46 protein-coding genes and 2 pseudogenes (1 of these 48 running past the window's edge) are annotated in these 57,671 nt (G+C 41.6%); 19 read left to right on the top strand and 29 right to left on the bottom strand.

The features are described 5' to 3' along the window. On the top strand, positions 1 to 764 hold the 3' portion of the coding sequence (gene lipA, locus LC608_RS11225; protein ID WP_229553618.1) for a lipoyl synthase. It extends 202 nt beyond the left edge of the window; only the last 764 of its 966 coding nucleotides appear in the window; the start codon falls outside the window, past its left edge; the stop codon is at positions 762 to 764. Positions 765 to 927: 163 nt separating this feature from the next. Continuing rightward, positions 928 to 1,068 (top strand): photosystem I protein PsaX, encoded by a 141-nt coding sequence (locus LC608_RS11220; RefSeq protein WP_229553617.1) that lies wholly within the window; start codon positions 928 to 930, stop codon positions 1,066 to 1,068. Between the two features lie 21 nt (positions 1,069 to 1,089). Here LC608_RS11220 and LC608_RS11215 read toward each other — a convergent pair whose 3' ends face one another. After that, on the bottom strand, positions 1,090 to 1,956 hold the full coding sequence (locus LC608_RS11215) for a branched-chain amino acid ABC transporter permease (protein WP_229553616.1): 867 nt from the start codon (positions 1,954 to 1,956) through the stop codon (positions 1,090 to 1,092). Positions 1,957 to 2,162: 206 nt separating this feature from the next. Here LC608_RS11215 and hrmK point away from each other — a divergent pair, with 206 nt between their 5' ends. Then, positions 2,163 to 4,034 (top strand): hybrid histidine kinase/response regulator HrmK, encoded by a 1,872-nt coding sequence (hrmK, locus tag LC608_RS11210; RefSeq protein WP_229553615.1) that lies wholly within the window; start codon positions 2,163 to 2,165, stop codon positions 4,032 to 4,034. A 69-nt stretch (positions 4,035 to 4,103) separates the two neighbouring features. After that, the gene (gene larE / locus LC608_RS11205) at positions 4,104 to 4,931 is read left to right on the top strand and encodes an ATP-dependent sacrificial sulfur transferase LarE (protein WP_229553830.1); all 828 of its coding nucleotides are present in this window, start codon (positions 4,104 to 4,106) and stop codon (positions 4,929 to 4,931) included. 25 nt (positions 4,932 to 4,956) lie between these two features. On the opposite strand, the gene LC608_RS11200 is transcribed toward larE, so the two are convergent. Together LC608_RS11200 and LC608_RS11195 are read right to left on the bottom strand one after the other, a co-directional pair. Further along, on the bottom strand, positions 4,957 to 5,319 hold the full coding sequence (locus LC608_RS11200; protein ID WP_229553614.1) for a DUF4864 domain-containing protein: 363 nt from the start codon (positions 5,317 to 5,319) through the stop codon (positions 4,957 to 4,959). A gap of 66 nt (positions 5,320 to 5,385) precedes the next feature. Further along, on the bottom strand, positions 5,386 to 6,441 hold the full coding sequence (locus tag LC608_RS11195) for an SGNH/GDSL hydrolase family protein (RefSeq protein WP_229553613.1): 1,056 nt from the start codon (positions 6,439 to 6,441) through the stop codon (positions 5,386 to 5,388). 916 nt (positions 6,442 to 7,357) lie between these two features. Between LC608_RS11195 and LC608_RS11190 the strand changes: the two genes are divergently transcribed. Beyond that, positions 7,358 to 7,570 carry a hypothetical protein gene (locus tag LC608_RS11190; protein ID WP_100899890.1) on the top strand — a complete coding sequence of 71 codons (213 nt, stop codon included), beginning with the start codon at positions 7,358 to 7,360 and terminating at the stop codon, positions 7,568 to 7,570. A gap of 55 nt (positions 7,571 to 7,625) precedes the next feature. On the opposite strand, the gene LC608_RS11185 is transcribed toward LC608_RS11190, so the two are convergent. The 5 genes from LC608_RS11185 to psaA all read right to left on the bottom strand — a co-directional run bounded on the left by LC608_RS11185 (position 7,626) and on the right by psaA (position 14,699). After that, positions 7,626 to 8,531, bottom strand: coding sequence for a site-specific DNA-methyltransferase (locus LC608_RS11185; RefSeq protein WP_229553612.1), 906 nt, complete (start codon positions 8,529 to 8,531; stop codon positions 7,626 to 7,628). Between the two features lie 324 nt (positions 8,532 to 8,855). Then, positions 8,856 to 9,086, bottom strand: a complete 231-nt coding sequence (locus LC608_RS11180) for a DUF5615 family PIN-like protein (protein ID WP_229553611.1) — start codon at positions 9,084 to 9,086, stop codon at positions 8,856 to 8,858. A gap of 5 nt (positions 9,087 to 9,091) precedes the next feature. After that, positions 9,092 to 9,322: a DUF433 domain-containing protein gene (locus tag LC608_RS11175; RefSeq protein WP_229553610.1), complete on the bottom strand. Its 231-nt coding sequence runs from the start codon at positions 9,320 to 9,322 to the stop codon at positions 9,092 to 9,094. Between the two features lie 702 nt (positions 9,323 to 10,024). Continuing rightward, positions 10,025 to 12,256 carry a photosystem I core protein PsaB gene (gene psaB / locus LC608_RS11170; RefSeq protein ID WP_229553609.1) on the bottom strand — a complete coding sequence of 744 codons (2,232 nt, stop codon included), beginning with the start codon at positions 12,254 to 12,256 and terminating at the stop codon, positions 10,025 to 10,027. Positions 12,257 to 12,440: 184 nt separating this feature from the next. After that, a complete protein-coding gene (psaA, locus tag LC608_RS11165; protein ID WP_229553608.1) occupies positions 12,441 to 14,699 on the bottom strand; it encodes a photosystem I core protein PsaA in 2,259 nt (752 codons plus the stop codon). Between the two features lie 548 nt (positions 14,700 to 15,247). On the opposite strand from psaA, the gene LC608_RS11160 reads away from it, so the two are divergent. Further along, positions 15,248 to 16,903, top strand: coding sequence for a hypothetical protein (locus LC608_RS11160; RefSeq protein ID WP_229553607.1), 1,656 nt, complete (start codon positions 15,248 to 15,250; stop codon positions 16,901 to 16,903). Here LC608_RS11160 and glsA read toward each other — a convergent pair. Beyond that, positions 16,880 to 17,794, bottom strand: a complete 915-nt coding sequence (gene glsA, locus LC608_RS11155; RefSeq protein ID WP_229553606.1) for a glutaminase A — start codon at positions 17,792 to 17,794, stop codon at positions 16,880 to 16,882. The genes LC608_RS11160 and glsA overlap by 24 nt on opposite strands. Before the next feature lie 110 nt (positions 17,795 to 17,904). Here glsA and LC608_RS11150 point away from each other — a divergent pair, with 110 nt between their 5' ends. Then, positions 17,905 to 18,492, top strand: a complete 588-nt coding sequence (locus LC608_RS11150) for an RICIN domain-containing protein (protein ID WP_229553605.1) — start codon at positions 17,905 to 17,907, stop codon at positions 18,490 to 18,492. 109 nt (positions 18,493 to 18,601) lie between these two features. Here LC608_RS11150 and LC608_RS11145 read toward each other — a convergent pair whose 3' ends face one another. Continuing rightward, positions 18,602 to 18,790: a hypothetical protein gene (locus LC608_RS11145; RefSeq protein ID WP_229484542.1), complete on the bottom strand. Its 189-nt coding sequence runs from the start codon at positions 18,788 to 18,790 to the stop codon at positions 18,602 to 18,604. Next, on the bottom strand, positions 18,787 to 18,987 hold the full coding sequence (locus LC608_RS11140) for a hypothetical protein (RefSeq protein WP_229553604.1): 201 nt from the start codon (positions 18,985 to 18,987) through the stop codon (positions 18,787 to 18,789). The genes LC608_RS11145 and LC608_RS11140 overlap by 4 nt, the downstream gene beginning before the upstream one ends. A gap of 153 nt (positions 18,988 to 19,140) precedes the next feature. Between LC608_RS11140 and LC608_RS11135 the strand changes: the two genes are divergently transcribed. The 3 genes from LC608_RS11135 (at position 19,141) to LC608_RS11125 (ending at position 23,123) form a co-directional block, all read left to right on the top strand. After that, a complete protein-coding gene (locus LC608_RS11135; protein ID WP_229553603.1) occupies positions 19,141 to 20,655 on the top strand; it encodes a thioredoxin-like domain-containing protein in 1,515 nt (504 codons plus the stop codon). 256 nt (positions 20,656 to 20,911) lie between these two features. After that, positions 20,912 to 21,562, top strand: a complete 651-nt coding sequence (locus tag LC608_RS11130) for a Uma2 family endonuclease (RefSeq protein ID WP_229553602.1) — start codon at positions 20,912 to 20,914, stop codon at positions 21,560 to 21,562. 640 nt (positions 21,563 to 22,202) lie between these two features. Then, complete coding sequence (locus LC608_RS11125; protein ID WP_229553828.1) at positions 22,203 to 23,123, top strand: RluA family pseudouridine synthase; 921 nt, start codon at positions 22,203 to 22,205, stop codon at positions 23,121 to 23,123. A gap of 166 nt (positions 23,124 to 23,289) precedes the next feature. On the opposite strand, the gene LC608_RS11120 is transcribed toward LC608_RS11125, so the two are convergent. The 7 genes from LC608_RS11120 to hemC all read right to left on the bottom strand — a co-directional run bounded on the left by LC608_RS11120 (position 23,290) and on the right by hemC (position 32,233). Beyond that, positions 23,290 to 24,057: a phycobilisome rod-core linker polypeptide gene (locus LC608_RS11120; RefSeq protein WP_229553601.1), complete on the bottom strand. Its 768-nt coding sequence runs from the start codon at positions 24,055 to 24,057 to the stop codon at positions 23,290 to 23,292. 372 nt (positions 24,058 to 24,429) lie between these two features. Further along, on the bottom strand, positions 24,430 to 24,984 hold the full coding sequence (locus tag LC608_RS11115) for a hypothetical protein (protein WP_229553600.1): 555 nt from the start codon (positions 24,982 to 24,984) through the stop codon (positions 24,430 to 24,432). Next, positions 24,985 to 25,602: a phycobiliprotein lyase gene (locus LC608_RS11110; RefSeq protein ID WP_229553827.1), complete on the bottom strand. Its 618-nt coding sequence runs from the start codon at positions 25,600 to 25,602 to the stop codon at positions 24,985 to 24,987. It abuts the gene before it with no gap. Between the two features lie 317 nt (positions 25,603 to 25,919). After that, the gene (locus LC608_RS11105; RefSeq protein WP_229553599.1) at positions 25,920 to 27,017 is read right to left on the bottom strand and encodes an acyltransferase; all 1,098 of its coding nucleotides are present in this window, start codon (positions 27,015 to 27,017) and stop codon (positions 25,920 to 25,922) included. Positions 27,018 to 27,434: 417 nt separating this feature from the next. Then, positions 27,435 to 28,634 carry an acyltransferase gene (locus tag LC608_RS11100; protein WP_229553598.1) on the bottom strand — a complete coding sequence of 400 codons (1,200 nt, stop codon included), beginning with the start codon at positions 28,632 to 28,634 and terminating at the stop codon, positions 27,435 to 27,437. A gap of 1,048 nt (positions 28,635 to 29,682) precedes the next feature. Beyond that, positions 29,683 to 31,122, bottom strand: a complete 1,440-nt coding sequence (gene glgA / locus LC608_RS11095) for a glycogen synthase GlgA (protein ID WP_229553597.1) — start codon at positions 31,120 to 31,122, stop codon at positions 29,683 to 29,685. Positions 31,123 to 31,261: 139 nt separating this feature from the next. Then, positions 31,262 to 32,233 carry a hydroxymethylbilane synthase gene (gene hemC, locus LC608_RS11090; protein WP_229553596.1) on the bottom strand — a complete coding sequence of 324 codons (972 nt, stop codon included), beginning with the start codon at positions 32,231 to 32,233 and terminating at the stop codon, positions 31,262 to 31,264. Between the two features lie 269 nt (positions 32,234 to 32,502). On the opposite strand from hemC, the gene LC608_RS11085 reads away from it, so the two are divergent. Beyond that, positions 32,503 to 33,069, top strand: coding sequence for a Uma2 family endonuclease (locus tag LC608_RS11085; protein ID WP_229553595.1), 567 nt, complete (start codon positions 32,503 to 32,505; stop codon positions 33,067 to 33,069). Between the two features lie 169 nt (positions 33,070 to 33,238). Here LC608_RS11085 and LC608_RS11080 read toward each other — a convergent pair whose 3' ends face one another. Then, positions 33,239 to 33,661 (bottom strand): lysozyme inhibitor LprI family protein, encoded by a 423-nt coding sequence (locus LC608_RS11080; protein ID WP_229553594.1) that lies wholly within the window; start codon positions 33,659 to 33,661, stop codon positions 33,239 to 33,241. A gap of 189 nt (positions 33,662 to 33,850) precedes the next feature. On the opposite strand from LC608_RS11080, the gene LC608_RS11075 reads away from it, so the two are divergent. Together LC608_RS11075 and LC608_RS11070 are read left to right on the top strand one after the other, a co-directional pair. Further along, positions 33,851 to 34,822 (top strand): YegS/Rv2252/BmrU family lipid kinase, encoded by a 972-nt coding sequence (locus LC608_RS11075; RefSeq protein ID WP_229553593.1) that lies wholly within the window; start codon positions 33,851 to 33,853, stop codon positions 34,820 to 34,822. A 329-nt stretch (positions 34,823 to 35,151) separates the two neighbouring features. After that, positions 35,152 to 36,714 carry a metallophosphoesterase gene (locus tag LC608_RS11070; protein WP_229553592.1) on the top strand — a complete coding sequence of 521 codons (1,563 nt, stop codon included), beginning with the start codon at positions 35,152 to 35,154 and terminating at the stop codon, positions 36,712 to 36,714. Between the two features lie 232 nt (positions 36,715 to 36,946). On the opposite strand, the gene LC608_RS11065 is transcribed toward LC608_RS11070, so the two are convergent. The 4 genes from LC608_RS11065 to LC608_RS11050 all read right to left on the bottom strand — a co-directional run bounded on the left by LC608_RS11065 (position 36,947) and on the right by LC608_RS11050 (position 40,299). Beyond that, a complete protein-coding gene (locus LC608_RS11065) occupies positions 36,947 to 37,354 on the bottom strand; it encodes a hypothetical protein (RefSeq protein ID WP_229553591.1) in 408 nt (135 codons plus the stop codon). 431 nt (positions 37,355 to 37,785) lie between these two features. Further along, the gene (locus LC608_RS11060; RefSeq protein ID WP_229553590.1) at positions 37,786 to 38,223 is read right to left on the bottom strand and encodes a CAAD domain-containing protein; all 438 of its coding nucleotides are present in this window, start codon (positions 38,221 to 38,223) and stop codon (positions 37,786 to 37,788) included. Positions 38,224 to 38,408: 185 nt separating this feature from the next. Next, on the bottom strand, positions 38,409 to 38,867 hold the full coding sequence (locus tag LC608_RS11055) for a BON domain-containing protein (protein ID WP_229553589.1): 459 nt from the start codon (positions 38,865 to 38,867) through the stop codon (positions 38,409 to 38,411). A 151-nt stretch (positions 38,868 to 39,018) separates the two neighbouring features. Then, on the bottom strand, positions 39,019 to 40,299 hold the full coding sequence (locus LC608_RS11050; protein ID WP_229553588.1) for a histidine kinase: 1,281 nt from the start codon (positions 40,297 to 40,299) through the stop codon (positions 39,019 to 39,021). Between the two features lie 570 nt (positions 40,300 to 40,869). Here LC608_RS11050 and LC608_RS11045 point away from each other — a divergent pair. The 3 genes from LC608_RS11045 (at position 40,870) to LC608_RS11035 (ending at position 47,344) form a co-directional block, all read left to right on the top strand. Next, positions 40,870 to 43,989 carry an MFS transporter gene (locus LC608_RS11045; protein ID WP_229553587.1) on the top strand — a complete coding sequence of 1,040 codons (3,120 nt, stop codon included), beginning with the start codon at positions 40,870 to 40,872 and terminating at the stop codon, positions 43,987 to 43,989. A gap of 650 nt (positions 43,990 to 44,639) precedes the next feature. Beyond that, complete coding sequence (locus LC608_RS11040) at positions 44,640 to 45,497, top strand: calcium-binding protein (protein WP_229553586.1); 858 nt, start codon at positions 44,640 to 44,642, stop codon at positions 45,495 to 45,497. Positions 45,498 to 46,591: 1,094 nt separating this feature from the next. Continuing rightward, on the top strand, positions 46,592 to 47,344 hold the full coding sequence (locus tag LC608_RS11035) for a calcium-binding protein (protein WP_229553585.1): 753 nt from the start codon (positions 46,592 to 46,594) through the stop codon (positions 47,342 to 47,344). A gap of 283 nt (positions 47,345 to 47,627) precedes the next feature. On the opposite strand, the pseudogene LC608_RS11030 reads toward LC608_RS11035, so the two are convergent. Then, positions 47,628 to 47,708: pseudogene (locus LC608_RS11030) on the bottom strand (LysR family transcriptional regulator); the annotation flags it as partial. 105 nt (positions 47,709 to 47,813) lie between these two features. Here LC608_RS11030 and ilvD point away from each other — a divergent pair. The 3 genes from ilvD (at position 47,814) to LC608_RS11015 (ending at position 52,643) form a co-directional block, all read left to right on the top strand. Continuing rightward, positions 47,814 to 49,499: a dihydroxy-acid dehydratase gene (gene ilvD / locus LC608_RS11025; protein ID WP_229553584.1), complete on the top strand. Its 1,686-nt coding sequence runs from the start codon at positions 47,814 to 47,816 to the stop codon at positions 49,497 to 49,499. A 213-nt stretch (positions 49,500 to 49,712) separates the two neighbouring features. Beyond that, positions 49,713 to 50,090: a hypothetical protein gene (locus LC608_RS11020; RefSeq protein ID WP_229553583.1), complete on the top strand. Its 378-nt coding sequence runs from the start codon at positions 49,713 to 49,715 to the stop codon at positions 50,088 to 50,090. 30 nt (positions 50,091 to 50,120) lie between these two features. Then, positions 50,121 to 52,643, top strand: a complete 2,523-nt coding sequence (locus LC608_RS11015) for an ABC transporter substrate-binding protein (RefSeq protein ID WP_229553582.1) — start codon at positions 50,121 to 50,123, stop codon at positions 52,641 to 52,643. Between the two features lie 376 nt (positions 52,644 to 53,019). Here LC608_RS11015 and LC608_RS11010 read toward each other — a convergent pair whose 3' ends face one another. From LC608_RS11010 to LC608_RS10990, 5 genes and pseudogenes are all read right to left on the bottom strand, one after another. Continuing rightward, a complete protein-coding gene (locus LC608_RS11010; RefSeq protein ID WP_229553581.1) occupies positions 53,020 to 53,502 on the bottom strand; it encodes a plasmid segregation centromere-binding protein ParR in 483 nt (160 codons plus the stop codon). 5 nt (positions 53,503 to 53,507) lie between these two features. After that, a complete protein-coding gene (locus tag LC608_RS11005; RefSeq protein ID WP_229553580.1) occupies positions 53,508 to 54,665 on the bottom strand; it encodes a ParM/StbA family protein in 1,158 nt (385 codons plus the stop codon). A gap of 239 nt (positions 54,666 to 54,904) precedes the next feature. Further along, positions 54,905 to 55,528, bottom strand: coding sequence for a DedA family protein (locus tag LC608_RS11000; RefSeq protein ID WP_229553579.1), 624 nt, complete (start codon positions 55,526 to 55,528; stop codon positions 54,905 to 54,907). Positions 55,529 to 56,196: 668 nt separating this feature from the next. After that, the gene (locus LC608_RS10995) at positions 56,197 to 57,288 is read right to left on the bottom strand and encodes a Gfo/Idh/MocA family protein (RefSeq protein ID WP_229553578.1); all 1,092 of its coding nucleotides are present in this window, start codon (positions 57,286 to 57,288) and stop codon (positions 56,197 to 56,199) included. Between the two features lie 280 nt (positions 57,289 to 57,568). Continuing rightward, a pseudogene (locus LC608_RS10990) lies at positions 57,569 to 57,671 on the bottom strand (IS5/IS1182 family transposase); the annotation flags it as partial.

Here is a 57,671-nt window from a genome sequence, read left to right as displayed (position 1 = left end):
TGGGGCCTACCTGCACACGCTCTTGTGCTTTCTGTCAAGTAGATAAAGGTCATGCACCAATGCCTCTTGATTTAGAGGAACCCCAAAAGGTAGCACAGGCGGTGCAGCTTTTGGGATTGCGTTATGTGGTGCTGACTTCTGTAGCCCGTGATGACTTGCCCGATCAAGGTGCAGGGCACTTTGTAGAAACGATCGCGACTATCCGCCAATTGAACCCAGAGACTCAAATTGAAGTGCTGACCCCTGATTTTTGGGGTGGTGCTGGTGTTGGGGAATCAGGTCAACGCCAGCGAATAGCGATGATTGTAAAAGCCAAACCAGCTTGTTTCAATCACAATATCGAGACAGTAAAACGGTTAACTGGGCCAGTGCGCCGGGGAGCCAAGTACGATCGCTCCCTCTCGGTACTAGCTATGGTCAAAGAAATCGATCCGACAATTCCCACCAAATCAGGTTTGATGCTGGGACACGGAGAAACACTTGATGAAGTCGTTGAAGCAATGGCTGATTTAAGGGCTGTGGGGTGCGATCGCTTGACTATCGGGCAGTATATGCGTCCAACTCTTGAACATCTGCCAGTCCAAAAATATTGGACTCCAGAGGAATTCGATCAACTCGGCAGATTAGCATGGGAAATGGGATTCAACCATGTTCGTTCTGGGCCTCTGGTTCGCAGTTCCTATCATGCTGGAGAGGAGGGAGTGGGGAGTGGGGATGAAGCAAGGGAGCAGGGGGCAGGGGGCAGGGGGCAAGAGGGAGAATAAAATAATTACCTCTTCTCTTTCCCCTCTGCTCCCAGCTAAGAGCCCCTCTGCCTCTTCCCAATCCCCAATCCCCAACTTCACACAAATATTCTTAAAGAATTTGAATATTTGGTGCACCAGTTTGGTATTTCTTAAAAAGTCCTGACATTAGGAGAATCGCATTATGACTGCAAAAACGACGAAGAATTTACCAGTTGCCGACAGTGGAGCTAAACCTCCCTACGCCTTTCGCACAGGCTGGGCACTGTTCTTGTTAGCTATTAATTTTGTGGTAGCAGCCTTCTATTTCCACATTATTGAGTAGTTAGAAGTGGAGTGGTGCTGCTCAAATCGTTCCTTTGAATAAACCTTTGGGACGAATGAGCAGCACCAAAATCATGATTAACAGCGCTACACCTTGTTTGTACTGTGAACCCAGCCAAGGAGTGCTGATTTCTTGGACGATGCCAATGATAAAAGCTGCTGCGATCGCACCGTAAGGGTTGCCAATCCCACCAAGAATTACTGAAGCAAATAATGGTAAAATTAAAAACCATCCCATGTTGGGGCGCACAGCTGTAATCAGCCCATACATACTGCCGCCCAAGGATGTAATACTACCAGCAATTACCCAAGTCCATAAAATTACTCGGTCAACATTGATACCTGAAACCCTGGCTAAGTCCAGATCGTCAGCAACTGCTCGCATCGCTTTACCAATTTTGGTATTTTGCAGCAGATAATGCAGTGCCAAAATTGCTAACACCGCCAAACCCAATACCAATAATTGATTTTGCGGCACCTTTAAACCCGCGATGTCTAAAGCTGGCGTAACAGGTAAATTATAATTTTGGTTCTTGCCACCCCAGATAAAAATAATGCCGTTGCGAAGAAATAAGGCAAGTCCGATAGAAATAATAATCAGCGTAGTGGAAGTAGCACGGATAGAGCGCATCTTTGACCACAGTAACTTTTCTGATAACAGCATTGCTGCTACTGTTCCCACCGCCGCCAGGATCATCGACAGCCAAATATTGACTCCAATAGTGTTTATCAGCCAGGTCAAATAGGCTCCAAGAGTGAGAAAATCACCATGAGCAAAGTTAGATAGCCGTAAAATTCCGTAGGTAAGAGTGAGTCCGACTGCCGCTAGAGCAATAATGCTCCCCACCGCAATCCCATTAACGATTAATTGGGCAAATTGTGTATCCATAAGCCTTCAGTTGCTTTAAGAAATTTTACGTCAGTGGTTCGTATAATAATTTTTCTTAGAAGAGATGCTAAATTTAACATCATAAGTTATGGTTTATAACAACATAAGTGATGGTTTATAAATAAAAAAGAATTGTCAGTTAATATACATAGAATCCTTTTCGGATTGTTATGCGAAGCTAAACTAGTTCAACGGTCTAGTTGACCATGCAGCAGTACTCAAGCTTATCAGACCATAACTCACAGGTAGATGTAAGGCCAAAACCTTTGACAACAATTCAGCAACTTTGCGCCAAGTTGTGGCTGGAGAGCAGCTTGAACCAGTTGCAAAGTCGCCTTGGTGATTGCCTGCTTTCTGCTTGTAACACTGTCCCACAGGCAGGAGCCGCAGAAGCAAAAATTCTCCAAACTGTTGTCAACGAGATTAACAGTGCTGTGAACAACAGCAATTTGGCGGTTACAGATTGTGCCGTAGGCATAGCTTTGTTTGAACCACAAGCAACTGTTGCCACAGTTTGCTATGTTTCGTCTTCTCTATCTCCGAACTCACAACCTTTATTTCTAGAATTACTGAAAGCAGAAAAAAAGCTGCTGTTGAGATTGCAAGAGATTATAGAAATCGAAGATTTGCAGCAGCTTGAAAATCAACAACCACCGAGCGCTTGGCGGTTAGCTGATGATTCTGGCAACGTCATGGGTTGGCTAATTCTCGCCGCCGCACCCCTAAACTCTGCTCGTGATTCGCTGATAAAATCACTTGCTCAACTCAGATCACAATTGATGGCAAGGTCTGCCAAGCATTGTACTACAGCCTTGGTACAACTTAGACACACTCTATCTTGGCAGCAACGCTATCAAGAGTTAAGTAACTCTAATCAAGAATTGGAGCGCACCAATCAACTTAAAAATCAGTTTTTGGCAAACACCAGCCACGAAATTCGCACACCGCTTAGTTCTATTATTGGGTTTACCCACCTACTTTTAGCCCAAGGGTACGAACCAACTAAAGAACGCCAGCAAGAGTATTTAAATATTATTCAGTCTAGTGGCAAGCACTTGCTAGCTCTGATTAATGATATTTTGGATCTCTCTAAAATTGAAGCAAATCAGCTGGAGGTGCAGTGCGAAACAATTGATGTGCCAATGGTATGTAGCAATGTTTTCGCGCTGGTGAAAGAGAAAGCTGCTAATAAGGGTTTGAAACTCCGTTTAAAACTTGACCCCGATATCACAACTCTAGTAGCTGACCCCTTGCGACTCAAGCAAATGCTGTTGAATTTACTCTTCAATGCCCTAAAATTTACCAGCCAAGGAAGTGTTGGCTTAGAGGTTGTTCCCAAAGGTCTATTTGTGTATTTTACAGTTTGGGATACTGGCACTGGCATTTCCCAAGAAGACCAAGCTCAACTGTTTGAACCCTATTTCCAAATTGCCAAGGCTGTCGCTAGTGGTGAAGGTACTGGTTTGGGTTTAGCTGTAACTCAAAAACTCGCCCAAATCCACGGTGGTTCTGTGAAAGTGGAATCTGAAGTAAATTGCGGTTCCCGTTTTACCCTTGTACTTCCCTTTAGGCAAGAGGCGGGAGTGGGGGGAGATGAGGGAGATGAGGGAGCAGGGGGAGCAGGGGAGGCAGGGGAGGCAGGGGAGGCAAAATACCCCTCATCTCATTTGCCTTTCACCCCTAGTTCTTCTGTAGATATTTTGCTGGTAGAAAATGACTTGTCCAACGCTCATTTGATACAAATTTATCTACGTAAATTGGGATATCAGGTGACTTGGGTTAAGAATGCTGCCCAGATGTGGGAAGTTTTACTACAGTTAGACCCAGTGTTAATTTTGATGGATGTTCATCTGGCAGATGGAAATGGTCTAAAGTTGGTACAGCAGCTGCGAGAAAATCGGCAATATCGGACGATTCCGGTAATTGTTCAAACAGCAATGGCAATGAAAGGCGATCGCGAAACTTGTCTAGCAGCTGGAGTAAATGACTATATTTCTAAACCAATTGATTTACCACTTTTAGCCAGTCTGGTGGCTAAATACACCAAACCGCCAACAACAGGGGAATTAGGGAAGTAGGGGAGCAGAGGGAAATGACTACAATAGAAACTGTTGGGTGCTATAGGGTTTGGGCAGGATTGGGAAATGATGCTGACAGAAAAATTTGAGCAATTAAAAGCCTTATTTCAAGAAATGGAGCAGGCGTTGATTGCCTACTCTGGGGGCGTTGATAGTACTTTGGTTGCCAAAATTGCTTATGATGCGTTGGGCGATCGCGCTTTGGCTGTGACGGCTGTTTCTCCTTCGCTGTTACCAGAAGAGTTGGAAGACGCCAAAATTCAAGCCGCAACTATTGGGATTGGGCATAAAATCGTCCAGACTCACGAGATGGAAAATCCCAACTACACTTCTAACCCGGTTAATCGCTGTTATTTTTGCAAAAGTGAATTACACGATACTCTCAAACCTTTAGCTTTAGAGTTAGGTTATCCCTACGTAGTGGATGGGGTAAATGCCGATGATTTGCATGATTATCGCCCAGGAATTCAGGCGGCGAAAGAAAGAGGTGCACGATCGCCTTTAGCAGAAGTTGGTCTTAGCAAGGTTGAAGTTAGACAACTTTCGCAACAACTCGGTTTACCTTGGTGGGATAAACCTGCTCAACCTTGCCTTAGTTCCCGCTTTCCTTATGGTGAAGAAATTACTGTAGCTAAGTTACAACGAGTTGGTAGAGGAGAAATTTTCTTAAGAAAGCTAGGTTGGCAGAATTTGCGCGTGCGATCGGAAGGAGATACAGCCCGCATTGAATTACCACCAGAACAAATTAAAGAGTTTGTGTTAACTACGGATTTACAGAAAGTAGTTTCTGCATTTCAAGATTTCGGATTTCTTTACGTAACCCTGGATTTAGAAGGTTATCGTAGCGGTAAGTTAAATCAGGTTTTGAATCGGGAAGCCTTGAGCGTTAAATTATAATATTTTGATTGTACGAAGATATAATTTATACTTCTTTACTTTTTACGGAAACTAAAAAGCAACCGTTAATCCTCCAGGTATTATCTGGCTGTTTTTCCATAAAATATAAAGCCCTCAAGGGAACTCCATCAGGAGCTAGTAGTAGCACTGGCTGAGTTATGTTTCCCTGGATGGTTGTTATCTTCTCAAAAAAGACAGAACGAGGACGGTATACTGCTGGGTAGCTTATCTTTACCATCTGGATAAAATTTTCTGGGCTTCTAAATTGCTTTTGAATTGCCGGACTAGCGTAGGCAAAAGCGCCTTGGGCATCATCCTTTTGAAAGGCTGCCAATTGGTGTTCAATTAGAGAACGTATGGTGATGGCATCGTTATCAGTAACTTCCATAAATCTAAAAATTACGTAGGCGCAGCCCATCGTAGACATCGCTTTAAGTTTTCGCCAAGCGATCGCTTATTTGTCACCCTGAGTTAGCTTGTATTCTATCTGCTGTAGTGCCAATCGCCACACATCATAACCCTCTTGAGACAAGTGCAACCCATCTGTGGTTAACTCAGGGCGCAAATTGCCTTCCATATCCGTAAACCAGCTATAAATATTTAGATAATTAGCGCCTTCTTGTTTGACAATCTGGGTTAGTTGTGTATTGATGTGACGAATGCGGCTATTGGAAAGTTTTGCTAGGCGAGTAGGCAAAATTGATTGGACAATGATTTGGGCTTTTGGGTGAGTCTGCCGTAAGCGACGGACAATTCGGCGATAATTACGCAAAATTATGCCATCACTAGAACCTTTTCGTAAGTCGTTAATCCCAGCCATGACGTAAATCACATCGGGCCGCGTTGCCGAAAATGCCCCCAATCTTTTTAAAACGCCACTGGAAGTATCTCCAGATATGCCTTGATTCAGCCATAATTTTCCAGCAGGCAGTTTTTCTCTCGGAAACCACATGCTCAAAGAATCACCAACTAAGATACTTAGATGATTTGCACCTTGACCTTGAGCGATCGCTCTAGCTTCTAAAGCTAATAAACTTTTCCAATCATCATAAGTTAATTGACGTTTCTTGATTGACTCCCACAATGATTGCAAATTATCACTTTCTACGCGCGTATAAATCTGACCTGTTTTCAGAGCCGCCAATCTTTGGTAGTAAAGTTGATTCCCAGATGTCAATGAGAGACCAGTTGCTTGGGGACTGGGGTTGAGTGATGACTCTGTTGGAGCTGGTAATTCCTGACTACTGACTTCTGGTAAGCTCTTAATGTTTTTCTCACCTGCTGTTGGCTGCAAACTTTTTAAGGGTTGGAACGCTTGGCTGCTGAGTTCTGGTAAGGAGATATCAACGCTATTGATAATTTTTGTACTGACTATTGCTTGCGAACTCTGTTTTAAATCCCACAGGGATCTAGAATTGTCTGGCAAGATAATCGACAAATGTGGAAGAGCCAATGCTGGTATTGCTAATACTGTTAACAAGCCTGCTGCCAACAGATAAGGTTCCCTCATCGCTTTGTCTCTCCTCTACTCACTGCTTTTCCCTATGACAGCATTAGTTGCCTGTATTCAGGAAAATTTTACTTCGGTTAAGTTATTATTCTTATTTAAACTGTATAGTTCTGTAAAGCCTATTAACGAGATTATATTTGAGAATTCACGATCTCTTTAAATTACGGTTTTCCCGATGGTATACAAATTTTATTTGTGAGGATAGTTGTACTGAAAACCCTATTTTCACAAACCGACTATTTTTTCTAACTCAGTTGCCACAAATATTGCAAGTGTGGATAAACTCAGCAATTAGCAGGTTATTTTTGAGTATCTCAGGACAGAGGTTTTGGTTTTTGCAGTTGCTAACATAATAAATAACCATTTGATTTCAGGTTTAAAATGTCAGTCAATTGTGGCGATTGCATTAGACTTTACTAGAACTAGGGGGATAGCTTTTTAATTTCTCAAATAAAATTGAGCGTTGCAAATGCGTCAGTTCTCAAATATGGAATTAGTTAGATTAAAGATTCATAACTAGCATCAGACAAGGATCGATACTCAAAGAAGTTTCTGACCATTTTGGGTAATTTACAGCACAGTTGAAGTTATCTCGGTAAACCCTTAATCAGAAAGGTTTAGGATAACTCCAGAGCTATCTATAGCACTGTTAGACACTATACCCGTTATTCTGGGATAATAAAAGTTAAGTTTATTTTCATGCAAAAGTAGGCTCTTATTTTTAATGTCATAATTGGGGTTTTGATATAAATTGTCCAGTTGTAGGACAGTGCCCTGCACTTAGAAGGTTATTCTGTATATACCTAATTTAAAATTAATGTTTACTTATTGAAGTATGAGTTGAAACACATTTAAATTAAGTTTTAACTAGAGAAAATAACTTCATGGAGGTGCTAAGATTTAGGCTTAATCATTAGTGTTTTCCTTTTATTCCGTGGCTAGAGCTAGTACAGCGATTGGTGTGAGTCCCATTATTAAAGAGATTGTGCAAAAACAGGCACATTCGACACGTTTGACCCTGAAAGAAGTTATTCTCATGGGGATGTTAGCAATTGACAAACTAGATGATCAAGGTCGTCAAGAGTTAGCAGATCAAGTTCATCAAATGCAAGTGAATGGAGAAATTTAAGTAGTTATGAGTTATAGATTTTAACTGCTCAGTTATGAATATTTACTTAATATCTTTATTGAGTAAAACGATAACGGCTTCCCATTACATAATCCTCGTTAATTTCAAAAGATATCCATCGGCGTTGCAGAGTTTCAGCCACAAACCCGCTTGTGTTAGAACCTGCAAATGGATCTAAAACCATATCACCTTCATCAGTTAAGAATTTGATGAAGAACTCCGCGAACCCTTGAGGAAAACGTGCTGGATGGGGTCTAGTTTCTGCTGCTTTACAGCGTCGTAAATAAGCACTATTCGATTCCGTATTAGCAATTTCTAGTAGATTTGGCGGAATTGCCCCTTGGTTATCTTTTTGGAATTTATCCGAAATATCATGTCCACTAGGACGTATTTTAGCCTTATAGCCATTTTTGAGTAATTGTTTCATACTTTGGCTATAGGGCTTTAAAACTTTTCTGTTATCTGCTTTAGGATTCGGTGTTTTAGACAACCACCAAACTGTATTTACAGAATCTTTCACACGAATCCGCCTGATTGTTACCCACTCAGCAGGGGTTGGCAGTCTAGCCGGATTATAGTGATAAAATTCTTGAGCAAGAAAGAAACCTACTTCTTTGCATAATCTGACTAAAAGTTCGTATTGGTAGATACTCCGCACGGGATTACCAGGAAGGTAAGCGCCACCTAAATCTAGTACGAATGAGCCATTATCTGCCAGTACTCTTTTAAATTCATAAGCAAAAGGTAGAAACCACTCAATATATTTTTCAGCAGTTTCATTACCGTATTCTTTTTTTCTTGTTAGAGCAAATGGAGGTGATGTGATAATTAAATTAATACTATTATCGCCAATGAATTTAATAAGTTGAAGGCTATCACCTAAATATGCTGTTCCGTTCTGCTGGGTATAATAGGGATTAAAAATTATTTCTTTTGGTGGCGTTATTGATTCTTCTTGCAAGAGTTATAAAATTATCTCGTTTTTTCTAGTTATAACTTGTTTTGGTATTGTCCAAGTATTTAATTTTAAAAGTTATTTTTAAAGGCAGAGGAACACAGAGGGAAGCGCAAAGTAACGCAGAGGGGTATATTTATTCAAAAGCTAGCTGTGTTCTTGATTTCCTATAAAAGCGATCATTGCGGACGTCGGATTCGCGTTTGGATTTCGTCTGCTACTACAAGACAACCTTTCAGAGTTTCTAAGTGTTGTTCGCGTACAACACGAGACAAAATTTCTAGCACTGTTTGACGGCTGCGGTTACGTGAATGCCTACGGCACGCTTTGCTAACGCAATAGTAGAATACCAGGATGAGTGCCTGGTGGAAAGCGGCGAACATCAGAGAAGTCTAAATCAAGGGTGATGAAAAATCGTTCCTCAGCACAAACTTGCGCCCAAACCGTGTCATCATCAGCACCAGACAATCCTTCATCAGTCACACGATCAGCGTTGTAACCAGTTTGCTGTAAAAACTCGACGTGGGTTTGTGCCATATTCTCGTCGAGTTTTACTTTCATTTTACTCATCGCAGTGGCAACAATTCCTCTTCTCTGGTTAATTCTGCTGCATAAGCAATAGCTGCCCTGATATCTTCTAAAGCCAGTGGTGGATACTCTTGAACAATTTCCTCAAATGTCAGTCCCTCGGCAAAGTTATCAAGGATAACTGATACCATAATGCGTGTTCCTTTGATGCACGGTTTACCGTGACATACATTCGGGTTTTGAGTAATGCGTTCTTGCCAGTTTGTCATGGTTTTGAGTGCTTGTAATTAAGTTTAATTTTAGGCAATACCTACGGCGATAAACTACGCAGTTTTCAGTGGGTTGATAATAGACTTGAAATTATGTCAGTTTCAAAGCTTGAAGCATTACTCTATTCAACTGCTGTACTTGATTTGCTCCTAATTTACCTATCCTTCTAGTGATTAGTCTACGTTCTATGGTAGTTATTCGAGTCACCCTAATAGAAGCAACCCATAATCCAGTAATAGTAAAATCTGGATCTGAAGGTTCTAAAATAAACTCTTCTGGATTCAAACTATTTATATTTTGAGATGAAATTAAAGATTTGCAGAAACACAGATATCGCTGTAGATAAATTTGACCTCATGATTAAATGTTTAGTAGACAATGGCATCATGGAGCTACAATCAGGCACCGAACATGGAATAATGACAAACCATAATGAATTTTATTACGTGTTGCTGAAAGACGGTTCCTCCAAGTTTTTTCTGGCGATGTGCGGTCATCATCGTGATTACTAGATTTAAAAGTATACTTAACATAATTGTTGAAAATATTAAATAGAAAAACTATAAGATAAAAAATTAGCTCTAGCGTATAAAATTTAGCAGTTATCAGAAGAATCATAATCTTGAATTTACCGAATTTCACAAAAAATCCCCCACCTTGCGGCAGGGGATTTTTATTACTTACCTAAACTAGTAGCTGAATTAACCAAACTTACCAGCAGTAGAAGCAATCAAGAATGCAGCGTAAGTCAAGACATAGCCAACAGTGAAGTGAGCTAGACCAACTACACGACCTTGAACGATAGACAGAGCAACGGGCTTATCTTTCCAGCGAACTAGGTTAGCTAGAGGAGTGCGTTCGTGTGCCCAAACAAGGGTTTCAATCAACTCTTGCCAGTAACCTCTCCAGGAGATTAAGAACATGAAGCCAGTAGCCCAAACTAGGTGTCCAAACAAGAACATCCAAGCCCAGACAGACAGGTTATTCACGCCGTAAGGGTTGTAACCGTTAATCAACTGAGCAGAGTTAGCCCAAAGGTAATCGCGGAACCAGCCCATGAGATATGTAGAGTTCTCATTGAACTGAGCTACGTTGCCTTGCCAAATACCTAGATGTTTCCAATGCCAGTAGAAGGTAACCCAACCAAGGGTATTGAGCATCCAGAATGTAGCTAGGTAGAAGGAATCCCAAGCTGAGATATCGCAAGTACCGCCACGACCGGGGCCGTCGCAAGGGAAGGCATAGCCGAAGTCCTTTTTATCGGGCATCAGCTTGGAACCACGGGCATCCAAAGCACCTTTGACCAAGATCAAGGTGGTGGTGTGCAGACCCAAAGCGATCGCATGGTGTACCAAGAAGTCGCCAGGGCCAATTGTCAAGAACAAGGAGTTAGTACCAGCATTGATGGCATCTAACCAGCCTGGTAACCAAACGTTAGCGTAGTTGGGCCATGCTGTATTGGCAATACTATCTGGGTTAGACAACAAGGTGTTTAAGCCGTACAGTACTTTACCATGAGAAGCTTGGACGAACTGGGCAAACACTGGCTCAATCAGGATTTGCTTTTCAGGAGTACCGAAAGCAACCACTACATCATTGTGGACGTACAAGCTAAGAGTGTGGAAGCCTAAGAAAAGAGATACCCAGCTAAGGTGGGAAATAATCGCTTCTTTGTGCTGTAACACACGCTCAAGGACGTTGCCCTTGTTTTGTTCTGGGTCGTAATCACGTACCCAAAATATAGCTCCGTGAGCAAAAGCACCAAGTATCAGGAAACCAGCAATGTATTGATGGTGAGTGTACAGCGCTGCCTGAGTTGTATAATCCTTAGCCATAAATGCATAAGGAGGCATGGCGTACATATGCTGTGCCACCAAAGAGGTGACGGTTCCCAGAGCAGCTAGGTGAATACCTAACTGGAAGTGCAGCGAGTTGTTATAGGTGTCGTACAACCCTTGGTGAGGCAGGTTGAACTGACCTTCACTCTTTGTACCAGGTACTAAACCAGATTTGGAGTTCAGCATTTCTTTGATGCTGTGACCAATTCCGAAGTTAGTCCGGTACTGGTGACCGGCAATTATAAAGATAACTGCGATCGCCAAGTGGTGATGAGCTATATCAGTCAGCCACAAAGCTTCTGTCTGCGGATGGAAACCACCCAAGAAAGTCAGAATTGCAGTCCCTGCACCTTGAGATGTGCTGAAGATATGCCCAGGAGTATCAGGGTTTTGAGCGTAAACGCTCCAGTTACCGGTGAAGAAAGGTGCCAAACCTGCTGGGTGGGGTGGGGTGGATAGGAAGTTATCCCAACCTACGTGCTGTCCGCGAGCTTCGGGGATAGCAACGTGAATTAAGTGACCAGCCCAAGCCAAAGAACTAACACCAAACAAACCTGCTAAGTGGTGGTTTAGGCGGGGTTCAGCGCTCTTAAACCATGCCAAGCTAGGACGGTACTTGGGTTGCAAGTGCAGCCAGCCAGCGAACAAGAACACTGCTGCCAACAACAATAGACCAACTGAACCAGTGTACAGTTCACTGTTTGTCCGCATACCGATGGTGTACCACCAGTGGTAAACACCAGAGTAAGCAATGTTTACCGGATTACTAGCGCCAGCTTGGGTAAAAGCTTCGATCGCTGGTTTACCAAAGTGGGGGTCCCAAATCGCGTGGGCGATCGGACGGATATGAAGGGGATCTTTAATCCACTGTTCAAAGTTACCTTGCCAGGCTACGTGGAACAGGAGGCTGGATGCCCACAGGAAGATGATTGCCAAGTGACCGAAGTGAGTTGCGAAAATCTTTTGGTAAAGATTTTCTTCCGTCATGCCATCATGGGTTTCAAAATCGTTGCCTGTAGCGATCGCATACCATATCCGACGAGTAGTCGGGTCCTGCGCCAGATCCTGGCTAAATTTTGGAAATTTCGTCGCCATAGGTTTAATAAATCCTCTGACCTTTAGCCATCAAGTATCAGCTGGGATAGTTAGGAGTTATGAGTTGTGAGTTGAGAATTATGAGTTGTCAGTTATGAGTTTTAAATTTTTATTTCTAACTCCTAACTTCTAACTCCTAACTTCATTCCTAACTCCTAACTCCTAACTTGTAGAAAGCTGATTGCTACCCTACTGAAAGGATGTGTGCATGGAAGAACGCCCAAGTTGTGGCAATTCCTCCTAAGAGGTAGTGAGCTACCCCTACAGCCCGACCCTGAATAATGCTCAGAGCGCGAGGCTGAATTGCTGGTGCTACCTTCAGTTTGTTATGCGCCCAAACAATGGACTCAATTAGTTCTTGCCAGTAGCCGCGACCACTGAACAGGAACATCAAGCTGAATGCCCAAACAAAGTGAGCGCCTAAGAACATGAGTCCATAAGCAGATAGCGCACTGCCATAGGAATTGATGACTTGCGTAGCTTGCGCCCACAAGAAGTCTCGCAACCAACCGTTGATGGTGATGGCGCTTTGGGCAAAGTTACCACCGGTGATGTGAGTCACAGCACCATCTGCATCTACGGTTCCCCAGACATCTGATTGCATCTTCCAGCTGAAGTGGAAAATTGCAATGGATATTGTGTTGTACATCCAGAAAAGTCCGAGGAACACATGATCCCAACCAGATACTTGACAAGTACCGCCACGACCAGGACCATCGCAGGGGAAGCGGAAGCCCAGGTTTGCTTTGTCTGGAATCAGACGAGAGCTACGGGCAAACAGTACACCTTTGAGCAGAATTAGGACAGTAACGTGGATTTGGAATGCGTGAATATGGTGGATTAAGAAGTCCGCCGTACCCAAAGCAATGGGCATCATCGCTACCTTACCGCCTACAGCCAAAATCCCACCGCCGAAAGCATAGCTAACGGGTTCTAGCGCATTGGGAGCAGTGCCACCAGGAGCTAGGGTGTGGATATTTTGTACCCACTGGGCAAACACTGGCTGCAACTGAATTGCATTATCAGAGAACATATCTTGGGGACGCCCCAAGGCACGCATTGTATCGTTGTGAATGTAAAGTCCAAAGCTATGGAAGCCGAGGAAGATACACACCCAGTTAAGGTGAGAAATAATCGCATCTCGGTGACGGAGCACCCGATCCAGCAAGTTGTTTTGGTTCACAACTGGATCGTAATCCCGCACCATGAAGATGGCAGCGTGAGCCGCACCGCCGACTATACAAAATGCACCAATCCACATGTGGTGGGTGAAAATGCACAACTGTGTAGCATAATCAGTTGCCAAATATGGATAAGGGGGCATCGCGTACATGTGATGCGCGACGATGATGGTCAGCGAACCCAAGAAGGCCAGGTTAGTAGCCAACTGAGCGTGCCAGGATGAGGTCAGGTTTTCGTAGAGACCTTTGTGACCTTCACCGGTGAAAGGACCTTTATGGTTTTCCAGGATCTCTTTAATGCTGTGACCAATACCCCAGTTGGTACGGTACTGGTGACCAGCAATGATAAAGATAACTGCGATCGCTAAATGGTGATGAGCAATGTCAGTCATCCACAAGCCGCCTGTTACCGGGTTTAGACCGCCCTTGAAGGTCAGGAAGTCAGCATACTGACCCCAGTTCAAGGTGAAGAAAGGTGCTAAACCAGCAGCAAAGCTGGGATACAACTCGGTCAACAAGCCTTTGTTCAAGATGAACTCGTGGGGCAAGGGTATGTCTTTGAGAGCAACGCCTGCATCCAAAAGCTTGTTGGTCGGTGCGGATACGTGGATTATGTGACCTGCCCATCCCAAGGAACCACAACCTAGCAATATTTGCAAGTGGTGATTCAGCATTGACTCCACATTCTGGAACCATTCCAGTTTGGGAGCGCGTTTGTGGTAATGGAACCAGCCAGCAAATAGTAATAAGCCTGCTAATACCAAGCCACCGATCGCAGTCACGTAAAGCTGGAAGGAGTTTGTGATACCCCAGCCACGCCATACTTGGAACAAACCAGAGGTGATTTGAATACCGTGGAAACCACCGCCAACATCACCGTTTAAAATGTCTTGTCCCACAATGGGCCAAACGACCTGAGCACTTGGTCTAACGTTCAACGGGTCGCTTAACCAAGCTTCGTAGTTAGAAAACTTCGCCCCGTGGAAAATCATCCCGCTCAACCAAACCATTATTACGGCTAAGTGGCCAAAGTGGGCTGAGAATATCTTGCGGGATATATCTTCTAAATCGCTTGTATGTGTATCAAAATCATGGGCGAGTGCGTGAAGGTTCCAAATCCATGTAGTGGTTTTGGGGCCTCTGGCTAAGGATCTGTCGAAATGTCCAGGTTGCGCCCATTTCTCGAATGAGGTTGGAACTGGGTCATTATCGACGATTACTCTTGCCTTCTTTTCCTCTCGCTCCGGAGGACTTATTGTCATTCGACCTCCTCTCTAGATAAGGAATGAGGAATCATGAATACCACAAAATTAACCATTACCGCAAAATCCAGAATTTTTTTTACTGAAGCCGCGATGAAGACCGATGTGGATTGTTGTTTCTCGTTGAATTATAGAGTCTTAACTTGTACTTTGTTGGAGATAGTTGGAGATATTTTAACAATAATTCAAACTTGCTGAAATATTGCTGGAATTCCTGCCTTAACTGCCTTTTAACTGCAAAGCCTTTGTCCAAAAGTCAATAGATTAGCCATTTAATTTACAAAGAATAACAATTTGCAAATTTTATGGTTTGGCTGTATGAGCCGATGTTCCAGCTTTGGCTACTATTACTTATGAACATTTGTGTCATATTTCCATTGTTGTAAGTAAAAAGCTGTAAAGAATATGACTTATTTTAAATTTCCAGACATACACAAGAGAAATTATGGGATGTGAGGTAGATTTCACCTTTTGGGCTATGGTTCCAGATGGACAGTTTGAGCCAAAATAATCTGTAAATTGTCGAAGACTATCACTGGGTGGAACGCATGAACTCGTGGCAGAAAAGGGTGTTAAAGAAGCTCCTCCCTGAGAGGCTCCCGATTTTCAGGTGGGTAATGACATTGGTGCTGGTATTAAGCTTGACCAGTTGTGGCGAGAAAGTGAGTAGCCAGGAAATATCTACTGACTATAGAGAAAACCCTCCACAGATTTCTCAAATTTCAAAGCAATTTTCGGAAGTTTCTCCACCATCTGTTATCCAAGAACTGCGGACAACTTTGGAAGTTTATCAGCCACAAGTGACAATTGTTACTCCACAAGCTGATGAAGTTCTCCAAGATAACAAAGCCACAGCCAGTTTTCAGGTTAAGGATCTACCAATATTTAAGGATTCACAATTACAACTAGGACCCCATCTACACGTAATTCTAGATAACCAACCTTATATCCCTGTTTACGACCTGAATCAGCCCTTGGTTTTGCCAGACTTGTCTCCAGGTACTCATACTCTGCGCGTCTTTGCCTCTCGTCCTTGGCATGAAAGCTTTAAGAATGAAGGCGCTTATGCCCAAACAACATTTCACGTCTTCACCAAAACTGACGACAACAATCCAGATCCCAAGTTACCCCTGCTAACTTACAGCCGCCCTCAAAGTAGCTACGGAGCAGAACCAATCTTACTGGACTTTTACCTAACTAACGCTCCCCTGCACCTCGTTGGCAAAGAAAACTCTAACGACCAATTCAGTGATTGGCGCATCCGCTCCACAATTAATGGTGAAAGCTTTATTTTCGATCGCTGGCAAGCAGTTTATCTTAAAGGCTTCCATCCAGGAAAAAACTGGGTAAAACTAGAATTTCTCGATAACCAGGGAAATTCTGTCAAAAATGCCTTCAATACTACAGTTAGATTGATTGACTACCAGCCAAAGGGTAAAGACACTTTGTCGAGAATTGTCAGAGGAGAAGTTACGGCAGATGAGGTGCGCGGCATTGTAGATCCAAATTATAGATTTACACCTACCCCGTCCGTTGAAAAAACACCCGAAATAGAACCGAAGGTAGAAAAACAGCCGATTCCCGAAACTGAAATTCCCAAAGAAGCTAAAACAGAGCCAACCAAGGCAGAACAACCAAAATTAGAAGTTCCAACGGCTATACCATCTCCCACCTTGTCCCCAATACCAGAACCACAACCAGAGGTAACACCAACTCCTGAATCAAGTCCGTTACCTGAAAAAGTTGTGCCTCAAACAACAAAACCTAGATCGGACGGATTTTTCAACCGTCGGGCGGGTAAAGTCCTCAACCCAGAAGCACCAGTTGCGCCATCCCCTAGTTTGCCACCTACGCTACCAGAGATTATTGAGTCTCCTGCACCTGAAATAATTACGCCAATACCAGAACCACAACCAGAGGTAACGCCAACTCCTGAATCAAAGCCGTTACCTGAAAAAGTTGTACCTCAGCCTACAAAACCTAGATTTGGCGGATTTTTCAACCGTCGGGCTGGTAAAGTCCTCAATCCAGAAGCACCAGTTGCGCCATCTTCTAGTTTGCCATCGGCACTGCCAGAGATCATTAAGTCTCCTGCACCAGAATCACAGTTAGAGGTAACGCCAACTCCTGAATCAACGCCGTTACCTAAAATAAGCGCTCCCGAAGCAGAAAAACCTGAGTTAACCAAAGACACTCAACTGTAACTCTTGCGCTAAAGCCTCAACAAACGCGATCGCACCTACAGGATTTCCGATATTATCCAACACGGGACTGTAGCAAGCGATCGCTCCCTCACCTGGTACTATTGCTACAAGTCCACCACCAATCCCTGATTTCATCGGTAGACCAATCCTGACTGCAAACTCCGCAGAAGCTTCATACAGTCCACAAGTTAACATCACAGCATTGACAATTCGGCGATTTTGTGATGATAAACAGCCGTTTTCACAAGCTAAGAGCTTTCCTAACAGGGCTAAATCTTCAACTCGCCCCGATAGACAGCATATTTGCTCATAAGTGTCAAGTGCTATTTCCAAATTTTCTAGATGACCTATTTTGGCAAGATAGTTTGCGATCGCTTCATTGATTGTTGAGCGTGTTAATCGCACTGAAGCCAGCATCACCTCATTTAAAGATAATTGGCAACCTGCTAATTGGTTGAGCCATTGACAAAATAAAAGAGTGCGTTGACTAGCGTCCTTTCCTGGTAATTTGTCAGCGAGGGTAATTGCTCCACTATTAATCATCGGGTTACGGGGGTATCCGCGATCGGCAATCAGTTGTTCTAAAGAATTGAAAGGTGCATCGGATGGTTGCACCCCAACCCACCCAAAAACTGTTTCTGCACCAAAGTGTTCTAGCAGATAAAGTAAGGAAAATGTCTTAATAACGCTCATTAGCGGGAAAACACAATCTATATCCCCAAATCTGATAGTTTTTCCCGATTTACAGCAGATATGAACTGCAAACCAACTAGGATTAGCCAAAGCCAATTGCGGAATGCGATCGGCAACTTGTCCCTGTTTAGCCTGAATTTTAGCTAGTTGCACCCAGGCTGACAAGTCCGTAGTAGTTAGTTTGCCAAGTCTTTTCAAAATGTAAATTTTCTAAAAGTTCATTTATTAAATAGTAACTAACAATATATTCTGAAGCTTATCAAGGCTTTTTAATAACGTAAAAACATAAAATTAAGGAGAAAAAATTTGTGAAACCTAATTTAAAAAAGCAGGCAGCGATCGCAGTTGGATTCGTTGGCTCACTGTTATGGGGAGCAACTTGCGTCATAGAAAATCAAAATGCTATTGCACAAGTAGGAGGAATGTTTATAAGAAACGAACTATCCAACAAGTGCATTGATGTAGCTGGAGATCCTGGTACAGTTAATGGTGCGCGATTGCAACTTTTTGATTGCGAACTATCTGGATTTAACCCATCTGGTAGAATCACAGATCAAAAATGGGAATTTATTCGTGGGGGATTTATCAGAAATAAATTGTCAAACAAGTGCATTGATGTAGCTGGAGATCCTGGCACAGCGAATGGTGCACCATTGCAACTTTTTGATTGCGAACTATCTGGATTTAACACTTCTGGTAACACCTCTGATCAGAGGTGGGAATACATTGGTGCAGGATTTATTAGAAATGGATTATCCAACAAATGCATTGATGTAGCTGGAGATCCTGGCACAGCGAATGGTGCACCATTGCAACTTTTTGATTGCGAACTATCTGGATTTAACACCTCTGGTAGAACCTCAGATCAGAGGTGGCGATGGGAACCAAAGTTTTAAGAATACTGGTTGACTGAAACCGGATGAATCGCCCAGAGCTAAGGTACAGGATTTCGTAAATATGTAAAGTTAAAAACTGGCTAGCTTTGAGAACTGCCAGTTTTTAACTTTAAACTTGTTGGCGTTTTAACTCTTGTATCAATACTTGGCAGCGCTTACTAGCTTCTCTTGCCTGTTGCCTAAACTGTTTGGCTTGCTCTTGGTTAGTTAAATACACTTCAGATGCTTTTTGCCTGAGTTCAACAGCTTGTTTACTGAGTTCCTTAATACGAGTCTTTAATTCTTCAATTGTTTTCATCTTTGCTCCTGTTCTAAAATCACAATTTCCAAATTTTCTGCTTCTTCATAAAGTCTATCTGCTCTACTAGCCAGTAAGCTAGCATCATCAAAATTATTGTTTGCTATTGCTCTGTCATGAGCTTCGTACAACTTATCAATAATTTCTTGTAATTGTGCGTAAGCTTGTAATAATACATTTCGTGTTTCTGACTTCATATTTACTGCTTAAATATCTAATTCTCCTGGAATTAAACTTCGGTTTAGTTTTGTCTAAGTCTCTAGTAGCAACACACGGTAATATATCATTATTTTTCATCGATCTATTTCAGAAAATTGGTATAAACATCCTCTAAGAGCAAAGTATACTTTATGATTCCCCGTGTCAGAGCGCCAGAATTACCGCAAAATTACTCTTGGCTCAACACCGATAAACCTTTGTTTCTTAAACAGTTCAAGGGTAGAGTTGTAATTTTAGACTTTTGGACATACTGCTGTATCAATTGTCTGCATATTCTGCCAAACCTAAAATATTTAGAACAAAAATATAAAGATAGCCTTACTGTTATCGGCGTTCACTCCGCCAAATTTGATAACGAAAAAGAAACAGAAAATATTCGCCAAGCTATCCTGCGCTACGACATTGAACACCCAGTTGTAGTTGACAGCAATTTTCGAGTATGGGAAGAGTATGCTGTGCGTGCTTGGCCTACTTTAATAATTATTGATCCAGAAGGTTACGTGATTGGCCAGATTTCTGGTGAAGGAAATCGTGACACTTTAGACGAGTTGATTCAAAAGTTAATTCAGCAACATCAAGAAAAAGGGACAATTGATTTCCAAGAACTCAGCTTAACTTTAGAAAAACAGCGCCAACCATTAATTACACCTCTAGCTTTTCCTGGCAAAGTTCTAGCTACTCCAATAGGTTTATTCATCGCTGACTCTGGACATCATCGCCTGATTATGAGTAGTTTCGACGGCGAAATTCTGCACTTGATTGGTACTGGAAAATCTGGCTTAACTGATGGTGCTTTTAACGAAGCGCAATTTTTTGCACCACAGGGAATGGCTTATGATGCCGAAAATCAAATTCTTTATGTTGCTGATACAGAAAATCATACACTGCGGCGAGTTGATTTGAAGCGTCAAGTAGTGGAAGCGATCGCAGGAACTGGTGAACAAAGCCGCAATATCCGTCCTCATGGCGGTGCTGGTTTAGAAACTGCGCTAAATTCCCCTTGGGATTTAGTGAAAGTGGGAAATACCTTGTTTATTGCAATGGCTGGGCCTCATCAAATTTGGGAAATGGATTTAGAAACTGGCATTATCAAAACTTATGCTGGTACTGGTGCAGAAGCTTGTATTGATGGTTCACTTACTGAATCTGCCTTTGCTCAACCTAGCGGTATCAGTACAGATGGGAATGAATTATATATTGCTGACAGTGAAGTTAGTTCAATTCGTGGTGTGGGAATTGTAGAACCGTATCAAGTGCGAACTGTTTGCGGTAGCGGAGGTTTATTTGGTTTTGGCGATGTAGATGAACAAGGTGAAGATGTTCGTTTGCAACACTGTTTAGGGGTGGAATATGCTCAAAATTTTCTGTGGGTAGCAGATACTTACAATCACAAAATTAAATTAGTTAGTTCTAGTGGAAATTGTCAAACAGTTTTAGGAGATGGTTCTGCTGGTTTACAAAATGGCCAAGGTAAAAACACTCGGTTTTTTGAACCTTCGGGATTGAGTGCGATCGCTTCTTTTTTATATATTGCCGATACCAATAATCATGCCATCCGCCGCGTGGATTTGAATACTCTTGAGGTGACAACGCTAGATTTTCTTGGGTTGTGTGCGCCAGATGTTTGTATTCCGCCGAATTTATAGAATCATAATCTCACGCAGAGAAAAACTCTGCGCCTCTGCGTGAGATTTAAAAGATAACTAATTAAAGTTTGAACAAGAAGTTATAAATTTAGAATTATGAACCGCAGAGGCGCAGATGACACGGAGGAGGAGAGATGAAAAGAATTTAAGCGATCGCTTTTTGGCTAGTGTATTTGCTACATCGAATTTGAAAAAATTCCCTTTTCGCTAATGTAAAATTTGAGTAAAAATGAAATTATTTAACAAGTAGCATCTTATGGTTACTCTTCAACTCAGCCAAATTCGAGTTCCACCAGGGCAAAGAATAATATTAGAAGATGTGAGTTGGCAAGTATTTGAAGCAATTATCAACGAGTTAGGGGAGCATCGCAGGAGCCGAGTAGCATATAGCCAAGGAACATTAGAAATTATGGCTCCATTACCAGAACATGAGCGATCTAAGGTAATTATTGGAGATTTAGTGAAAGCCTTGCTAGATGAACTCGATCTCAATTGGGAGTCTTTAGGTTCAACTACCTTTAAGCGAAAAGATATAAGTGCAGGTATTGAACCCGATGATTGTTTTTATATTCAAAACTATAAGCTAATGATTGGGAAAGATGGGATCGACCTAACTGTTGACCCCCCTCCTGATCTAGCGATTGAAATTGATGTCACCTCTAAAACTCAAATTAGTGCCTACGAGGCGTTGAAAGTACCTGAAATTTGGCGATATGAAAGCAAAAACCTAGAAATTAGCTTATTGCAAGGTGAGCAATATGTGAAGTCTCTCATCAGTCCCACATTTCCTAGTTTTTCGATCACTGATCTTATTCCCCGATTTGTGGAAATGGCGCGAACCACAGGAATGAGTTCAGCACTTAGAGAATTTCGACAATCGCTAAGAAAACAAATACAAGACAGCTAGGGCGAATAGAATTCGCGGTTACACAAACTCTCGTCCGCGAAGGTGGATTAAGGTCAAATCAAGGTTTTGCCTGGATAAACGCAATTTCTAACCGCCCAATTAAAGGCATTCCGCGCTTTACAAGTTTTCCGGTAGGCGTAAAGCTCAGTCACTTTAGTCGCCTACGTTTTTGCTACAATGATTTTACCAGAAAGGGTAACTAACCTGTCTAAAAACCCAATTACTGTCTAAAACGCAGACTCTGTACCTTGACAACTGAATCTATGCGGTTCTACTGCATTGTTCTAGTTTCCTCCTAGCAGTAGGTAAAAGATTCATAGGAGCTAGACGACTCAGAATTTTGAAACAAATGGTTTCAATTAAACAGGACTTGCAGCAATGCAACTACCGAGGGGCACTCGGAAAGTTAACGCTTGGGGAGAGTCCCACCTCTGAACTAAATAACGCAAGGCATCTAGTTTAAGTGGTCTCGTTGAACCAAGAATCTCAGTTACTTTAGTGCTGAGAATGTCAATTAAAGAACGGGAATTAATCTAGAGCAATTGTGACCGAATTTAATTTACAAATCCAAGAAAATAGCGAACTCTTGTCAACTCGACTAGAGGATGCAGCGTCTAGCTTACTTCCCTTCAGGGATACGATACACTGCGTCAACACTAAAAGCAACGATCGCCTTGACCGTTACCTCTCCCAAGAATTACCAGACTTATCCCGTTCCCGCATCCAACAGTTAATCGAACAGGGTAATGTCCAACTTAACGATAAAGTTTGTACATCTAAGAAGATTAATGTCAAGTTAGGCGATCGCATCATTCTCGAAATACCAGAAGCGCAACCTTTAGAACTGCTAGCAGAAGATATCCCCTTAGATATCCTCTACGAAGACGACCAGTTACTTATTCTCAACAAACCCGCAGGCTTAGTTGTCCATCCCGCACCCGGTCATCCAGATGGCACTTTGGTAAATGCCCTATTAGCTCACTGCCCCAATTTACCAGGAATTGGCGGAGTCCAACGTCCAGGAATCGTCCATCGATTAGATAAGGATACAACAGGTGCGATCGCGATCGCTAAAACAGAAGTTGCCCATCATCACCTACAAGCACAACTCAAAGCTAAAACCGCACGGAGAGAATACTTGGGCGTGGTTTACGGTGCACCAAAAGTTGAAAGTGGCACAATTGACTTACCCATTGGTCGCCATCCACAAGACCGCAAAAAAATGGCTATTATGCCTGTTGAACAAGGCGGACGAGCCGCCGTCACTCATTGGCAAGTACTAGAACGCCTCGGTAACTTCACCTTAATCCATTTCCAACTAGAAACTGGACGCACTCATCAAATTCGTGTTCACAGCGCCAAAATGGGTCATCCCATTGTCGGCGACCCAGTTTATAGTTCTGGTCATTCAGTAGGAGTAAATTTGCCCGGTCAAGCACTGCACGCTTGGCGACTAAAATTGCAGCATCCCGTATCTGGAGAGTTGATTGAAGTGACAGCAAACCCTCCCAGCCATTTTACAAAACTTTTGGAGATGTTAAAAAGACGAACTACACTTTAAGCCTAATGCCCAATGTCCAATACCCATTAACAACTAGCGTGCATTAGACATGGGATAGAGTCTGTTCCACTAGTTATACCTAAATGAAACTCCTACATAACCCAAGACTTATGCACGCTATAAAATGATCAAATGGATGTACTAAACAGCCGTCGAACCAAAATCGTTACTTAATTCCAGCCAACTGGCGATAAGGTACAGACTTTTCGATATCGATGTTGAATGACGAGATCCTTTGTGGCGTATTGCCTTTTGCATTGACACTTTGTGCCATAGACAAGAACAGAGCTGGATCGCCTGCCTTGGGCTTTCGCTCTTGTGGGAGGAATCTGCGTACTTCGACCTGCCAAATGATTTGGGGGAAACCCAGTTTGGCACGGTGGTAAGCTTCGTATCGCGGAGATTTGATGTTGAATGGCAACTCACCTTCAGCGCGGGATGGCAGTATGCGACGGCGCTGATAAGGTACTGTAGAGTCTCCAAAATTGCTCAGATACTCTTCAGTGTTGAGGACTTCATCAATAAAGCCTCTAATACCCTTGGTAGCGACTACAATTGACCAGGCAATTTTTTCCCGCTCACTGTATGGGTCGCGTCCTAGAACACGCTGGATTACTTGCTCAACAAAGCGATAATTATTGTTGAGGTCGTAGAAGCTTTTCTTAAAGGTATCAGAAAGCAGCAACCCACGAATAAAGTCCCGCACTGTAATCTGTCCATTACGGAGTTGGGACTCTAAAAATGTTTGGCGATCGGCAGCAAAGGCGTGAAAGAAAATTTGACGATATGCTGCTTCAATCAGAACGTCTAAATCTGAAGGAGAAAGCAGATTGTCTGTAGTAAAAATCCTGGGCTGTTCATCACCTGGTACTTCGTATGCAGCTACACGCTGGTTTTGACTTGAAGGGTCGTATGTTAACAGAGGAATTGCCACTCTAAAGCCTCCATATTTCTTAATTAAAGTTAACAACTTTAGATCACATATTAAGGGAGTAGTTGTATCAAAACTTCAGATTCTGATAAAATTTCACGAAACTTAACTAAGGGGAATTTAACTATTCCAAAAAACAAGGATTAGCTTGTTGGACTCAACCCATAGCTAATTTATAAAGAGAGTACAGCTTTCAGCCTAATAACTACCTAAAAAACTTTATTCACATACTTCAGATTAGAAGATTCAGTTTCACCTTTTTGAAATAAAGCAATAATTTTTAACATATAGCAAAAGAAATTAATGGGGAGTGGGGAATTAAAGACAAGGGGAAAGACTTGTTGCAAGTTCTCACGTCTTGTCTCTTTGTCTCCCTTACTCCCTACTCCCTTGACCTATCCAAAATTCCAAGGGATCTATGGTTGACTTACAGTGAGGCCAGCTACGCAAAGTTGCTTCCATCCCTGCCTCCCAGTAGGGTGGTTCTAATCCCAGTCCTAAACATAGATGAGATAGGATGCTAGCAAACTGCTGATTGTGACCAAAGTCTCCTAGATGGGCATGGGCGTATTCATGAACGACTACACCAAACCAGTCTCTAGGTGCAACTCGACCGACATCTACCAGAATAGTTACTGGGTTTGTAAGAATGTTGCACAGTCCGTCGATGCCGAAAGATTGAGCTATGGGGACTGCAAAAATTTGGATGTGGCGACGCTCTTGGGGATGAAAACACTCATGACAAAGGTCTAGATAGGCATTGATCTGAGCGTTAATGGTGTTAATGTTATCGCCGATCCAAGTACAAATGGGGATGCGATCGCGCACGTTATCGAACACATCCACCATACCCGGTTCTAGGGCAAACCCCTGTACTCGATGCAGATAATCTCGGCCACGAGTAAAAGCATCGGTCTGCTTAAGAATCATTCACCAGCCCAAAACTGAATAAAACTCTCTTTTTTCCAAAACATCCGACCCTTGTTTTTCTGTTACTTGTTCTGGGTTGGAAGCTTCAGTAGAAGTTTCAATGCGAGTTTCGGTACAAAATGATGCAGTGCTGAAGCCACCAAAGCGTTTCACTGTACTGGTTCGCAGTCGCATATTTGGGCTGGCGAACCAGAATCTCTCAATAGAACTCATTGTTTCGTATTCGGTTGTCAACACTAGCCCATCTTCATCATCCATGTGAAAAAGACCGACTACAGGCATAATTTCAGCGTAGCCTCTTTCACGGAGTAATTTACCAGCTCTTGGATTATCGCCATCAGGCACGATCGCAAATATGGTTTTCCCTTGATGGTTCTCGTCATTTTCTCTATCCCAAGCCATTGTGCCCAGCCAACGTACCCGTGATCCACCTACTGACAGGCTGGGGTCAATCTGATGATACTGGCACAGTTCAATAATTTCTGGATGATTGGCATCCAGAGTTTCTACCTGTATATCCGATTCTCCTGTTTCTGATCGCTTAAAGGGTAGGTGATGAGTTGCACGTTGCGATCGCCACTTACCAGCACTTAACTGAAAAAAGTCCATTGCGTCTATCAATCTTCTAACTCCTACTTATTACTCCTGCGGATGATGTTTTACGGTTTTTTATTTTTATAGTTTTTGGTATATAAATATTGTGACACACTCTCCACGCTCCTCTGTGTAACCATTATAAAAAATAAGTAATTAAAATTAAGGATATCAAAACGTCGTTTAATAGGTTGGCAATTATATGCAGTTCACGCTGACAAAACTATAAATCAAGTAATGCAATAATTGATTGGCTCATTGCTAAATTATAGTTATTCCCACAAAAGAAATAAAAACTGCCTTAAAATTTAGAATAAAATACCCCTGCTTCCTTAGCAGTTTCAAGTCATTTTAGCAAATACTTTTTTCCTTAAATTTTCAATTAATGGTTTTTCAATATAAGAATGAATTACGCATCCCATAGCTACTGTTAGTATAATAATGAGAGATGCAATAGCGTTGTTATATATGCTGTGATTTTGAGCCAGAAGATGTAAAATATTTAATTTATCTGTAAATTTATTAAATATTTTGCTTATATTACTTAAGAAAAACCCATGTGTTAAATATATAGAATAAGACGCATTGCCTAAATAAATTAGAATTGGTGATACATTTATTGCTTTTGATACTTCTAAATGAACAGATCCGATAATCAAGAGCGTAAACGGAATTCCATAAGCTACTAATGCAGAGATACCTGAAACATTAAATTCACCATATTTTGTATTTATAACTGATACCATCAACAGAAATATTGAAGCGTAAATTAATGATGCTCCAAACTTAAATTGGTATTTATATATTGTATAAGCAGCTAAACAACCCAGCACAAACTCTAGATTATGTGGAGAAAATATAAAGTTCGGCAGAAAGCTTTTGCCGATTGGTAAAACATTGAAAAGATTAAGGATTATACCAATTATCCAAGCAGAAATTATCGCTTGATAAATTTTTGTATTTTTCAATATCAGGAAACCAAATATACAATAGAAAAACACTTCATAACAGAGGGTCCAACTAACACCAATAAAACTACTCTCTAGAATAGACCGATCTTGGGGTAGTAACAAAACAGCCTTGATAATTTCGTCTGCACTTCGCTGATAAATGTTATCTTTGCCAGTATTAAATAGAGAAACTAAAATTTTGATGCCTAAAATGCTCCAATATAATGGATATACACGGATAAATCTTTTAAAAACGAAAGGCGTAAACTTATCAGGTTTACCTATATCAGATTGATGAATATAAAATATAATAAATCCACTGAGTACGAAAAAGAAATCAACGCCTATCCAACCGAAATGAAATATTTGCAATAAATATAAATTATTTTGCTGTAGCTCACGAGAAACTATTCCATCCCCGTGGTGAAGAATTACCATTAGAGCAGCTATACCACGATATACTTGTAGTAAATTTAATTTTTTGTGCATAGTAATTGCAGGGTTAATTGTAAAAACTAAATGAATGATTTAAATCACTAAATGCTAAGAGTAGTGTGACTGTTCATTTTCGTAATCAAGCAACAACTTTAGAAATAGCAGGAATAAGAAGAGATAATATGGCTCAATAGCAAAACTATGTAAGCTTTGCGCTACTTTCACCAACTTGTGCTTGTTTATAAATTGGAAGTAGTCCGGGATCATTTAACCTAGATTATCTTTGACTGACTAGATTGACTTTGATTTTAATATCTGACTCAGGTATAGTACCATATACATGACTTGCTGCGTTAGAGAATACCAGCATAAATGCAGGGAGACAGGGCATCATTATAGAGTAAATAAGTTGCCATGCGTCCGGGAAAGGTTTCACCATAAGTAGGCGTCTTGATTTGCTCGGCATAGCAGTTAAGCTTGATTTAAAGCTCTGTTTTTTATCCAAGACATAATTAGATTTCTAAATTTGCTTGTTTTTGCCTCAGTAAAATGTGCGATGACAACCGCATATAAAAATACAAATACAACTATAATAAGCGCCAAAAATATGTGCAAAATATCTGGTTCCCAAGGGCGATCGCCAATTATACATGCTCTGATAAAGCACAGGATTGGCATGTGGACAAGATAAAGAGTATAGGAACATCCTGCTAAACCTTTAGAAAACTTTTCGTATGCTCCTTCTTGCCTTATTTGACTACGGCTATTAACTAGTAGATATATCATAACAGCAGTAGAGAATCCTATGAAAAAGTCTGCTATTTCTCGACCAATAAAACGCTCGCTTATTAATGCAATGCACAGGATTAGTATAGACAAATAAGTGAGTGGCTTGAGGATATTTTTGTTATTAAGATATTTAGAAGGATGAGATATACTAACTAATGCTCCCATCAGCCAAATCAAAAAATAAATTCTAATTTCTGAACCAATCATTAATAATATGATTGAAGCTAAACAAGCATATAATATACGAGCTTTTAAGGATTTAGCAAAAAAGAATAGGATGATAGAAGGAAAAAGTATATAGTACCAAAATTCATAGGCTAAACTCCAAACTGCCTTATTTGAACCAAATAAATCTACAAAAATCGTTTGCACAAAAGCTAGAGTTCCCAAAGCATTTTGAAATGTGAAATTTTCCAAAATTTTATAAGTTGCTAAATGACCATTGTGAAACTTTTCTCCATAAAAACTATCTTGTCCAGTACCAAATATTTTTATACCGAGAGAATCCCAAAAATAAGACAGTAATAAAGCAGGAATTAATACTATATATAAACGTGTTAAACGATCTACTAAATAATTAATCCAAGACCATTGCTTTTGCTGAATTCTCTTTATTACACTAGCTGAAATAAAAAATCCACTTAGCACAAAAAAAATCATTACAGATTGATGACCCAATACTGTGAATGAATTTAACCTTTTTATCAAAAAACTAGGGTTACTAATTTCTGAATATTCTAAAAATAATAAAATTCTCATGTGACCGATAAAAACTAATAAAGAAGCTAAACCTCTTAATAAATCAAGATGAGTAGACCATCGATAATTTCTAATTGAAGGAATACTATAAATAGGCCGCGTCTGAGTTTTTTCTGCTAACATTTTGCTTGTCTAATAAAGGCTAAATTGTTATGACATAGAGCAATAAATCAAGCTTTTAGAATGTCTTAATTTCTCACTTCCAATAGTGAGTTTTTTGACTCAAAAAGCATACAGATAGACATGTCAATACATCATAAAACTAAAGGCTAATTTATTTTTTGGAGTTATTAACTGTCTTATATACAGCAATCAATATTTTCCTAGTTAAAGCTTTAAAACAAGGGACAATATAAAGACAATAATTGGTGGCTCAATACAACAAATAATATACGATTATCTATATATAAATACTTACAACTTTACAAAAAGTTTTTTTTAAATTTACACAATATTCATAAAGTCAAATAAGAAAGATCAGATTCCTTAAGCAAGGCTCAGGAATCTCACAGACAATGCAATCAAGTAGGTAGGCGTAATTAAACATAAGATCAAACCTCACTCTCAATGCCTCTCCTTTGTTAAGCTACGGTATATAAGCTGTTACGTATACAACTTGCACTATCAGGGTAGGCAAGATGCCCACCCCACAATCATATTGAAAAAAATATTAGTGCAAATTAAAGGCACAACAGCTTACACAAGTCTTGTCGCAGCCATATCTTTATTAATAAATCTCGCACTGTGTTTCTATCCCGTCTCGGAATTCATTCCGAGGCGGGATGTTAGTAAGTCTGACAGTTTCACTCTGACAAATTATGTGTACATCGCAGCCTTTGTTAGGAGAGGCAAGCTGGAGGCAAAGTGAGGTTTTATTTTAATTTGACCCACTTACTTAGCGCTTTTTGATTAACTTGAAAAAATAAAATATTTGTAGCTTGGGTTGAACTTGGTTCCATTCAAGCTATCCCCATGTTTAAAATAACTAACCACAACAAAGCTTTCAGATTTTTATCTGGTAAGAATAAATAAACAATATTAAATACTTACAAAAAAATTATTTCAGAAGCAAAAAACTCATGATTAGCATCTTCAGATATTAGGCTAATCTGAACAATGCATCATGAGTTCAAAAAATGAGGTGCATACATCTGTACACATGTACAGAGATTTATGACTTGCTATTAGCGATCGCTTCGTTTAAAACTAACTCTGGTTGTGGTGTCTCCTCTTCTTCTGGCAAACCGTAAATTGACCTGTACAACTTCACGTACTCTTTAGCAGATTTATACCAACTAAAATCTTCACTCATGCCCCGCTTTTGTAGTTCTAGCCATTGTGGTTTGAAACGGAAGCCTTCCCAAGCCCGGATCATACAGGTGAAAAGGTCTAGCGCTTCATAGCGGTCAAAGCAATAACCGGTACCTGTTGCATTTTCGGGGTCGTGATGGCTTACGGTGTCAACTAATCCACCTGTGCGGCGGACAATAGGCACAGAACCGTAGCGTAAAGACATCATTTGGCTGATACCGCAAGGTTCAAAACGACTAGGCATCAAGAAAGCATCAGTACCAGCGTAAATGCGGCGAGACAGGGCATCGTTATACAGTAAATAAGTTGCCATGCGTCCCGGAAAGCGGGATGCTAATTGCCACATCTGAGTTTCATAATAGCGATCGCCTGTCCCTAACAGCACAAACTGTGCATCTGTATAGGAGAGGAAGCGATCGAGGATTTGCAATATCAAATCAATGCCTTTTTGTTCCACTAATCGGGTCACAATCCCAATTAGAAAGGCTTTGGAGTTGACTTCTAATCCTACTTCTTCTTGCAAAGCAATTTTGTTGGCTTTGCGTTTCTCCAGGGTATCAGCAGTGAAGGTTTGAGCAATATATTTATCATTTTCTGGGTTATAAACTTCAGTATCAATTCCGTTGATAATCCCAGATAATTTACCGCTAATAAAAGACAGCAAACCTTCTAATGTTTCACCATAAGTAGGTGTCTTGATTTGCTCGGCATAGGTGGGCGAAACTGTATTTACCTTATTGGCAAATTGCACCGCCGCCGCCATAACGTTGTGTCCTTGCATATACCAGGGACACCAAGTAATTTTTTCTAAGTACCAACGCCACGGCCCTTGATAAGCCAGGTTATGAATGGTAAAGACTGTGGTGATATCAGGATCTTGGTGCATCCACACAGGAATCATCCCCGTATGCCAATCATGACAATGCATAATTTCTGGTTTCCAGTAATTCCAGGCAAACTCGGCTGCACCATTGGAAAATAATGTGAACCGCCAGTCTTCACCTTCTCCAGAATAAATGTGGCGGGGTAGGAAGGCGGGATGTCCAAATAAGTACAAGGGAACATCAGTACCAGGCAGAACGCTTTCATAAACAGCAAATTCCTGGAACATCGCAGAGCCGCGCCAGATGGGTTCTTTGGGAATTTCCATTTTGTCTGGCAGGAAGCCATAGTAAGGCAAGAATATCCGCACATCATGCCCCATTTCTCTCAGAAATTTGGGTAATGCCCCAACAACATCACCCATTCCTCCTACTTTGGCAATGGGTGCTGCCTCTGCTGCAACAAATAGAATCCGCATGGTAATTTTTGCTTCCCCGGTTCTGTCTATATTGTCAAATTAACTCTATGATGCCGACAAACGCGATTTGTCGCGTCTGGCACATCTTTGGTGCAACGGCGATCAATTCTTATCTAATCACATCGGCCTGCCCAATTGCTTAAGAACCGCGCTGAATCACCGCAAAAATTTCTGATAAAATTTCTTGCGCTCCTTGTTGCCGCAACACTTGGGCTAGTTCTATGCCTAGCGCTTCAGCATCATTGGCAATCCCTGTGACGGTATCTTTGACGAACTTTTGACCATCTACACTAGCGACTATCCCTGTTAAGGTCAAATTATCACCAGATATTTCTGTATTTACACCAATAGGTACTTGACAGCCCCCCTCTAAAGAGCGTAAAAAAGACCGTTCGGCTAGACAGCGATCGCGTGTTTCGGGATGTTCGATCGCTTTGAGTAGAGATAGCACTTCACTATCATCAGCCCGGCATTCTATACCCAAGGCACCTTGTCCAACAGCGTGAAGAGAGATTTCTTTGGGAAGAATTTGATGAACGCGATCGCCCATTCCCAATCTCTCTAACCCTGCTGCGGCCAAAATCAAAGCATCGTATTCGCCTGCATCCAGTTTTGCCAACCGTGTAATCAAGTTTCCCCGGACATCCTTAAAGGTAAAGTGCGGGAAGTGATGGCGTAACTGTGCTAATCGCCGCAGCGAAGATGTACCAATTACTGCACCTTCTGGCAATGTATCAATTTGTTTATCTTTGTGCTTTTCATGCACCACTAATGCATCTGCTGGATTTTCCCGTTCAGTAATTGCCGCCAGCGTTAACCCTTCAGGTAAGTGAGTCGGCAGATCCTTGAGAGAATGAACGGCAAAGTCAATCTCCTGATTGAGCATTCCAACTTCAAGTTCTTTAGTAAAAAGTCCTTTGTCGCCAATCTTAGCTAATGCTACATCCAAGATTTTATCGCCTTGGGTAGACATGGTGTGGACTTCAAAAATGATATCAGGGAATCTTTTTTGGAGTTGCTCTTGTACCCAGTAGGTCTGAACCAGAGCAAGTTGGCTTTTACGTGAACCAATCCGAATAGTGCGTGGAGGGCTAGAAACAACTGAAGTCATAAAACAATATAATATCGCAGGCGATAAATTCACTCTCATCTAGACTATCGTAGTCAGGGACTCATACCAATTTTGGAGTTTGGATTTTGGATTTTGGATTACAATTCTTTACCAAAAGCTGGTTTGAGGAATCTCAAACAATTTTATTGAGTACAGCAGGATTACGGTACAAGCTGCTATATTTATCACTTGCAGGCAATAAAAATACACGGTGCATCGATTGAAAACTGCTATAAACTTGATGTAGGACTTTCGGAGTAGCAGAAATTATGAGTGTTGCAAAATCTGCATCTCTAACCCTAGAGGAGTTTCTGAAGTTACCAGAAACAAAGCCTGCAAGCCTTTATATTGATGGTGAGATTATCCTAAAACCAATGCCCAAAACCCGCCACCCCCGACTTCAGGCTAAGTTGATTGATGGAATTAATGAAGTCACAGAAAAGAGGCAAATCGCTTATGCTTTTCCAGAGTTGCGTTGTACTTTCGGTGGTCGGTCAATTGTTCCAGATGTGGCGGTTATCCGTTGGGAGCAAATTGAGTTTGATGATAACGGAGAACCTGTAGATGATGTGCTAATTGCTCCGAACTGGACAATTGAAATTCTTTCTCCAGATCAGAGTTCCAATCGAGTTACAAGCAATATCTTGCACTGCTTAAAATATGGTTGTCAGTTAGGATGGTTGATTGATCCTGATGACCGTTCAGTTCTGGTTTTTCAACCACATCAACAACCAGAATTTTGTCATAAAGGAGATAGCTTGCCTGTTCTAGATAATGTTGATTTAAAATTGACAGTAGAACAGCTATTTGGCTGGTTAAAGATGAAAGCAGAGTGAGCAACTTCAGTTTCAGTTAGGGCTTCGGCGTAAAACGTTTGGTGCTCGTTCAGTCGAGAGTTTAAATTATCTTATTAATATTATATTAATTCAAACCACGTCCTTTGTGGGCGTGGTTTCTCTTGAACTAATTACTAATATTTCTCGCGTTGCGGTTTTATTCGACTATTTAAGGGTCAGATTTGAGAAATTCCTGTAATTCTTGGGTACGCAGCTTTGTGGTATTTTCTAAACAACCAGAATAAATGCTAGGGGCGATACTTCCTCCCTCATATCTGCTTCTCTCAAACTCACAATTGGTATCTCGAAACTTCAGCCAAGCTTGTTGTGCAGCAATCAATTTCTGTTTCCTAGATGTTTCTAAGGTAGGTAGCAATTGTTGATAGGCTTGATTCAGTTTTTTATCTGCCCTTTGGTAAGACAACTTCGCGCATTCATTAATTGCTATTTGAGTTTGAGGATTATTGCAGTTGAGCCTTTGAACTAAGCGGATCTCCCGTAAATTATGCGCTGTATCTGCTATTGTCACGGTGGGAGTATTTAAACTGCTGAGAGTTAGCATACTTGCTAAAACTAGTAATATTTGACGCATGGCAAAATTTTTATTGTTTTAGTAAAGACAAAAGATCCTTAAATACGCGTCAGCATTGGTATGTTCCAACGCAAAAACTTCTAAACTTCTTACACAATGTAAACCAGCCGCCAGAAGGAAGCCGAAGTTTCATAAGAATGCTAGAAATAATTTGGTATTTTAGTAATCTAAGTTTAGCCTTTATATTTTATGAATCGTTCCGCCTGCCTCATTTTTAATCCAGTTGCGGGTCAGGGTGACCCGGATATAGAACTGGCAGAAATTCGGGCAATATTAGAGCCAGAAATTGACCTAGATATTTATCTCACAACTGAAGAAATCGACGCTGACGAACTGGCTTTAGCAGCTGTAGAGCGAGGGGTAGATGCAATCATTGCTTCGGGGGGAGATGGCACTCTCTCGGCGGCAGCAACGGCTTTAGTGGGTAGTGATATTCCATTTGGCATTATTTCTAGAGGAACAGCAAACGCTTTTGCCACAGCTTTAGGAATTCCTGACACCATCGCAGGTGCGTGTGAAACAATTTTGCAAGGAGGAACCCGCCATGTAGATGTAGCCTATTGCAACGATCGGCCAATGGTGCTTTTGGCAGGTATTGGCTTTGAAGCTGAAACTGTAGAATTGGCAGACCGAGACTCCAAGAATCGCTTTGGCATGATGGCCTACGTTTTCGCTGGAATTCAGCAACTGAGAAACTTAAAAAACTTTGATGTTGAAATTGAAACAGAAGACAGGATAATTAAAACTAGTGCCTGTGCAGTTACAGTAGCAAATGCCGCGCCTCCTACTTCAGTTTTGGCTCAAGGCCCAGCCGGTCTGATTTATGATGATGGGTTGCTAGATTTGACGATTGTAGCCCCAGCTAACAAAGCAGGAGCGATCGCAGCTACATTTCATCTATTCCAAACGGCTTCTACAGGTAACGCTGTCGATCGGAATGATATTGGCTTCCTGCGAGCCAAAGAATTTAAAATTACAACTAAGCCACCACAAAAGGTTGTTCTAGATGGTGAAATAGTGGGCACAACTCCAGTAGAAATTAAGTGTGTACCAGCAGGTTTGAACATTTTTGTGCCATTAGTAGAAGAAGTGGAGCCTACCGAAAAACTAGAGGGACTCCCTAATTTGACTATTGAGATGAAAGACAAAGTGGAGGAGTGAGGGCAGGGGAGCAGGGGGAAGGGGAAAAGATGCTGGAATTCCCTAGCAACCCTTGGGTTTCATAGGAAATAATGTTTATTCATGCTCAATGTTTTATGTTCATTTTGATAGCGCAGCGTTAGCGAGTCTTCTCCCAAGGGGAGACGCCAAGGGCGAACGAGCGTCGCGTCAAGTGCCACAAGAAATAATGCGTCCAACCTTGCAGCAGCCCTAAATATATTTTATTTATGGGGTTTTCCCCTCTGCTCCCTGCCCCCTGCCCCCTGCTCCCTGCCTCCTTCCCCTTCCTCTTCTTCGATTCCTAATTAAAAACTCAGGAGTAGGTTGCATTGAAACTTGTATCTGATCCAGCGATCGCTAACAAAATCCGTAAAATGAATCAACGGGTACGGTGGCAAGATCCGTTAATTCTAGAACGGAACATCGACCAAACTCGGCTGGTGTTGGAGGATGGCCAAACAGACAATTCTGAGTTCTCATTTTTAGTTGTAGGTGATAGTGGTTCCGGCAAGCACCGGGGACACAATCCCCAGCGAAAGGTGGCTGAACTTATGTTGCCCCATCACAGCGAATGCCGTTTTATGCTGCATACGGGTGATGTGATCTATTTAGTGGGGTCGAGTGAATACTATCAGCAGAATTTCATCCAGCCTTATCGAGAGTTTCTCTTGGGGGGAGAGCATTCTCAAAGGATTGCTTATGACCAGATGATTTTTAAGCTGCCCATTTTACCTGTACTGGGAAATCACGATTACTATAACTTGCCGATTCTATTGAGCTTGGCATCTTTAACAACATTACCCATTCGTCGCCTGTTGCGATCGCGCTTAGACCTAGATGTAGGCTTGCATGGCTCACGAACGGGTGAAGCCTACGCACGGGCATTTATGGACTATCTTCAGGCGTTTCAGCTTCCAGGAGAGTTAAATAATCATTTAAATCAGTATTACACAGCTAAAACAGATACAGGTTATTGTCTTAGCTATGAACCTGGGCACTTTACTCGCCTTCCCAATCGCTACTACACTTTTCGCTATGGCGGTATTGATTTCTTTGCCTTGGATTCTAATACATTTAACGATCCACCACCGCTACCTAAAACAAAAAAAGGTGACACCGATCGCAGAATTTTAGAAAAACGTCGTGAAGATTTAGAGCAAGAAAAGCAGCAAATCATTGAAACCTCAGCCAAGCTTCGTCCAGAAAACCCTATTGAAGCCGATCAATTAGACGACTACCACGCCAAGGTGTCGCAAATTGAAGAAATTATTGTTGATATCGATAAGCAACTAGCTGCTAATAAAACAACAGTAACTGATACTGAACAACTGGAGTGGCTAAAGCAAAAATTAATTGAATCTTGGAATAACTCTGAAGTTCGGGGAAGGGTGATTTATTTCCATCATCCACCTTATGTAACTGAAGCGACAAAGTGGCAACAAGCACAAACTCTGATAATCCGCGATCGCCTCCGTGGTGTGCTGGATGCGGTAGCTAAAGAAATAGGTTTCCTAACTCAAGGGCGTCCTTTAGTTGATTTAGTATTAAACGGTCACGCCCACTGCTTGGAACACTTAGAGACAATGGATACAGGACACGCTGATTCTCATATCCACTGGATTGTTTGCGGTGGTAGCGGGTTTAGTTTGCGACGCCAGAGGATTGAGGGAGCAGATTTGATGGAGACTTTTGGAAATGAAAATAGATTAGTGGCGCGATCGCATCTCTTCATTGGTCGCAATGGTCAAGGTTCTCAGAAGCGGCGACCTTACTCAGGTTTACGTATTGACGTTAAAGGTGAAGGCCATCCTAAGTTTATTGTCCGTCCCTTGGTTTCCGAATGGTATCAGCGACAATGGCACGATCGTGAACTTGAGCCGTTGATTATTTAATGGTCTATCCCATTAGTTTTGTAGTGAGGGCTTTAGTCCTCAAATATTCAAGCACTAAAGTGCTTACTACAAACCGATCAAAATTTTTGCGATAGACCACTAGTAACATACTTCTCGAAACATTGACCCCATAGCCCATAAATACAAGTAGAGGCGCAATCATTGCGTCTCTACAAAACACTTATTTAGCCTTCTCAGGTGTAATTACACCCAGCAAAAAGGATTGTTGTAATTAAACTATTCCTGGACCTCTACCGCGTGTATCACTATTTTCGGTCAACTTGCCTTCCTCGTCCTGATTAACTTCTCCGAGTTCTTGAATACGTTGGGCGGAATCGGCTGCTGCTTGTTTGCGTGCATCACCCGGTTCTTCGTAGTACATTTCCGGTTCAACTGCATAGTTGTTTAACAAACCTTCTTTGTCCACGGTGTATCCGTCAGTGGTGCGTATACTGTCTGGATTGGTTTGGTCATCGGTAGGTGCATCTGCCTCCCTTTCTTCTGTGGGGAGTGTTTTGTACGTAGTTCCTTCTCTTTCCATTCGAGCAGCTGTTTCAGCTGGGATAATACCGCGATCGTATGTATCTACTTCAGCTCTACCAGATGAATCTATATCTCTATTAACTGCTTCATTAGCCATAATTTATGTCCTCGTTAAAGAATCTATTAAATAACCTCAAAGCCTAGATTAGGTTGTTTTTCATTTTCGTTCTACTATCTTTAGAAGTGATTTAAAGTTAAATACAATGTTATGCTCTCTATCTTTTGATGTATCCAAAAGACTAAGCTGAAGTCCGGCTCAATACATATAATTTCTGTTCATCATATAAAACAAGCGTTGTAGCTAAAGTTGACACTGACAGCAATAAACATTCTTGTGTCTCTACTGCATTTTGTATTCAAAATAAGATAGTTACAAAATTCCCGACTTGTCTAAGAAGTCGGGAATGTGAACATTTAGATTGTATATATTTAATTAGCGAAGACACAGACTAGTCTACTAAGGCTTAAGCAAATTGTTAAAGGCGGGCAAACTTACGCCACAGTGTAATGTTTTAATGGTTAGTAAATTTATTCGCCTAAAAATTGGTTCTTCAGTGATTGAATTTCATCGGCTAATTCTTGCCGGGTTGAAGCCTTTAGTAGATAACGGGAAATAAACCAAGTGCCATAACTAATTCCAACTAACTCAAAAGTCGGTGATAGTAATGGAATATCATTGATGGCATCGAGTACAGCTAGTACTATCTTGGCTGTAACAATCGCCGCTAAAATCAAACCAACTGTTGTTAGAGGCTGCTTATAGCTACTAAAAAAGCTACCTAAATATTCAGGCAATTTCTCCAAAACTTGAGAAACTTGTCTGCTAATTTGCTGCCATTGAGATTCTGGTTCAGATGCTGGTGGTAACTTTGGCAAGTTTTGAGTATCTGTACCTTCAATTGCTAGCGTGCCTTGTGAGAAAGAGGCATTCACGGATTCACGTTGCTGTTGTTCGGCGGTTTCCATAATTTATATTTTCCGTAAGTACAAAAGTTTCTATAACTGACTGAGCGCCAATAAATATAATTATTCAGGTCGTCAGTTGTCAATTCTTAGTAGTCAGTAGTAAATATAACTGACCCCTAACCCTGAGCAGGGGCATCTAAATTTATTTATGCCTACCTACTCACTTTGATTTATTGTTAGCTGTCTTACTGTTGCGGTGGGGCAATAGTTGCTTTAACAACTACAGTTTTGACACCTTTTATTTCCTTAGCTAAACGTTCAATCTTAGCCAATTCCTGCTGATTGTTTACAGTTCCTGCGACAGTGACACTTCCATCGTCTTTCGCATTAACTGTTAGTTGACCCTTGGGTATGTTTGCCTCTAACTTGGAGCGAACTTGACTTGCTAGGTCACTTGCAGCTCTATCTGTATCGCCACCGGTGGCATTGTTTCGCTGTTCGCGGGCACGAATATCAGCATCAAGTTGTCTTCTGCGAACTTCACTTTGCGCGTCTTGTTGAGCAGCTTGTGTTGTTTGTGCGCTTGGTGCGGTTGGTGCTTCATTAGGATCGGGTGCAGATTCAGCTGTTTTAGAAGCGTTATCACAAGCAGCAACACCAAAAACTAAAAGGCAACTAATTAAGAAGGGAGTTAGCTTTTGCATAGGTTTAATTCTGAATCGGAAAGTGAAACTTGTGGAGTTCGTGGATGTTCACGGCAGAAGTGAGGAGCAAGTTTCTTAAGTTAGGAGCAAAGTTTTTATCTTCTTGCTCTTTAAATTAGAGAAAATTAGTGTGAGTGACAACTACCTGCGGTTAGAGTGTTTCATCACGACGGTCAACAATGATTACAGAAGGCTCATCTCCATGAAGACCTGTTGAATAATTGGTGCGATCGCTATTCACAACTGCTGTGTCGTGATGGGTTACTTGATTTAAACCTGGGCGATGTTCACCTAAATCACTGCCATCATAGATAGCAAATTCTTCAATGCCTCGACGGTTGAGAATTGCTTCAGCTTGGCGGATTTCAGCTTCTGTAGCATCGATAATTACCAAGTAGTCGCCTTTTTGGAAGCGATCGCTATATACTCGCGCTTTGTCTTCAGGAATTCCTAAGCCAACGAGTCCGCCAACAATACCGCCAGCTGCTGCACCGATCGCACCGCCAGCAACTGTTGATGCTAAAGCCGTCGCTGCTGCACCACCTGCAATTACAGGCCCGATTCCAGGAATTGCTAAAGTTCCAAGGCCAACTAATAAGCCAGTCAAGCCGCCTACGACTCCACCTGTAGCTGCTCCAGCTTTTACACCATCGTCTGCTTTATTACCTGAACCGACATTTTTATCTACATCTACACCAGCGATCCCATGACCGTTTGTATCTTTGGCTATGATGGAGACTTTACTTAAGGGAAAACCTGCATCTCGTAATTCTGTAATTGCTGCTTCTGCATCTCGACGATGAGAAAAGACTCCAATCGCGCGTTTGGCAACACCACTCGGAACAACATTAGATGTTGGAGCGACATAATCAGCATTTGTATTTCTAGCATCTGGGTTGTCATAAATGCCAAACTCTTCGACACCACCCTGATGTAAAATTGCTTCTGCTCTGGCGATTTCTGAATCTGTGCCATCTATGATGACTAAATAGTGTCCCCGTTTAACGCGTTCGTCATAAACTCTGGCTCGTTCTTCGGGAATTCCTAAACCAACTAATGCACCAAGCAAACTACCAGCTACTGCACCAATACCAGCGCCAGCGAGAGTAGTAGCTAAGGTGGTTGCTGCGGCTCCAGCCAGCATAATTGGCCCAAGTCCAGGAATTGCCAAAGTTCCAAGACCAACTAATAAGCCAGTCAATCCGCCTAACGCGCCGCCTGTAGCTGCTCCGACTTTAGCGCCATCGTCAGATTTATCACCGACGCGATCGCGTACTTCAGCCCCAGAAATATCATCTTTGTCTCCATCCTCCGTGATGACAGAGACTCTATCCATATCAAAACCAACTTTTTTTAATTCATGTAAGGCATGTTCAACATCTCGACGATGAGAAAATACACCTACACCACGTTTATGTACACCTACAACCATTATTCTTTCTCCTCAGCAAAAATAAATTATTCACTAAATTTATAGCTCCTAATGACCTTATTAATACATGTTTATGTTTATATTTCATCAATCGCTTGGAAGAAATTTTATCTCTATCATTAGGCATACGTGTTTTATCTAAAGATAGCAACAAATTTTAATAATCAAATAAATTATGCCTTATGAAAATTAGATATTGATTACTTAATTTATCAAAACAATCTCTAAAATATTAGTTTTAAAATTAGCTAAATTTTTGTTAACAACCTATCGATTAAATGTGATTTCTAATAAAAATATATAACTATGTATAAATTTAAAGTTTTTGGGCAAAATTTTACTAATACTAAGCAGATTAATTTTTGTCAAACAAATTAATATAAAATTACCAAACTTAATATTATTTTCTCTAGGTAAAAATTAATAAAAACATTTATTTTTTGTAAGATACGACTTTTGGCAAGCAAGCTTCTTACCTAAGAAAGTGCCAATTTATATAACTGGCAAGTAGATTGATGAGTAAGCCATTTTATCAATGGTTATTTAATTGACTGCAAGTGGGAAAATACTATGTTTCAAGGTGTTTTAACTATTTGGGGATGGAACTGGCTATCTTTTGGATTAGCGCCAATAATAGCTCAGGAAGCACTAACTCCAGAAGAAGCATCAGTTCTTTTTTCTGGCCCTAAATTCTTGGTAGCATTGCTGGCTGGAGTCTTAATGGCATTTGCCTTTCAATTATTATTGACTAATTTTTCAGTCGCTGTTGGAATTTCATCTTGGGAAATTGACTCAGATTCTGATGATGATTCAGAAAGTTTAGGTAGTAAAATTCGTTCAGTTCAGACGAAAATTGGTGCTTGGGCGTTATTAACCGTTAGTATTGCATTATTTATTGCTTGTTTTCTAGCGGTAAAACTTAGTTTAATCGAAAGTGAATCTTTAGGTGCAATTATCGGTGTAGTTATCTGGGCTACCTATTTCTCACTGGTAATTTGGTTTGGTTCATCAGCAGTAGGTTCTTTTATCGGTTCTATCGCTAGTACTGTCACTTCTGGTTTTCAAACTCTGATGGGTACAGCAACTGCTGGCATCGGTGCTAATACTGCGAAAAAACAGTTAGTTTCTACTGCTGAAGATATTACAGCCGCAGTCCGACGAGAGTTAACTTCAGGTTTTAATCCTGAAGATATTAGAAATACCATCCAAAGTTCTTTAGGTTCTCTGCAATTACCAAAGCTGGATATCACAGAAATTCGTAACCAATTTGACCAGCTTCTTAAAGATACAGATTTGCAATCTGTTGCTAACAGCGACCTATTGCAAAATATCAATCGTCAAACATTTGTTGATTTAATTAGCAGTCGCACAGATTTATCTCAAGAAGATATTAATCGCATTGCTGACCAATTTCAAGGTGCTTGGCAAAAAGCTTTGAATCGGAGCAATCCCACAGAACAAGTAATTAATTTGCTAAAGTCTGCAACACCCGAAGAATTGAATTCAGAGCAATTAGGTGAACGCCTTCAACAACTGGTTACAGTCGGAGGTGGAAATGGCAATGGTATAATCAAGCAAGCTATTCAATATGGCTTGAGTGCGGCAGCACCAGCAGTTATGGAGCGGGTCAACCTTTCCAATATCGATGTCAACAAAATTACTAATCAGTTGCAAAAACTGAAAGAAAAAGTTCAAGATGTCGATGTCAATCAAATCACAGAACAATTACAAAAGTTCAGAGATGAAGCAGCTGAGCAAGTATCTGCAAAATTGCCAATATCACCCGAAAACACAATTAAGGCAGATGTAGAAGACTACATATTGAATTCCTTTCCTTGGCATTTTAACCGCATTACCCTAAGAGATGAATTTAAAGAACTCATCTATGACGTTAATGCAGATCCGAGAACTGTAAGACGGGAGTTAGAAGAAATAAATCAAGAATATTTCGCCAACTTGCTGAAGCAGCGAGGTGATGTTAGTGAAGCTAGGGTGAAAGAAATTTCCGAACAAATGGAAAGCGATCGCTCGGAAGTTTTAGAAACTGTAAAACAGGCTCAAGCGCGAGAGCAAGGGCAAGATTTCCGCAGCAGCATCGAAGATTATCTGCGTTCGACGGGGAAAGAAGAACTCAATCCTGAAGGTATTGAACGCGACTTTAAAAAGTTGGTGGAAGATCCAGAAGCTGGGTTTGAAGATTTAAGTAGCCGCTTCGGGCAATTTGACCGCGATACTTATGTACAATTGCTCCAACAGCGTCAAGATATCAACGAAGAGGAAGCTAATAATATTGTTAATCAACTCGAAAGCAACCGCGATAATTTCTTAAATCGTGCTAGAGAGCTGCAAGAACAAGCAAAAGCCAAAGCCGATGAATTGCGCCAAAGAGTTGAAGATTATTTGCGGAATACTAACAAAGATGAACTAAATCCCGAAAGTATCAAACGTGAGTTTCAAACTCTACTAGACGATCCCCAAGCTGGAATTAGCCAATTGACTTCGCGGCTATCGCAATTTGACCGGGATACACTAGTACAATTGCTCAGTCAGCGTCAAGATTTGAGCGAAGAACAGATAAACCAAACTCTCGATCAGATTGAAGCAGTCCGAGATAGTATTTTGCAAGTTCCGCAGCAAGCGAAAGAACAGTACGAAAAAACTACAAAAGCGATCGCTGAATACCTCCGCAATACCAACTTAGAAGAACTTAATCCCGAAGGTATCAGGAGCGATTTGGAAAAATTACTTGATGATCCTAAAGCAGGAGCCTTAGCACTGCGCGATCGCTTATCTAACGTTGATCGAGAAACCTTGGTTAAGCTCGTCAGTCAACGGGGAGACTTGAGCCAAGAGCAAGTTAATCAAATTATTGATCAAGCACAAGATGCGATCGCAAATATTGTCAGAGCGCCACGACGTTTAGCCAAACGTACTGCTCAACAAGCTTTAGATTTTGAAGCCAATCTTGAAGAATATCTGCGTAATACTAACAAAGAAGAACTCAATCCAGAAGCCATTAAACGCGATTTGCAATTGCTGCTGTCTTCTCCCCGCGCTGGAATTGGAAGTTTAAGCGATCGCGCCTCAAAATTTGACCGTTCTACAATTGTGGCGCTATTATCCCAACGGGAAGATATTTCAGAAGAAGAAGCTAACCGGATTGTGGATCAAATTGAATCGGTTCGCACCTCCATTGTTGAACAATTCCAGCAAATCCAGCAAAGAGTGCAATCAGTGCTTGATGGAGTTTTTGGTAAAGTTCGTAACTATCTCAACTCCCTGGATCGTTCCGAACTCAACTATGAAAGTATTAAGCAAGACTTTGCGAAAGTGTTCGACGATCCCCAAGCTGGATTTGAAGCATTGCGCGATCGCCTCAGTGAATTTGATCGTGACACCCTAGTTGCTGTCATCAGTTCTCGTGAGGATATTTCCCAAGAGGATGCTAATAGGATCATCGACCAAATAGAAGCGGCGCGGGATGGCGTACTACAACGAGCCGAACGCATTCAACAAGAAACACAAAAACGCCTAAAAGCGATCCAACAACAAGCTAAAAAGCAAGCTCAAGAAACCAAAAAAACCGTTGCAAATGCTGCTTGGTGGTTATTCGGGACAGCATTGACTTCCCTTGCAGCCAGTGCGCTCGCTGGAGCAGTAGCCGTTACAGGGTTACCTCTACCTCGTTAAAATTCATCATAAATTTATAAAAAAAAGTGGTAATTAATGTAGTACCACTTTTTTTTATAAATAAAACAAACTACCCTAAAGTACTATCATGACTTTATTCTTCCTACATATATTACAAAACCCTATCTAAGCAAAGGTTTCAGATTTTTTTTTGGGTGAGAGGAACAAAAGAGGATTAATTATTATTTCTTATAGATAGAAAAAAGTAGCCTTGAGAGTAATATCATAATCTTGTGATTGTGAATATCGTAAAAGCTATGCGATTGTGTACTAGAAAATCTGCTTGTTCCCTAGCAGCCTAGTACTTGTAACCAATGAATACATAAAGCACACAGATATATAAATGACCCTTGGCACGATTTTGATGCCAGACTCATTAATATATGCAGTGCTTCTAAAATCTTTGGACTTAACAGAAAGAACTGTTCCAATCAGGTGTGGTTCAGTTATCTCTTACCACTCGTTATTTTTCTACCTTCTTTTCTCGGCATTGCTGAATAAAAGTGTGAAATTCAAAAATTTAATGTTTGAAATTATTTCTTTTGCGCCTTTGGGCTAAAGGAAATTCATACTCTTAATCAGTAACACCGTTTTTTGATCGTGAAATGACGAGGTAATTTTTACCCTCTAAACTCAGGAGAAGCTAATTTATGGCAACTATTCTCGGTATCACTGACGATAATATCACTAACATTATCAACGGTGCTACCAACTCTGTCCAGGTCAATAGCGGTAGTGGTAACAGGATCATAAACGGTGGTAGTGGCGCTGATGTCCTTCTCGGTGGTAGTGGCAACGATCGCATCGATGGCGGTGGTGGCAACGATGTGATCACCGGCGGTGGTGGCAACAATACCCTTATCGGTGGTGCTGGCAACGATGTCATTACTGGTGGTGGTGGTAGGGATAGTATCGTTGGCGGTACTGGCAACGATGTCCTTACTGGTGCTGGTGGCGACGATCGCCTCTTTGGTAACGATGGTAACGATACCCTTGTCGGTGGTGATGGCAACGATAACCTAAATGGTGATAATGGCAATGATAGCCTCATTGGCGGTAATGGTAACGATATCATTAACGCTGGTGCTGGCAACGATGTCCTTGGCGGTGCTAATGGCAACGATACCCTTATCGGTGGTGCTGGCAACGATCGCTTGGTTGGCGGTAGTGGGACTGATGTTCTCACTGGAGGATCGGGTAACGATCGTTTCCAATTCAACTCAGTTTCAGATAGTCCTGCTGGATCTGGACGGGATGTTATCAGTGACTTTTTTGGCAACGGTAACTTGCCTGCTGATGTAATCGATCTATCTAACATCGACGCCAACTCCACTATAGGGGGCAACCAAGGCTTCAGTTTCATAGGATCTGGTGCATTCACCGCAGCAGGTCAGGTTCGTTATTCAGGAGGTATTCTTCAAGCTAGCACTGATGGGGATCTATCGGCTGAGTTTGAGATTCGCCTGGCAGGCGCACCAAGAGTAGTAGCAAGCGACATTAACCTTTAATTTAATAGACCTGCCTTGAAAATAAAGCACGAGGCAGAATTCTAATAATTTAACAGTCGTGGGGAGAGGTAAGCTTAACTTGCCTCTCCCTTTTATAGTGATTATTATTACGCTAATTTATTTCTGTATTCAGGCAAATTCACAAAATATATTCCTGCTTAATCTGCCAAGGATGGTATTGCTGTAATCAAGCATAGTTGAATATCAAGAAAGGATATCTTACTAAAAAATTAGTCATATTGGCTTCATACTTAAGATTGGTAATTTTCTTAATTAGTAACAGAAGCAAATCTAAAAAATAGAGAATTACTAATGCTTGCTAAGGCTTGATCGCACCGCGTATGCATGAAAAAATTAGGTAATATAATCGCAACACTTGCACTGATGCCAAAGAAGTTGAACAGCCAAATGGTAATGGAAGGGATGTAGCGATGCCTACGGCGGGCTACGCTTACGCACTGCTCAACTAGCCTTTTAATTATTGTCAATTACTTCCTCATATATAACTATAAAAATTACCAAACAAATCTCAATAAGTAAAACCAACCCTCTGTGAGCAAAGGTTTAAGATTTTTTTGTGACGAAAGTAATAAAATAAGGTTAATTACTCTTTCTTATAGATAGAAAAAAGTAGCCTTGAGGGTAATATCATAATCTTGTGATTCTCAATAGAACCAAAACGTTCTAAAACCTATGCAATTTCGTAGGAGGAAATCTGCTTGTTTCCTAGCAGCCTACTACTGGAACCAGTAAAAACATCAGGTACAAGAATATAACATCACCTCTGGCACAATTTTGATGCCAACATCATCAATAAATCCAGTGCTTTTCAAATCTTCTCAAATCTTCAGGCTTAACAGTAAACACCTGTTGTAATTAGGTGTGGTTCAGTTATCTCTTCCCACTCATTATTTATTTGCTTTGTTTTCTCGGCGTTGCTGAATAAAAGTGTGAAATTCAAAAATTAAATACTTGAAACTGTTTCCTTGCGCCTTTGGGGAAACCAAATTCATACTCTTAATCAGCAACACCGTTTTCTGATGGGGAAGTGAAGTGGTTATTTTTTACCCTCTAAATTCAGGAGAAACTAATTAATGGCAATTATCAACGGTACCATTTTCAATGACAATAATACCGTCAACGGTTCCCCGCTAATTTTGCGCCCTCCCCTAGATGGGGGTGCTGGTAGCGATATCCTCAACGGCAATGCTGGCGACGATATCTTAAATGGGGGTGCTGGTAGCGATATCCTCAACGGCAATGCTGGCGACGATATCTTAAATGGGGGTGCTGGTAGCGATATCCTCAACGGCAATGCTGGCGACGATATCTTAAATGGGGATGCTGGTAGCGATAGCCTAAATGGGGATGCTGGTAGCGATACCTTAAATGGAGGTGCTGGCAGCGATATCCTCACTGGCGGTGCTGGTAGCGATATCCTCACTGGCGGTGCTGGTAGCGATAACTTAAATGGGGGTGCTGGCAGCGATATCCTCACTGGCGGTGCTGGGACTGATTCTCTCAGTGGCGGTGCTGGTAACGATATTTTCGATTTCAACTCAGTTTCAGATAGTCCTACTGGCTTATCACGGGATGTTATCACTGACTTCGTTGGAAACGCTATCTTTACAGGCGATCAAATCGATCTATCTACCATTGACGCTAATTCCACTGTAGGAGGCAACCAAGCCTTCACCTTCATTGGGACTCGCGCATTCTCCGCAGCCGGACAGGTTCGTTATTCAGGAGGTATTCTTCAAGCTAGCACTGATGGGGATCTCTCAGCTGAATTTGAGATTGGGCTGACAGGAACACCACCACTAGTGGCAAACGATATTATCGTTTAATATATCTCCTGCAAAAGTAGCTAACACCCCACTTCTAATAGCGATCGCTATTAGAAGTGGGGTTCTTATTTTTGATTCATGCACAAGATCTAATGTTGAAGAATTCGGGTGCAAAGCCAAACATGCGCCAACTGTGACAAAATGTATTCGGCTTTAAACTGTCAAGGATGGTATTATTATATATCTCTTTCTTCCCTTTGCGCCCTTAGCGTACTTTGCGGTTTGTTTTCAAATTTTATATTTTTCACGAATCAAATAAAACTGCCTCTTAGGGCGGTTAAGCGATGTGAAGTCGCTCTGCGGCTTTACTAAAGTGTAGTTCCTCAGCTACAGCAATGAAGTAGCGCAGGTGTCGCAGTTCCATAGTTTTGATATTTTATAAGTCTCAAATATTCATAAATATATATTGGACATGTCAAAAGTTGCTACCTATCATACTTATACATGCAAGTCAGAGGATGATGTAACTATGTCGGAGAATTTAAGAAGCCAAATTGTGACGCAAGGGGTGCAGCGATCGCCAAATCGAGCTATGCTGCGGGCAGTTGGTTTTAAAGATGAAGATTTTAATAAAGCCATTGTAGGTATTGCCAATGGCTACAGTACGATCACTCCCTGTAACATGGGGATAAATCAACTGGCGCAAAGAGCAGAAGTTGGTATAAAGTCTGCCGGGGCGATGCCACAAATGTTTGGCACAATAACCATCAGCGATGGGATTTCGATGGGAACTGAAGGGATGAAATATTCCCTAGTGTCGCGGGAAGTTATAGCCGATTCCATTGAAACCGCTTGTACTGGGCAAAGTATGGATGGTGTGCTAGCGATTGGCGGTTGTGATAAAAATATGCCAGGAGCAATGCTAGCGATCGCTCGGATGAATATCCCTGCAATATTTGTTTACGGTGGCACAATTAAACCCGGTCATTACAACGGACGTGATTTAACTGTTGTTAGTTCTTTTGAAGCGGTTGGTCAATACAGTGCGGGAAAAATTGATGAAAAGGAATTATTAGAAGTCGAAAGTCGCGCTTGTCCTGGTGCTGGTTCCTGTGGGGGAATGTTCACAGCTAACACCATGTCTTCAGCATTTGAAGCACTGGGAATGAGTTTGCCCTATTCTTCGACAATGGCGGCCGAAGATGCCGAAAAAGCCGACAGCACGGAAAAATCGGCTTATGCGTTAGTCGAAGCTATTCGCAAACAAATCTTACCCCGCCAAATTATCACCCGTAAATCTATAGAAAATGCCATTTCTGTGATTATGGCGGTAGGTGGTTCCACAAATGCAGTATTGCATTTCTTAGCGATCGCCCGCGCTGCTGATGTAGAGTTAACGCTGGATGACTTTGAAACCATCCGCGCCCGTGTTCCCGTTTTGTGTGATTTAAAACCAAGCGGTAAATATGTAGCTACAGATTTGCACAAAGCTGGTGGCATTCCCCAAGTAATGAAAATGCTACTTGTGCATGACTTGTTACACGGTGATAGCCTCACTATCACGGGTCAAACGGTCGCAGAGATATTGGCAGATATACCAGAAGAACCATCCGTCAATCAAGATGTGATTCGTCCTTGGAACAACCCGATGTATCCTCAAGGACACTTAGCTATTCTCAGAGGTAATTTAGCAACGGAAGGGGCTGTCGCCAAAATTACTGGCGTGAAAAAGCCAGTAATTACCGGCCCCGCACGGGTGTTTGAATCGGAAGAAGCTTCTTTAGCTGCAATTTTGGCGGGTAAAATTCAAGCTGGTGATATTCTAGTCATCCGCTACGAAGGGCCTAAGGGCGGGCCTGGGATGCGCGAAATGTTGGCTCCCACCTCAGCAATTATCGGTGCTGGTTTGGGTGATGCGGTGGGATTAATTACCGACGGACGCTTTTCTGGCGGTACTTACGGCATGGTGGTTGGTCATGTTGCTCCAGAAGCAGCAGTTGGTGGTGCGATCGCTCTTGTAGAAGAAGGCGATAGTATTACTATTGATGCACCGGCTCGTTTGTTGCAGTTGAATATATCTGAAGAAGAATTGGCTCGTCGTCGCGCCAACTGGCAGCCCCCCGCTCCGCGTTACACTAAAGGCGTGTTAGCGAAATATGCCAAATTGGTATCTTCTAGTAGTATTGGTGCTGTAACAGATTTGGACTTGTTTTAATTAACCTGACGTAATAGACATCTCCGAAAAATAATGTAGAGACGTAGCAGTGCTACGTCTTTTTAATTTCTAGTAATTTTTACCTAACTTTTATGAGTTTTTGTAAAAATCTTAAAGAAGTTTCAGAAAATTTACATAGCGGATATGATGTCAATAGAGAAACCACGGAAATATAGTTGACGGTCAACTGCTTAAAACTGAAAAGGGTAAAAAATGAGTTCTGAATCTAACATCAAGTTAACGATCGCTCTTTCTAATCCAGACTTAGATGCAGATGAGCAGGAACGCGAAACACGAAATCTGCTGCGAGAAATTAAAGACTTAGATGTAGAAAGTGCTGAACTTGTAGCAGTTACAGAAACTCCTCTAGGATCAAAGGCGTTTGGAGGTTTTCTGCTGGGAGTATTGCAAGCAGAGGTGAGTGTTGCCAATTGTAAGAAATTATTGGGATTTTTGAGCGATCGCTTGGGTAGTAAAGCCATTGAATTGGAAGTTGAGGCTAACGGTAAGAAACTCAAGGTGAAAGCTAGCAGTCAGGAAGAGTTAAACGCTGCTATTGAACAAGCTCAAAAGTTTATCGCAGGCAACTAAGAGATTCCAGCAATAAGGAAGAATAGCAAGATGGCGAAAGTAGCACTGCTAATTGGAGTTAGTGAGTATGGATTTGGTCTGAATCCATTACCAGCAGCGACAAAAGATGTCGAGGCAATGCAGCGAGTTTTGTTGCACTCAAAAATTGGTGGTTTTGATGATGTAACACTGCTAATAAATCCTCAACAACATGAGATGGCGGTAGCCATCGAAACCTTGTTTGATAATCGTCAAAAAGATGATCTCTTGCTGCTGTTCTTCTCTGGACATGGCATAAAAGATGAGAGTGGTAAGCTTTACTTCGCAGCTTGTAACACCCGCAAAACTGACAAAGGAGTGCTGGTTAAAGCAACAACAGTACCAGCTAGCTTTGTGCATGAGGTCATGAGTAATAGTCGTTCCAGGCGCGAGGTAGTAATTCTTGATTGTTGCTTTAGTGGCGCATTTGCTGAGGGTTTGTCAGCAAAAGATAATGGTTTTGTGGATATCAAAAACCAATTAGGTGGAGAGGGGCGAGCAATTCTCACATCTTCAACTTCTACCCAATATTCTTTTGAACAGCAAGGGGCAGATACCTCGACCTACACCCGTTACATAGTTGAGGGACTGGAGACTGGTGCAGCAGACCGTGATGAAGATGGTTGGATTTCGGTTGATGAATTGCATGAGTATGCTACCAAGGCAGTCCAAGAAGCTGCTCCTGCAATGAAACCGGAGATATATGCTATCAAAGAAGGCTATAAAATCAATCTTGCAAGAGCACCTATTGATGATCCCAACCTCAAATATCGTCGGGAAGTTGATTATTGGGTAGAAAGTGGTAATGGTAAAATTTCTGCTATTGGTCGTGTTGCATTGGAAGGGTTACAAGAGGAACTACAACTAGCACCGATAGACGCTGCTGCAATTGAAACTAAAGTTTTAGCGCCTATCGAAGTCTACAAGAAAAAATTGCAGCGATATGAGCAGGCATTTCGCAATGAAATTAAACTTGAGTTTCCTCCCAGTGATAAAACTCGCGCTAATTTGAAACGTCTTCAGCAAGCATTAGGACTTAGAGATGAAGATATAGCTTTAATCGAAGCTCCCATAATTGCCGAACAGCCACTGGCCGCAACTACGGTAGTTGTCAACACTTCGGATTACCAAAAGAAGAATATGAAATACTCTGTAGGAGCTTGCATTATTGGATTAGTAATCGGAGTAGTTTTTGGTGGTACTTTAGTATACGTTTTTCGACCTATAACGATAGCCTCAAATATAGGAGATTCCTGTGCTAATAAAGAGGAGCATAGCTTGAATGACAGCATTAGCTTGGGTGAAGAAGTTTTATTAAAACAATATACAAACTCAGATAAAGAGACTGGAGTTAAAGCATTTGCTAATAGTAATTGTAAAACTGCCATTGATAGTTTCACTTCTTATAGGAGAACTAATTTTAGAGACCCAGAAACATTAATTTATTTAAACAATGCTAAAGCTCGTCAAAAAGGGAATTGGCTTAAAATTGCTGTGAGTGTACCTATTGCTATCGACCCATATTTAGCAGAAGAGATACTGCGCGGTGTAGCTCAAGCTCAAGACGAGGTAAACAACAATAACGGCATTAATAGCAAGCTATTGCAGGTAGCGATCGCCAATGATGACGAGAAACCAGGCACTGCTACAAAAATTGCGAAAGCTTTAGTTGCAGATCAGGAAATCTTAGGTGTAGTAGGCCCTGCTTCAAGCAATGCTACCCTAGAAGCAGGCAACGTCTATAACACTGAAGGACTTATAGCTATTTCTCCTACTAGCACTTCTGTTAATATTTCTAATTTTAGTTCCTATGTTTTTCGTACAGTTTCTAGTGATGAAGTAGCAGCACAAATATTAGCTAATTACATGGTGAAAAATTTGCAGAAACAGAAAGTAGCAGTTTTTTTTGTTTTTGGGAGTTCTTACAGTAAGTCGCTAACAGATGAGTTTATTAAATATCTTCCAAAAGAGAGTAAGGTATTCAAAGAAGCAGAATTTAATTTCTCTAAGAGTAATTTTAATGCAGAGAATGCTGTAAAACAGGCGATTAGTCAAGGTGCAGAAGTGTTGATGTTAGCCTCGGATTCAGAAACACTAGACAAAACTTACAGAGTAATTCGGGCTAATAATCGCAAGTTATATATACTGGGAGGAGATAATATTTTCGGACAAAGTACTTTAAAGTCTTTGGGGAAGCAAGCTGATGGAATGGTAGTAGCAATTCCCTGGCATATTGGTAATGCTTCCAACTCAAACTTTGTTAAAAATTCGGAGAAATTATGGAAAGGTACAGTGAACTGGCGAACAGCTACAGCTTATGATGCAACTCTAGCGATTAGTAAAGGTTTGCAGCAAAATAACACTCGTGAAGGGCTAAAACAGGTGTTGCATAGTCCAAATTTTTCAGTTGATGGTGCAACAGGAACAATTCAGTTTACTAAATCAGGCGATCGCACCAACAAACCCATCTTATTAGTCCAAGTTCAGCAAATACCTGGAACTGATAAATATGAGTTTAAGCCAATTCAACCTTAGTTTTGCAGGTTTACTTAATAGCGATGCCTACGGCGGTAAACTACGCACTTACTCATTCTGATATTTCTAAATAGCATTGCTTTCTCAGAAAGCCCTAAATTTCTATCATAATCTGTCGAGAGCTTGCTGAAGTAAGGCGTAAAGATTACAAATGGTTATAAATTATTCTTTATGCAATCTCAAAAATCAGGCATAGCTTGACCAATCCCAATTGATCGCAATAATGCCAGAACAGATTAACTTGGATTGCCGTGATGATTCGCTATTATGAGCGATCGCTTCATCTACACAAATACAAACATTAACAATCCTTAATAGATAATATTATTAAGGATTGTTAAGAGGAGCAAAAACTGCTCACAAACGCGATTGTTTCTTAAAAATCATCGAGAAACTGACTAAGGCGACTGATTACGGGGTCAACCTCTTGAGGAGGGGTAGCAACAGAATAAGAAGTATTATTTACTACTTCTAATTGAGTTGGAGACTGAATGAACGATCGCTCATTGACTATGAGCGCCAGTTGTGCAACTTGTTGAGAAAGTTGCAGTAGATGGTGTTCCATTGCCTCCAAACGATTAGATCCCTTGGCCAAAAAACGTTCCTCAAGTCCAGCCACTTGACGTTGCAGTTCACCGATTTGCTGTTCAATCGGTTTTGTTGCTGCTGCTGTTTGTGGAGCAGGTTGTACAGGTTCCGGTACACATAAAGATTGCCATAAGGCTTCTTTACAGAGGTCGCTGAAAGTCTTGTCTGGTTGTTTGTCCAAATAACTTTCTACTTGCGCTAACAAGCTTTCATCAGCAAGCTCTGGGTTGAATGTGACGGATTTAACTACCTTTTTTGACCATTGGAACATCAGCTTTATGCCCTAGCAGCGCGATTGGAGGATAATTGTGCCTCTCCATAAATATACTGCCCCAAAGCATTCGCCTGTCGTGAAGGTGCTGCTAAATGAGCATTAATCTTTGCCTCTTTGAGCAGACGTTGAACGTCATCCCAGAAGAACTCACCACCCCCCCCAGTCAGAATCACATCGGTGACACGTTCTGGCAACCAGGCTAGCACACGGCTACAGATTTCGCGCGAAAACATCTCCGTAAGGTTGGGAAGAAAATCGTCTAGGTTGGTGGGCTTGCTAGCGCCTTTAGGACGGTAATAGCGTTCACCTCTGGGTTTATTCACAGCGGAAATCAGAGCTAGAGATTGACTATCTGCTCCCTCGATTTCGGCGGACACCAATTCATAAAACTTGTTCATACCGAAGTCTTCGCTCTTAGAAGCACCTCTGGCAAAACGGAAGTTATCTACCATCAAAAGATCGACGGTTTGATGTCCAATATCAACGATCGCCACCGATATTTTTGTAAAATCGGGACTGCCAGGACTTTTCTTTGGTTGAGCTTCAGACCACAGCAGACTGCCGTAGCCTTCTGGCATTACCCATACCTTACTGACGTTCAGCGATATAGATTCGCCTCGGAAGTTCAACACATGAGGCCCGCCTACTTGGCTAATCAACTGGGCTTTTTCTTTTTCAAATTGCTCTAAGGAAAGAAAAGGTAGACCTAGTACGACTGAGATATCGTCTCTAAGTTTGAAGTAGCCAGCACTTGCTAACACTTTGACCAGTGCAGACTCTACCTTAGATTGGCCTACTCCTAGATTCGCGCCAAAATCGGCTGCCAGTTGACCAACAGCATATCCATTTCCTTGATACTCCAGCCACAAATCCATTAAGGGGTCAGTAGCCCTGGCTTCAAAAACACCACCGCGTACTTGTTCAATTGACATCTGCTTGACGTTGGCAGGTACGAACACCACATTACCGGGTTCACGACTTACACAAGTTTTTGTGGAAGTTCTGCCTAAATCAACACTGAGAATGGTTTTCCCTGGAACACCGCCTGTCTTGGGAGGAATATTATTATTAACAGCATTGATGGGAGTCGATGCTGACACTCTATTCATGGGTATAGCAGCAGCATTGATGGGAGTAGCGGCGGAAGGTTGGTCTGTCATGAAAGCTCCTAGTTCAAACTTAACTGTAAAAAGTTGTCATGCTCATCTTACAAAAATGCGAGCAACCAGAAATTCTAGGTTGCGTCAAGTGTAGCTAGAAATACGCCAAAAATTATTCGGGCGATACCTCCGATAAGCTCATGCCTTCGCACATCTAGTATTATTTGGCATAGTGTAGGCGAATTTTGGCCAGATGTAACCCCTGCTTTCACTGCTTTCAAACCAAAAGCGTCCGTGTTTCATCTTCTAGCGCGTCTTAACTGGCGCTTGAATATCCAGAAAACAAATGCTAGAACCAAACTGCCAAGTACGATTTTGGATACAGGAGCAAGGTACTTGTCCACAAGTTCATACTGACTACCTAATGCGTATCCTGAGTATGTTAACAAACCCACCCAAGCCGCGCTACCTACTGTTGTGTAAAACAAGAATGGCAGCAAAGGCATATTGCTGATACCTGCGGGAACGGAAATCAAGGTGCGGATTCCTGGCACAAGGCGACCAATTAATACTGCTTTTCTACCTTGTTTGTCAAACCATTCTTTGGCCTTAGTGATATCTTTACTGGATATAGCCAGCCATTTGCCATACTTGTCAGCCCAAGCCTTCAAACGGGTTTCGCCCAAAAACTTACCTGGATAATACCAAATAAGTGCGCCTAATACAGAACCTAAAAGTCCTGCGAAAAATACACCAATGATATTCAGCTTTGCCCCCCCTGGTTGATATGGACTTGCTGTAAATCCAGCCAGTGGCATAATCAATTCTGAAGGAATGGGGGGAAAAAGGTTCTCTAGGAACATTAGTAGGGCGATTCCCCAATAGCCAAAATAGTTGATAGTACTAGTTATCCATTCAAGCATTGAGTCAATTCCTGAAATTGCGGTATTATTCTTGTGACTAAGATTCCGCTTTAGCTTTTAAAAAAAGCTAATTATCCCGCTTGCTAAAGTCAAGGTAATTCGGCTGCACGAAAACTTGGCATCGCAATGAGGAAGCAGAGTAAAACAAGTGGAAGCTAAGGGGCTGTTTCATTAATTGCGAAGTTTATACAAATTCGGAAGTAGCTCTAGTACAGGGCGGCGGAAATCAAGCTACCATTTTAAAAGTTGCAAAAGCCTTGATATACAAAACTTTTAACTTTTGAGAGCCAGTTGCTAAAGAGCGGGAACGCGCTTGAGCGTAGCTTGCTTCCCCGTAGGGGTACAAGTCGGCACCGCCCAACGCACTGGCTGCTTTTGACTTCCGCCTTGCGATACTAGCCCTTGAAATTGAGCGAGAAATCGCTCACTACGAATCTGACAAAATTAATGAAATCAAGCATCAGATTTTATTTTCTAATTTTTTAGATCCCCCTTAGTCGGTTTTTTAAAAGGACTAGGGAGGATCTAAAGATTTGATGGCAAATTAAAAAACATACTCTAGGGTTTTCTTCTGAGGTTGTGAGGTTGCGCCTGTGGGACAGCAGGGAGAAAATTTTATCTTGTCCCCCTCATCCCCCTCATCCCCCTCATCCCCCTCATCCCCTCTTCTAGGCTGTCGGGGTCAATGATTGTACTGATTGTACTCTTGGTTCCGATTGCCATTCTAATGGATTCAGAACTCGATCTTCCAGCGCCATCTGCTCAATCAAACTTGCCAGTCTCAGAGCTTTGAGAGCTTGTTCACCACCTACCGAGGGTTGATTGCCACCGTGTACACAGTTGACAAAATGCTCTAATTCTGCACTCAAAGGTTGAATATTGCTAGTGTAGACTTTTTCAATTAAACCATCTTGCCTGTAAAGTACTTGTCGGTGGTCGCTGAGAGAATTGGCAGTTGTTTGTCGGTGAATCAAAATTTCATTCTTGAGAAAATCTGCCTCAGTGAATGAATTTTTGCAATGGGCGACAATCCGGCGAATTTTTCGGTGGGTAACTTTACTGGCGGTCAAAGTAGCAACAATGCCATTGGCAAACCCCAAGGTGGCAGTTACGTAATCTAAATAACCAGAGTCTAGGGCGCGACTACCGCTAGCAGTCAATTTCGTGACTGGGGAAGCAGCTAATTCCAAAAGTAGGTCGATGTCATGGATCATTAAATCCAGCACAACCGAAACATCGTTTGCCCGATCTGAGTAAGGACTCATTCTATGGGCTTCTAGCGCCAGCAATTCTTCAGTTTTAAGCACTTGGCTTAGTTCTTTAAAAGCCGGGTTAAAACGCTCAATATGACCCACTTGCAGGATACAACCAGACTCAGCTGCGGCATTTACTAGGGACTCTGCCTCAGAAATACTGGCTGCGATCGGTTTTTCAATCAAAACATGAATTCCCGCTAACAGACAGTTGATGCCCACGGCATAGTGCAGACGGGTAGGAACAGCTACACAAACTGCATCTACAAGAGGTAGCAGATCACAGTAATCTTCAAAAAAACGCACTTTGTACTTGCTGGCAGTTTCTAGCCCTCGCTCAACATTAATATCTGCCACTCCGACTAGTTCAACATCTTTCATTGAACTCAGCACGCGAGCGTGATGTTGTCCCATATTACCCACTCCAATCACGCCTATGCGGATCGGTCGTGGCTGGTTACGCTGTGTATATAGATTCGGTTCTGCCACTGACATGCTATCTTGCACTATTATTCTCTCCTCAACCACCAAATTTAGAGACGCTACGGCCGTTGGCGTTTATACTCGAAAGCCAGTTACGATCCGTCTAAAACCATCCAGATGGTAACATAGAGCCTATGTTTATGAAGAATTTCAAAGTTTATCATCGGTTCCCGTAATCCAAATATCTTTTGTATAGATAGTTCGGGTTTGTTTTGGATTTTGCACTTTTTATAATAAATATATGTCTTTTATGTGTCTTTTTATTAACTTTAAAACATTCAGAGACCATTTATAAAGTAAATCTTTAGAGGGCTAGACGACGTAACATAATACGAGTCATAACGGCATATATGGCAGCTTCACTCATTTCAGTCAGACGTTCGTAATCTTTACTCAAACGATGATAC

Source organism: Nostoc sp. XA010 (assembly GCF_020829625.1).
GTDB lineage: Bacteria > Cyanobacteriota > Cyanobacteriia > Cyanobacteriales > Nostocaceae > Nostoc.
The sequence above is the reverse complement of the archived record's forward strand: the minus strand, read 5'-3'. Positions and strand labels throughout refer to the sequence as shown.

Coding starts and splice junctions, on each gene's coding strand:
- LC608_RS11045 (WP_229553587.1), top strand. CDS start 40,870: ATGTTTCAAGGTGTTTTAACTATTTGGGGATGGAACTGGCTATCTTTT.
- larE (WP_229553830.1), top strand. CDS start 4,104: ATGCTGACAGAAAAATTTGAGCAATTAAAAGCCTTATTTCAAGAAATG.
- LC608_RS11035 (WP_229553585.1), top strand. CDS start 46,592: ATGGCAATTATCAACGGTACCATTTTCAATGACAATAATACCGTCAAC.
- LC608_RS11215 (WP_229553616.1), bottom strand. CDS start 1,956: ATGGATACACAATTTGCCCAATTAATCGTTAATGGGATTGCGGTGGGG.
- LC608_RS11005 (WP_229553580.1), bottom strand. CDS start 54,665: ATGACAGACCAACCTTCCGCCGCTACTCCCATCAATGCTGCTGCTATA.
- hemC (WP_229553596.1), bottom strand. CDS start 32,233: ATGACTTCAGTTGTTTCTAGCCCTCCACGCACTATTCGGATTGGTTCA.
- LC608_RS11080 (WP_229553594.1), bottom strand. CDS start 33,661: ATGCGTCAAATATTACTAGTTTTAGCAAGTATGCTAACTCTCAGCAGT.
- LC608_RS11040 (WP_229553586.1), top strand. CDS start 44,640: ATGGCAACTATTCTCGGTATCACTGACGATAATATCACTAACATTATC.
- LC608_RS11050 (WP_229553588.1), bottom strand. CDS start 40,299: ATGGTTGTAGGTGTACATAAACGTGGTGTAGGTGTATTTTCTCATCGT.
- psaA (WP_229553608.1), bottom strand. CDS start 14,699: ATGACAATAAGTCCTCCGGAGCGAGAGGAAAAGAAGGCAAGAGTAATC.
- LC608_RS11105 (WP_229553599.1), bottom strand. CDS start 27,017: ATGCACAAAAAATTAAATTTACTACAAGTATATCGTGGTATAGCTGCT.
- LC608_RS11055 (WP_229553589.1), bottom strand. CDS start 38,867: ATGCAAAAGCTAACTCCCTTCTTAATTAGTTGCCTTTTAGTTTTTGGT.
- LC608_RS11075 (WP_229553593.1), top strand. CDS start 33,851: ATGAATCGTTCCGCCTGCCTCATTTTTAATCCAGTTGCGGGTCAGGGT.
- LC608_RS11085 (WP_229553595.1), top strand. CDS start 32,503: ATGAGTGTTGCAAAATCTGCATCTCTAACCCTAGAGGAGTTTCTGAAG.
- LC608_RS11130 (WP_229553602.1), top strand. CDS start 20,912: ATGGTTACTCTTCAACTCAGCCAAATTCGAGTTCCACCAGGGCAAAGA.
- LC608_RS11135 (WP_229553603.1), top strand. CDS start 19,141: ATGATTCCCCGTGTCAGAGCGCCAGAATTACCGCAAAATTACTCTTGG.
- LC608_RS11115 (WP_229553600.1), bottom strand. CDS start 24,984: ATGATTCTTAAGCAGACCGATGCTTTTACTCGTGGCCGAGATTATCTG.
- LC608_RS11060 (WP_229553590.1), bottom strand. CDS start 38,223: ATGGAAACCGCCGAACAACAGCAACGTGAATCCGTGAATGCCTCTTTC.
- LC608_RS11015 (WP_229553582.1), top strand. CDS start 50,121: ATGGCGAAAGTAGCACTGCTAATTGGAGTTAGTGAGTATGGATTTGGT.
- LC608_RS11220 (WP_229553617.1), top strand. CDS start 928: ATGACTGCAAAAACGACGAAGAATTTACCAGTTGCCGACAGTGGAGCT.
- glgA (WP_229553597.1), bottom strand. CDS start 31,122: ATGCGGATTCTATTTGTTGCAGCAGAGGCAGCACCCATTGCCAAAGTA.
- LC608_RS11160 (WP_229553607.1), top strand. CDS start 15,248: ATGAACTCGTGGCAGAAAAGGGTGTTAAAGAAGCTCCTCCCTGAGAGG.
- LC608_RS11100 (WP_229553598.1), bottom strand. CDS start 28,634: ATGTTAGCAGAAAAAACTCAGACGCGGCCTATTTATAGTATTCCTTCA.
- LC608_RS11000 (WP_229553579.1), bottom strand. CDS start 55,528: ATGCTTGAATGGATAACTAGTACTATCAACTATTTTGGCTATTGGGGA.
- LC608_RS11180 (WP_229553611.1), bottom strand. CDS start 9,086: ATGAAAGTAAAACTCGACGAGAATATGGCACAAACCCACGTCGAGTTT.
- LC608_RS11020 (WP_229553583.1), top strand. CDS start 49,713: ATGAGTTCTGAATCTAACATCAAGTTAACGATCGCTCTTTCTAATCCA.
- LC608_RS11145 (WP_229484542.1), bottom strand. CDS start 18,790: ATGAAAACAATTGAAGAATTAAAGACTCGTATTAAGGAACTCAGTAAA.
- LC608_RS11140 (WP_229553604.1), bottom strand. CDS start 18,987: ATGAAGTCAGAAACACGAAATGTATTATTACAAGCTTACGCACAATTA.
- LC608_RS11175 (WP_229553610.1), bottom strand. CDS start 9,322: ATGACAAACTGGCAAGAACGCATTACTCAAAACCCGAATGTATGTCAC.
- LC608_RS11195 (WP_229553613.1), bottom strand. CDS start 6,441: ATGAGGGAACCTTATCTGTTGGCAGCAGGCTTGTTAACAGTATTAGCA.
- ilvD (WP_229553584.1), top strand. CDS start 47,814: ATGTCGGAGAATTTAAGAAGCCAAATTGTGACGCAAGGGGTGCAGCGA.
- LC608_RS11010 (WP_229553581.1), bottom strand. CDS start 53,502: ATGTTCCAATGGTCAAAAAAGGTAGTTAAATCCGTCACATTCAACCCA.
- hrmK (WP_229553615.1), top strand. CDS start 2,163: ATGCAGCAGTACTCAAGCTTATCAGACCATAACTCACAGGTAGATGTA.
- psaB (WP_229553609.1), bottom strand. CDS start 12,256: ATGGCGACGAAATTTCCAAAATTTAGCCAGGATCTGGCGCAGGACCCG.
- LC608_RS11065 (WP_229553591.1), bottom strand. CDS start 37,354: ATGGCTAATGAAGCAGTTAATAGAGATATAGATTCATCTGGTAGAGCT.
- LC608_RS11200 (WP_229553614.1), bottom strand. CDS start 5,319: ATGGAAGTTACTGATAACGATGCCATCACCATACGTTCTCTAATTGAA.